The organism is Enorma sp., from assembly GCF_982429025.1.
The window spans coordinates 1-57671 of sequence record NZ_CEWCAA010000002.1; the positions used below are offsets into that span (position 1 = coordinate 1).

Here is a 57671-nt window from a genome sequence, read left to right on the forward strand (position 1 = left end):
CATTCCCGAAAAAACAGTATGCTCAAATTCGCAAATCAGACGTTATCAAACACAGGCGACATGGTAGACCTCATCGCCTCGATTGACCCGGCAGGCATGCCCTCGATGGCGCAGGACCGTGTCGCGCACCGCCGAACCGAGGTCGAGGAATTCGCTGGGACCGTCATTCGCCTTGCCGAGCAGCACGGTATCCTCGTCCCGCAGAATCGATGGCTCTACGACCGCATTCGCGAGATCGAAGCAAACTGGTAGCCAGCGCAGCAGGGAAAAGCTAACCGCAGACACAAACCTATCAATCACGCATCGGGGAGCGAGTCGAACCCCCGCCGTGCCACAAAGGTCGTTTCTCAACGTATTGAGCGAAAATTGGCTAACTTTGTCGATTTTCTGCTCTCGGATGGTGGCCAACGTTCTTACAGAGGCCAAAACAGCTCATGTGTGGCTCGATTTTCTTTATAACAAGGCGTTTCGCACGGAAATGAGCCGGCCTGCGCATCATCAGAGAGCAGAAAATCGACAAAGTTATCCATTTTTGCTGTTCACACTCAAATATCTACGCCCCGCACGCAAAGGGCCGGCTGCGAGGCGCATCTCGCAGCCGGCCCTTAAGCTCAGCTTTGTTGGAATCGCAGGAGCGTTACCGCATTCTATCAGGCAGAACGCGTGAGTTACATCCCCTGGTGGAAGGTACGGGAGATGACCTCGTCCTGCTGCTCCTTGGTAAGGTTGTGGAAGTTCACCGCATAGCCAGACACGCGGATGGTGAGCTGCGGGTACTTCTCGGGATGCTGCTGCGCATCGAGCAGCGTGTCACGGTTGAACACGTTAACGTTCAGGTGATGGCCACCCTTCTCGGCATACGCGTCGATCATGTTAACGAGGTTGTCGGCCTGCGCCTGGGGGACGTCGGTGACGTTCATGTGCTTCTCCTTTTCGAAGGGGCGCGGCAACCCGTCGCGCCGCCACATTAGGAATCGTTACTAGTATAACGCCAAATTGCTTCTAGTACACTAGCAGTTGGCAATGGGACTGGAAATTTCCCGCCCCATTGCCAACGTTGCCGGCGTTGTTAGCACTCGGCGCAGTCCGGGTTCTCCACAGAAATCTCGGCCGTGGAAAAGTCGATGCTGTCCAGATCGATATCGCCGAAGAACACCTGGTCCTCCTTGCCGAGCGCGCCCGGGATGATGGAGAAGGTGTTGGAGATGCCGTCCTGGGCATCGCGGAACGGAAGCTTGGACACGGAGCTCAGGCTCGCGATGGCGCCGTGCGTATCGCGACGGTGCATGGGGTTCGCGCCCGGGGCGAACGGCACGCCCTTCTTGCGGCCGTCCGGCGTGGCACCCGTGTTCTTGCCATACACCACGTTGGAGGTAATGGTGAGCACCGAGGTCGTGGGCACGGAGTTGCGATAGGTGTCGTTCATGCGGATGTACTCCATGAACTGATGCACCACGTCGTGCGCGATCTTGTCCACGCGGTCGTCGTCGTTGCCGTACTTGGGGAACTCGCCCTCGACCTCGAAGTCCACGATCACACCCTGCTCGTCGCGAACGGGGTGAACCTTGGCGTACTTGATCGCGGAAAGCGAGTCGGCCACGACGGAAAGACCGGCGATGCCCGTGGCGAACCAGCGGTGCACGTGCTTGTCGTGCAGCGCCATCTGGATGCGCTCGTAGCAATACTTGTCATGCATGTAGTGGATGATGTTCAGCGCGTTCACGTACACGCCGGCGAGCCACTGCATCATGTCGTTGAACTTGCTCACAACGTCGTCGTAGTCGAGCGTGTCGCCCTCGACGGCGCGATACTTCGGGCCGATCTGCTTCTTGGAGATCTCGTCCACGCCGCCGTTGAGCGCGTAGAGCAGGCACTTGGCCAAGTTCGCGCGGGCGCCGAAGAACTGCATCTCCTTGCCGATGCGCATGGAGCTCACGCAGCAGGCGATGGCGTAGTCGTCGCCATGGTACACGCGCATGAGGTCGTCGTTCTCGTACTGGATGGAGCTCGAGGCGATGGAGGTCTTGGCGCAGAACTCCTTGAAGGCCTGCGGCAGGCTCTTCGACCAGAGCACGGTGAGGTTGGGCTCGGGGCTGGTGCCCATGTTCTCGAGCGTGTGGAGGTAACGGAACGCCGTCTTGGTGACGAGGGTGCGGCCGTCCACGCCCATGCCGCCGATGGACTCGGTGACCCACTGCGGGTCGCCGGAGAACAGGTTCTGGTACTCGGGAGTACGGGCAAACTTGACCATGCGGAGCTTCATGATGAAGTGATCCACGAACTCCTGGATCTGCTCCTCGGTGAAGGTGCCGCGGGCGTGGTCGCGCTCAGCATAGATGTCGATGAAGGTCGAGGTACGGCCCATGGACATGGCGGCGCCGTTCTGCTCCTTCACCGCAGCGAGGTACGCGAAGTACATCCACTGGATGGCCTCCTGCGTGTTCTTGGCCGGGCCGGAGATGTCGTAGCCGTAGAAATCGGCCATCATCTTGAGCTCGCCGAGGGCGCGAATCTGCTCCTGCAGCTCCTCGCGGTCGCGGATGTTCTCCTCGGTCATGACCTTGGGCGTGGAGGCCTTCTGGGCCTCCTTGTCCTTGATGAGGTAGTCCACGCCGTAGAGGGCAACGCGACGGTAGTCGCCGATGATGCGGCCGCGACCGTAGCCGTCGGGCAGGCCCGTGATGATGTGCGACGAACGGCAGGCGCGCATCTCGGGGGTGTAGACGTCAAAGACGCCCTGGTTGTGGGTCTTGCGACGGAAGGTGTAGTTCTCCACCACGTCGTCGTCGATCTTGTAGCCGTGCTGCTGGGCCGCCTGCATGGAGATGCGGATACCACCGTTGACGTGCAGCGCGCGCTTGAGCGGCTTATCGGTCTGCAGACCGACGATGGTCTCGCGCTCGGGGTGCTCGTTGTCGATGTAGCCGGCTGGGTGGCTCACGATGCCCGTGACCACCTTGGTGTCCATGTCGAGGCAGCCGCCCTTCTCGCGCTCCTTGGTAAGGAGGCCCATGACGTAGTCCCAGAGGTCCTTGGTGCGCTGGGTGGGACCAGCGAGGAACGACTCATCGCCTTCATAGGGGGTGTAGTTGCGCTGGATAAAGTCGCGGACGTCAACCTCGTCGGTCCAGGTGCCGCCCTCGAAGCCTTCCCATGCTTCCTGCATCGTGTAACCACGCTCCTTGTTCGCGCCGGCAGACGCCGGCTTGCTTACTCGGGACCCGGCGCACACGACGGAGCAACCGTGCACACCGACTGTGGTACGGGCCGGTGCAATTTGACGCTCGCGCCGCATTTTTGACCGTTTACCGAGAACTTATCTGTTTTGAAGAATACCATAGGCACCTGCTGTTAAGGGCAGCGATTTGGGATGAGATAGACCCGTTCGCAAGGTTTTTTGCGAACGGGTGATGCACGGCCGCGCGTCGGGTCCCGCGTGCTACAAATCACCAAAGAGCGCGTTGAGGTCGAAGGTGCTTTCTTCCTCGACACGGTGCCATGCCTCAGCCGGCCAGAGCTCGAGGGCCTCCCCATTGCCGACCACCGCAAACGCCTGCTCGCCTGCCCTCAACAACGATCCTCAATAACACACTTACATGCCGTTTTGCGCAATAAGAAGGTGAATTAAGCCCCTTATTGCGTAATTCGGCATGTAAGTTGCCCGCACTGGCCGCAGACCGGCATGCAAGTTGCCCCCATAAGACCTCTTCCAGTAATTCACCACCCACCGCAGACCGTCTCCGCACACCGCCGCTCGCCAATCGGTGAACGGTAGTTGACTTGGTTTCAATGTGATATCACAATGGCATCACCACGAAGGTCGACAGGAAGCACGGAATGCCTGTCGGCGAAGCGGCACGAGGCTGTGAGCTGCGAAGTGTCTGCCAGCTGTGCAACGCAGGCGCAAAGCGGCGAGGCGGCAATCACCCGCAGCAAAGCGGCGCGAGCGCAAAGCGGCGGGACGCGAAACGCCCACCGGCACAGCGAACGCACCGGCAGAGCAACGCGAGCACGCAGCACTCGACCGCTCGGCGCCCTTCGGCGCCCGTGGCCAGGGAGTCGCCCCCCCCCGAGGAATATCAGGGGCAACGCTTCGCCGTCACGCCGGCGGGGCGCTTCGCGAAAGGAACATCCATGAGCGTGGAAAAGAAGATCAAGGCCGCATCTGGCTGGGGCATGCTTGGCGTCATTCTCATCGCCTTCATCGCCATCGTCGCCGTGTTCGTCCTGAGCATCATCGGGCTCGTGAACGCCGACGAGGCCGGTGTGGCGGCAAGCCCTCTCTCGGGCTGGGGCCTGGGGCTCAGCATCACCGCCTTCTGCCTGATCTGGATTCCCGTATCCGGCTTCTTCACCCTGCAGCCCGGGCAGGCGCGCGTGTGCATCCTCTTCGGCGACTACAAGGGCACCGTGCGTGACGAGGGCTTCCGCTGGGCGAACCCGTTCTACAGCCGCAGCATGGGCTCCAACTCTGCCACCGAAGATGCCGTAGCGAGCGCCGTGGGCAAAAGCGGGCTCTCGCTGAGCAAGAGCATCGAGACGGCGGCCAAAGCAGCGAGCGGCCTTTCCACCAAGGTTTCGGTGCGCGCACGCACGCTCAACGGCGACATCCTGAAGGTCAACGACAAGATGGGCAACCCCATCGAAATCGCCAACGTGGTCGTTTGGCACGTGGCCGATACCGCCAAGGCCCTCTTCGACGTGGACAACTACGAGCAGTTCGTGGCAACGCAGGCCGAAACGGCGCTCCGTCACGTAGCGAGCATCTATGCCTACGACCACGCCGAGGACAGCTCGGACTCCATGGATTCCATCACGCTGCGCAGCAATATCGAGGAGGTCTCGACCGCCCTCAAGCACGAGCTCACGCAGCGCCTGGCGCCCGCCGGCGTCGCCATCGATGACGCGCGCCTGACGCACCTCGCCTACGCGCCCGAAATCGCCCAGGCGATGCTCCGCCGCCAGCAGGCTGAAGCCGTCATCGCCGCACGTAAGAAAATCGTTGAGGGCGCTGTCACCATGGTCGAAATGGCTGTGGACGAGCTCGGCCAGCACGGTAAGATCGAGCTCGACGAGGAGCGCAAGGCGCAGATGGCATCGAATCTCATGGTGGTGCTCTGCGGCGAATCCGAAGCGCACCCCATCGTGAACGCAGGATCTCTCTACTAGCCTTCAGGGTCGAATAACGATGGGCCGGGGGAAGCAGTCTCGTAAAGCAGCCTCCGGCCCAGCCTTCCAAGGCAAACAGCATCCGGCCCGCTCTTCCAAGATTGACCGCCACTCGACTCCATTGTTAACTCTCAGCAGCAGGTGACCGCCATGGCGCGCAAACAATATCCCCTTCGCATCGACCCCGCCATATGGGAGGCGGTCCAGCGCTGGGCCGACGATGAGATGCGGAGCGCCAACGGGCAGGTCGAGTGGATCTTGCGCGACGCACTCAAGCGCGCCGGCCGCCTGCCTAAAAAGGGTGCCGCCGATACCCCGAAGCCACCGAAAGCACAATGAGACAGTTGTGCCGGGTTAAACTGTCTCATACATAGCAACAGAGAGACAGTTGTACCCGGCACAACTGTCTCACCCCCATCAAGGAGATACCATGAACGCGCAAAGCGCCCCCGAGGTGCCCATTCTCGCTATCGATCACTACCAGAAGCGCTACGGAGACACCGTAGCCGTGCGCGATCTTTCACTCGAAGTAGAGCCGGGTGACATCTACGGCTTCATCGGCCATAACGGCGCTGGCAAGACCACCCTCATCCGCTCGATCGTGGGCGTGCAGGGCATCGACGGGGGCAGCATCCGCGTGTGCGGCATCGACGTTGCGCGCGACCCCGTAGCCGCAAAGCGCCTCATCGCCTATGTTCCCGACAATCCCGACGTCTACGAATTCATGACGGGAATCCAGTACCTCACCTACCTTGCCGACATCTTCCAGGTGCCTGCCGATGTACGCACCGAGCGCATCACCGAGCTTGCCGAGCGCCTTGAGCTCATGGGTGCCCTTGGCGATGCGGTGGGAAGCTATTCTCACGGCATGCGTCAAAAGCTCGTGCTCATCGGCGCGCTCCTGCACGAACCCCGGCTCCTCGTGCTCGATGAGCCCTTCGTAGGCCTCGATCCTGTTGCCTCTCACGAGCTCAAGCTCATACTCGGCGAGCTCGCTTCCCGCGGCAGCGCGGTCTTTTTCTCGTCGCACGTACTCGAGGTAGTTGAGAAGCTTTGCAACAAGGTGGCCATCATCCGTGGCGGCGAGCTGCTCGCCGCCGGGCCCACCGAGCAGGTGCGCGGCGACGAATCGCTCGAGGCGGTATTCCTCGACCTTGTAGAAGATCCTGAGCATCCGAGCAACACCGGACAGGCTGCCCAGCCAACAACCGGCAACGCTCGCCCTAATGGGCGCAGCCACCTCAAGGGGATGAAGTAGATGAACGGTTTCGCGCTGCTCTGCCGCGTGCAAGTCCTCGCACTCGTCAATTCCCTCGCACCCGAGCGCCAGGGATCGAAGAGGCGGTCGCGCACCACACGCCTCGCCCTGGCCGGCGTGGTGGCAATCGCGCTCGGTGCCTTGATGGCGGCATATGTCGCGCTCATGGGCATGGGGCTCGTCGCCATGGGCCTCACCGAGGTCATCCCGGCATTCGCCCTTGTTGTCGGTTCGCTCGCAGGCATTGTGTTCGCCTTCATGAAGGCGCGCGGCACGCTCTTTGGACTCGCCGACTGGGACCATGTGATGTCGCTACCCATATCGAGGCGCGCGGTTGTTGCCTCGCGCTTGGGAACGGTCTTTCTTGCCGCCATCGTGTTGAGTGCCGTGTTTATGACACCGCTTTTCGTCGTCCACTTCCTCAATACTCCCGCAGACCCCGCCTCGATCGCCTTCGCCGTCCTGAGCATCCCGCTCGCGCCGCTCGCGCCGGTAAGCGTCTCCGTGTTCGCCGCGTTCGGTGTTACGGTCCTCACGGTCCGGTTCCGCCATGCGAATATCGCCTACATCGTGCTCGCGCTCGCGTTCTTCACCCTAATCTTCGTTGGCGCCTATGCGCTCTCTTTTAGCGCGGGCACCGCCAGCGACCCCGCTGCTAAGCTGGCTGCTTTCGGCAGCGTTGCGTCTGCCATGGGCGCGGGCCTCACCGCCCTGTACCCGCCGGCCGCCTGGGCATGCGAGGGCATCATTTCGGGCAGTGCGCTGCCGTTCGTTGTCTTTGCGGCGTTCTCGCTTGGCGTTGCACTTGCATGCCTGGAAATCATGCAGCGCCTCTACCTTCCTATCAACGGCCTGTTGGCGAGCAAGGGAGGCGCTCGGGATCGCTATACCGCGGAGCGTCTGCGCGAGCGCCGCAGCGGGGCATCGCCGTTCCGCGCCATGATGAACAAAGAGTTCCGAACGCTCATCGGCATCCCCTCCTATGCGTTCAACTGCCTGTTCGGCTACATCCTCATGGTCGTCGTCGCCGTCGCGCTTTCGGCCATGGGCATGCGCGAGCTCCTGACCTCAGGGGTAGTGGACGGCGTCGAAATCACCGATGAAGCCGTGCGCGCATACGCCAGCCGCCTTGTGGTGCTCATCCCCTGGGTGTACGTGTTCTGCACCTGCATGTGCCCCAGCGCCGCGTGCTCGATCTCGCTCGAAGGACGTTCGGCGTGGCTCATGTCAACTGTGCCCGTGCCCCCGCGCACAGTTCTGGGCGCGAAGCTTGCCGCCAACGCCCTGCCAGCTGCAATCACCTTGGCAATCAGTGCGATCGTGTTGGTCGTCTCGGGAGAGGCGGGCGCGCTACAGGGTCTCGAGATCGTCGTGTTGGGATTTGGAGTGTTCTACCTGCTCATCACGATCGCCCTGTCCGTCGACGCCGCATCGCCCAATTTTGCCTGGAACACCCCGAACGAAGTCGTGAAGCGCAGCATGCCCATCATGGTTACTGTGTTTGGCGGCATGGCCGCCGCTTTCGGCGGGGGCTTTGCATGCTGGATGCTCATGGATACCCTTGGAGCTGCGGCGGCGGGCGATGCGCTCAACCTCGGGCTGGGCGTCGCCTGCGCCGCAGCGGGGCATCTCGTCTTTAGGAGGCTCTGCCACCGGACGGTTCTCTTTACGCGGTAGGCCAAACGTACCTGTAGGAAAACCGTACCTGGGAGCTAACCGTCCCTGTAGAAATAGCGCAGGGCGCGGGATTAAGCAAAGATTAGGTTTATTGTCCGCGCCGGGTGGTACAAACCAAATGGCATTCGATACACGACCGTCGGGCGTCCAACATGCCATAGCAAAACAGACGGCCCGGCAACGCTGAACAGGAGCATATCGCATGCATCGCAAGCATTTATCCTCCCGCACGGGGACCAAGCGCCAAGCAGGCCCCCTTCCCGCCGCCAAAGCCGCCGCGCCGGACACCACCGGGGCAACCAGGCAAGCAGGGCGTGCGAGCGGAAGCGTCATCCGCATGCGCACACCGCGCAGCCGCTCCGAGGACCAGCGCGCAAATCTGCGCCGTTCTTACGAAGCGCTCCTGCGCAAGCTGCGGGCGGGCGATGGCGCGAGCAACACTCACCAGTCTTGGCCCGTACGCCCCTATGCGGCGTCGGTGTAAGCTGAAATCGCTCCTGCGGCACATGGGTCTGCAGGGTTCCCCCTGATTTCAAACCCTTTCATGCAAAGTGGGCGGGGCTGCAGTTGCAGCTCCGCCCACTTTGTTGCTCTTATCCTCCAAACAGAAGTTCAATCTATGCACAGAACGCGCGGGAAGCGCCCGAAATCCGAGGTTCGGAAGACCCCTCGGGGGGCCCCGCCTGAAAGCTTTTTCAACTTTTGGGCAGTCTATCCAACGAATCCGAAGTAGAGACTACCTCGGCGCGAACAAATTGCCTGGTCAGCGACGAGCGCCGTAATCGTATACTTCGTACATCGTCATTGAAGTGCCCAAAAGTTGAAACCGAGCCGCCGGGCAGGCCAAAAACGGGCCCCAGGCGGGCCGAAACGAAGCGGAGGGCACGCACAACGAAGCACGCACCCTCCGCTCCAACATCAAAGCCTGCAGAATCCTCGGCTGGAGCGCAGACCCTAGTCGTCGCGCCTTTGCGAGTGGCCGGAAACCAGCCACATGGCAACCCCAGCTACCACCCATCCTGCAATAGGCAGCCAAACGCTCGTTACGCTTTGCATAACAGCATCGATAATCATCATCCGGCCCTCCTCTCAACTATAGATACGGGGGCCAAGCTAATTCCCGCCTGGCCCGTCGAAAGCCCTCACATAGCCCGGGCGCGGGAAGCCATCCGGACGACGCGCTACAAACTATGCCGCGCCCTGATCGCATCCCTCACGATGCCCTTGCTCATGAGGTAGGTCACGTAGAAGTACCCGCCATATGCCACCAAGAAGATGAACGCCGTGAGGCCGACCGCGCCGCCGATGGTGAAGCCGCCGAACAGCTGCACGAGCTTGACGATCACGCTCAGCGCCACGCACGAGTGCGCAACCCCGATGAAGAGCGGGAACACGAAGAAAATCGCCTGCTGCACGAGCGTCGAATGCATGATCTGGCGCGTCGGCGCACCCAGCTCGGCAAGTATCCGATAGTTGGGGCTCGCATCGGCCACGCCCGAGAGCTGCTGGATGGTCAGAATCGCAGCGCACGCCAGCACCAGCACGAAGCCGATGTAGATAGCCAGGTAGGAGATCAGGCCGTTCATAGAGTCCACGCTCTCGTAGCTCTCGGTGCGCGTTGCCTCGGACCCCCATCCCGCCACGATTTCGCCCGCATCGTTGGTGATGGGAGCATACGTGCGGTGCTCGCGAATGAAGGCGTCGCCTTCCTCGGTAGTGATGTCGTCGGCATAGTCGACCATGAGATAGCCCATGTACAGCGGGAGGTCCGCTTCATCCACATACGCGTCGGGCACCACGACCGTACCGGTGTTCATGCCGAACATGGCGTTCTGGAATGCGCTCGCGTTTTCGTTCACGCGGTCGCTCATCGGACGCAGCGCATGGCCGTTGAAATCGATCTCCACACCCTGCGAGAGAGCCGCGTTGTAGATGTCGTTGAGTGTAGCCCCCATGTCCGAGATGATCGTGTAGCCATCTGAACCCAAATCAATCTCGTCCATGCCGCGATAGCGCAGGTAAGCGTTGTACTCGCTCTCGCGAACCACACCAAGCCCGAGTTCTGCCGTGCCCGTCGCGTCCACACCCGACGGCATGCTCATGCCCGTTTCCTCGCAAAGCTGGTTCAGCGTCACAATCGGTGCGTCGGCGCTGCGCGGGGTCGAATCATAGACGTTCACCTGCACGCTTCCGCCAGCAATCTGCGACAAGTCGAAGGGGCGTGCATCCGCCGCTCCTTCATTCACCGTATCGCTCTTGCTCGCCTCGATCATATCGATGGGCTCAGAAGCCACGGCGTAGCGCGTAAATTCTCCGTTCGCCTCGGCGTAGGCGTTCTCCTCGGCAACCGCCTGCGGACCGAAATAGACGAGCACGCGCGTGTAATCGAACGGCGTGCCGCGCTCCACGCTCTCGTTCATCACGCTTGCAAGCGACATGCCAGCGGTCACCGCCGTAATGGCGAGGAAGAGAATCATAGCGATCATGGCCATCGAAAAGCTCACGGTGTTCACTTTGGCGGCAAGCTGCCGCATCGTGACCATATTGAGGCCGCGCCAGTACATGCCGCGAGCACCCTGAAGCGCCTTGAGCAAGAATCCCGAAAGGCCAAAGAAGAAGAGGATGGTGCCGATCACGACCATGATGGTCATCCAAAGGAAGTTCGTCATGTTTCCAGCGCCGCCATCGTACGGCAGGCCGTCGCGCAGCAATCGTGCGTACGAGATGCCTATGAGCACCGCGCCCACAACGAAGACCACCGCCGAGATCCAAGGATTGCGCACCTTGATGTTCTCGTTGCGCCGACTTGCGCTCATGAGGTCGATGATCTTGGTGCGCGCCACCACGCGAAGGTTGAAGACGAGCGTCACCAAGAAGATCGCAACGAGGCAACCAACCGTGAGCATGAACGACCCGAAGGAAAAGAAGAAGTGGAAGTCGGCTATCTGCGTCTTGAAGAGCGAGGCCGTGAAGAAGACCATGAGCTGCGAGAGCCCAACGCCCAAGATAATTCCCAGCACGAGCGAGACAAGTGAGACGAAAAACGTCTCGAGCGCCATGATGCGCGCCACCTGCCCGCGACTCATGCCGAGCACCTGATAGAGGCCGAACTCCTTCTTACGACGCTTCATGATGAAGTTATTGGCATACACCATGAGAAAGCCCATGACAAAGCCGAGAAAGATGGTAAGACCGCTGATGAGGCCGCCGAGCGTCTCGCCCATTCCCGCGTTCTGCTTGGTTACGCCGGCGATATCGACCTGCAGAGAGATGGTGTTGAACGCGTAGAACACCGTCACGGCAAGCGTGAGCGTAAGCAGGTAGACCAGGTAATCCTTGCTCGCGCGGCGCACGTTGCCCAAGGCTATTTTACAGAGCATCGGATCCCTCACCGCCCATCATGGCCACAACCTCCATGATGCGGTCGAAGAACTCCTGGCGCGTGGACCCGCCGCGGCGAAGCTCGGTAAAGATGCGCCCGTCGCGGATGAAGAGCACGCGCTGCGTGTAGCTCGCGGCGAAGCTGTCGTGCGTGACCATGAGCACCGTCGCACGGTACGTGCGGTTCATGGTCTCGAAGCTCTCGAGTAGAAGCCGCGCATTCTTGGAATCAAGCGCGCCCGTGGGCTCGTCGGCCATGATGATGGCCGGGTTGGTAACCAGGGCGCGCGCCGCCGCAACGCGCTGCTGCTGGCCGCCCGAAAGCTGATAGGGGTACTTGTCCAGCGTCTCACGGATGCCAAGGCGCCCGGCGACCTCGGTCACGCGAGCGAGCGTCTCTTTGGCAGGCACGCGGCTGATAGTGAGCGGCAGGGCAATGTTCTCTCGCGCGGTAAGCGTATCGAGAAGATTGGAATCCTGGAAAATGAACCCCAGCTGCTCGCGGCGGAACTTGGTGAGTTGTTGGCTCTTGAGCCTCGTGACGTCTTCGCCGTTCACGATCACGCTGCCGCTCGTGACCTTATCGATGGTAGAGACGCAATTGAGCAACGTCGACTTGCCCGAGCCGGATGCACCCATGATGCCCACGAAGTCGCCCTGATTGACGGTAAAGGAGACATCGCGCAGCGCATGCGTCACGTTGCTGCGGCTACCATAGATCTTTTCAATATGCTGAACGTCGAGCACGAGGGCACCGGCGACTCCGGCGGCGCCCGCCGCATGGCGCGCTTGCTGGGTAAGTACAGGCATCTTCGTTCCTTTCAGTCATTCTTCCATTATGGGGCATTAGCAGCGGACCTTGCTCCCATGCTGGCGACGGTGCGCCGAGTCGTTGCAACACTGTCGCCAGCCAGGGGGGGAGATGCTCCACAAGACTCAACCGAGCTCCTCCGGCCACCTCCGCGTGAAACGCTGGCACCTGGTGCCTGCGAACCACATGTGAAACGCCAACACCCGGTGAGTGCGAACCGCTGTTAGCGGGAGACGTTCCACAGGAGCACGATCATGCCAATGGAGAGCGCCGCCATGACCACAAGCCATGCCACCATCTCAACCACCGACATGCCCGCCCTGACCACGGGGCTATGCACCTCATGCACAGGCTCGACATCATAGGGGCTCGCGTAGGCAAGCTTGCGATCAGTTGCGTTTACGTTCGTGGTTTTCATCGGGACCACCTCCTGATGCTATCCTCGCAGGATGGCCTTCGAGGTGCCATCGATTTGCCTTACAGGCGGATTGCAGTTTTGTAAGGTAGGGTGAAGGAAGGCTTAAGGCTGAGGTTGTACCTGGTTTCGAGGCGCGCGGGCCCCCGCTCCGCCGGCTTTTCTTAAACGCCTCGGCATCTCCCGCCGGCTTTCCGCACTCGCAGCCGCGGCGGTACGCTCCCGCCGGCTTTCCACGCTTGCAGCCGCGTCGGCTCGCCCCCTCCGGCTTCCCGCGCTCACAGTCGACATGGTAAATCGGCGAGGGCCGCCCAAGATGCGTACAATACGGTGAGAACCAAAGTCAAGCTGGGAGTACGTTGCATGAAAACAGTCCGTGTGGCAGCGGGAATCATCCACGAAAACGGCGACAGCAACCGCGTGCTCGCCGTTCGACGCGGCTACGGAGAGATGTCGGGCCTCTGGGAATTCCCCGGCGGCAAAGTAGAACGCGGGGAGACGGCCGAAGACGCATGCCGGCGCGAACTTGCCGAGGAGCTCAACATCCGCGTGACCGACCTCCGCGACATCTACACCGTCGAATACGACTACCCGGATTTTCATCTCTCGATGGAATGCTATTCGTGCCGCATCGAAGAGGGCGAACCCCAGAAGAGCGATCGCCAACTTGAAATACGCTGGATCGAGCGCCGCTCTCTCGCCACCCTCTCGTGGATGCCCGCAGATGTAGAGCTCGTCAATACGCTCTCGCGGACATCAAGCGACGAAGACCTTGCGGCCCTCGCCAAGCGCCGCCACGACAGCCGCCATTCCATGCAAGGAAACAAGCGGCAAAACACCAAACCCGAGCTGCTCGTGCGCCAGCGCCTGCGAGCCGCTGGCCTTACCGGCTATCGCCTTCAGTGGAAAAAGGCTCCAGGCAGGCCGGACATCGCGTTTCCCGGACGCAAAATCGCCATCTTTGTGAACGGATGCTTCTGGCACCGATGCCCGCACTGCAATCCTTCGATTCCAAAGCGCAATACCGAGTTCTGGGAGGCAAAGTTTCGCCGCAACATCGAGCGCGACGCCCGTGCGATCACCGAGCTGAAAGAACTCGGCTGGACGCCCATCACTATTTGGGAATGCGAACTCAAACGCGACAAAATTGACGAAACCATGGCCCGCGTCATCGCCGAGGTGCGTGAACACGAGCGGCCGGCGCGCGGAGCGGCTGCCCACACGAGCGAGCGCGCTTGAGCCTCCCGCTACACCAGACGGCCCACATACCGTACAAAGCATTCCTGGAGCGTTTTACGGCAGCGCTGGCTCACCGGCAGCACGTCGCCCGTCGTGAGCAGCGCGTCGCGCGCACGCAGTTGCGAGATGTAATCCATGTTGACGAGGAAACTCTTATGGCAGCGGATAAACTGGGGCGGCAACGCACGCTCTAGGTCGGACAGCTTGGCGTATGCAACGACCTCGCTTCCGTTCAGATGGATATGGGCGCGACGCCGCTCGCTCTCCACATACATGATGTCTTGAGGCACAAGCTGCACCAGCGAGCCTCTCGCCCGCACGAGAATGGGCTTGCGCTGCGAGCAGTTGAGGTTCTCAATAGCCCGCGCCAGTGCGGCGTTAAGGCTATCGGGTTCGACCGGTTTTGCCAAAAACCACGTATGCTCAGTTCGATAGGCCTGTGGCGCGTACTCAAGATGGTCCGAAACGTAGATAACCTGGACCGAGCCGCCCCTCGGCACGAGCGCATCGACCAGATCGATACCCGTAGGCCCTTCGCCAAGCCGAACGCCGATGAACAAGATATCGATGCCCGAAAGACCGCTCGAAGCCAAATCGCCGGGTGCCAAAAGCACGATATTGGCAACATCCTGAGCATATGAAAACATTTTGATCTGTTGAGCAAGCGCAGCTGCCTGGACCTGGTCATCGTCAACAATCGCCACAGTATACATAAGCTCCCTCATGGCACAGGCAGAGGGAGCGCAGCGCGTTGCTGCGCACGACCTGCCTCTTGAGAAGGGATGTCGCCCCCCTACTATTATAGGAAGTGCTTGCAGTGATTGACCGGAGATTGCCTTACAGCTCGACCAGAAAATCTTCGTCACCCAACGTCAAGCGATCGCCAGAGTGCAAGCGCACATACTCTCCCGGCTGCAACATGTTGCCGTTGATGCGCGTTCCGTTGGTTGAGGCCTTGTCTTCGATCGAGAATCCGTTGCCCAGGAAATTAATGAGCACATGTACGCGCGAGATGGCCGTGTTGCCGCTAATTCGCACGTTCGACGCCGAGCCCTTGCCCACCGCCGCCGGAAACTCCGTGATGCGATAGCGCGTGCCGTTGGAGCGTACCAAGGTGAGTTGGGGGCCATTCGACGAGCGTGGGCGATCAGGGACGATGCGGGGGAGCTCGGAAGACGAGGGGGCCGGACGCGAAGGCACAGGACGGGCTGCGGGAACGGCCGGGCGCGGCTGCGGCACGGGCCGAGCCTGCGGCTGGGCTGCCTGGGCCGGGCGCGGCTGCGGCACGGGCCGAGACTGCGGCTGGGCCTGGCGAGGCTGGGCCACCTGGGCCGGGCGCGGCTGCGGCACCGCCCCAGCATGAGGGGCCTGCTGACCCGGACGAGCGGCTACCTGCTGCGACGGCGACTGTTGCAGCAGGGGAGCTCCGCAGTTGGTGCAAAACGCATATCCTTCACGATTCAAGGCGCCGCAGTTGGTGCAATACATGACGTGCTCCCTTCGTTGAGAGCCGCGCTTCTACGCGCTGGCTCCGTATGCCGATACGATACCCTCGGAATCATCCGAGCAGTCAAGATAAACGAGTTCACCCGCACCATCCGAAGCCATGGAAAGCACCCATACCGTGGCGCCATCGACGGCTATCTTGCTCGACGCAGGCGTGACGCTCAGCCCTGCCTCGTCCACGAGCTCCGAAGAATCGTGCAAAAAACCCGTCTGTGAATCAATCCATGCCAAGCCCCCTGCATCGGTAAGCACGACGCACAGGCTGGGACCACCTGCAAAGAGCGGCGTACCCGCCACATTGGTATAGTCCGAAAACGAGCCCGAAAGCTCTTGGCGCGCCGTAACCGGAGTGTCGTTCGCGCCCCTCACGGTTGTATAGATGTTCTTTCCATCATAAAAGGCGGCAAGCAGCTGCTCGTCCGCCTGCGCAATGGGCTGGAACGCCGAGGACGCGGCCGAAGCGCCTTCATCTTCCAGCGCACCATAATCTGTCTGGGCGAGCGTCCAGGTGGTCTCGGTTGCGCTCATTATTGCCAGTTGGTCGCCCACATCGAACAGCCAGCCATGCGAACCTTCGACAGCATACACCTGCGTCCATGCAGGCTCTTCCGAAGCAAGATTTGCCTTCAGCAGTACCATACCGGCCGCGCTGCCGTCGCCAGAGGAGGCAGCGGAACCATCCGAGCCTTCGCCCGCATCGGCAGCATCATCAGAGTCTGCTGGGGAGCCCTCCGGCTCCCCCGATTGCACCAGCAGGTAACCGACGTCTCCATGCACCGCAAAGCCCGCAATCTGCTCAACATCGCCGCAGGTAAAGAGGGATATGGGGGAGGAATCCCCTCCTTCGGCACCCGTTGGCAGCGTACGAACCTCGTCACCGCATGTATAGACCAACTGGCTTCCTACGACATACATCCCCGTAGCAGCGTCGGTTCCCAGCTGACGGGCATCGACATCTTTTCCCATATCGGCCGCATCGAGCGCGTAGATGCCCTCCCCTGACGACCAATACAACGTCGTGCCATCGCTCGCCGCGAAGCTCCCGCCCCATCCGGCAGCGGGGATGTCGATCACGCGCCCGCTCGCTGGCTCATCCTGTGCAGCCTGAGCCGCCTCTGCCCGCCGCTTCAAATCAAGATCGGACATGAAGGCCAGCACAATCGCCACGCCAAGCAACACCACGAGCACAACGGCACCGATGCATACGCCAATCTTGACGGCACGACGGTGCCGCCCGTCCAAAACGGAACGATTGGGCCGCGCGGCATGCAGATTCCGCTCTTTGCGATGCGCGCCGCCATGCGGGTGGGCTGCCTCGCTACACCCGAAACATGCAACGGAGAACAGCTCCCGCTCAGCATCCTCGGCGCGGATGTCCTCATCGGGGTCGCCCTTGGAGTGAGCGCGCTTGCCCTCGGCGGGGGCACCCGCGGAGCGGACGGGCACATCCTCGGGGCGGGCGCACGCGTCGTCACCAGCCGGCGCTTCCGTCACCGGAGCAACTTCTTCCAGCAGAGCACCGCAATAGATACACGTAGCGGCCTCACTTGGCACGCGGCACCCGCATACCGAACATGTTCGAACCGTCTCGGACATCCAGCCGTCCCTTTCATATCAAAGAGCGCCTCGCCCGCATGCACAGACGAGGCGCTCCGCGCTCAATCGTTTGGCCTAGTCGGCTTACGCCTCAGCCTCGTCGTCCTTCGAGCGTTTCTTTGCCACTACGAAGATGACGCCCGCCGCCGCAAGCACCGCGACTGCAATCGTTCCCGCAAAGAGCGGCGTGTTGCGACGCCACAGCTCGAACGCGCTCGTAGTTACCACAACGTTGTCCATAACGGCTTCGCCCTCATTGCCCGCCGCATCGTACACGGTTACGCGGACGGATTGGTTACCGGTGGACTCGTTGATGGTGAACTCCTGCGTCGCGGTCTGAGCGAGCTGCTCAGCGTCGAACGTCGCGACTTCCTCGCCGTTAATCTCCACCACCGCGTGGTCAAGCATGAGGTTGTCCTCGAAGGTCACCTTCGCCACATGGCTCGACTCGTTATACGGCTCCGTGTTGCTAAGGTCAACGAACGAGGCGAGCGGCGCGGTATCGTCGACTGCAAAGTTGATCTGTGCCGAGGCGCCCTCGTCGGCGGCGTTCTTGCCCTCCATCTCGTTCTCAGACACATTGCCCGCCCTATCCTGGCTGTGGAAGAGTACGCGGTACACGCCGTCGGTGTCGTAGTTGTCGCGGTTCACCGTGTAGACGTACTCCTGCCAGCCGGACGCAGAACCCTGCTCGACGGTATAGTCGTCTGCAGAAAGGGTTGTATTGCTCGTATCGCGCGTAAGCTCGACGGCCGTTTGGCTCGCATCGAGGCCCGAGGGGTTGATCTCGGTCACGCGCACGTCGGTCGTATCGTCGAACTTGAGGTACTCGTTGAGCATCTTGCCCGTCTCGTCGGAGATGACGTACGTGGAGCCAAAGCGGTTAACCGAGAACGTCACGGCGTCGTCGCTCGTGTTGCCGGCAAGGTCGACTGCGTTCACCACGACGGTGTAGACGTTGTCGTTCGCCTTGACGTCGGAGGGGTTCCGGTAGCTCACCGATGCGTCCGTGGCCGTGATGGACGGGTCATTGGTGAAGGGGTTCGCCTCTTCGCCGTAGGGCGAGATGCCTACGACCTCCACGTGAATATCGGTCGCGCTATCGAGGTTGGTATCGTGCACCGCGACCGACGGGTTCACATCGCCCTGGTAGGCGGTCATGTTCTCGACGCCGGAGATAGTAATCTCGGGCGTGAGGGTATCGACCACGAACTCGGGGCAGGTGTACGGCGTCAGCTCGTTGGTCGCGAGGTCCATGCCATCCACCGAGAGCGTGTAGACGCCCTGACCGGGGAAGGTCACCGTGGCGGTATGCACGTCGCCGCTCGTCGACCAGCCGGAAATGGAAGGCTGACCGACCTCGCCGCCGTTGCCCGCGCCCGCCGTCGGAGTGATATGCACGAGCGACGGATCGAAGTTGTGCTCGGTGATGGTGATCGTAGCCGTGCGCGCGGCGTTGTAGTACTTGCCGTTTGCCACGTTGTTGTTGTCGAACGACACCTGCATGGTCGGCGTGGTCTTATCGATGGTGAACGTATCGCCCGCAGCGGTGCTCGTACGGCCGAGCACGTCGGTGGCGTTGACATTCGAAACCTCGTAGTCGCCGTCCTCCGTGAAGGAGATGGTGCAGGACCACGTGTCGTCGCCGGTCTTGGTAAAGTCGCCCGGGGTCACGGTCTTCCACGCAGCCCCATCCTTGGTGATGGTAGCCATGGCGTGGTTGCCCAGATACTCCTGGGTGTACTCGAAGAACGGGGCGTTCACCGTGAGCGTGAGCGAGCGGTTGTGGTTGTAGTACTTGCCGTTCTGGGCGTCGCTCGAATCCCACGTGGCGCTGATGGTGGGCGCAGAGGCCTCGGCCACGAGCTTGGCAACGTCGATATTCGTCGTCGTGTCATGGATGCCCTGGTCATTGCGCTCGTTACCCGCTTTATCCTGCAGGTCGATCTTGATGCTCTCGGTGCTGACCTCGGAGTCCTCATCGATCGAGAACGAATACGTGGTTGCGCCGTTCGAGGTGTCGTAGTCGATGTCCTTGACCTCGGTCTCCTCGCTGCTGCCCTTCTGAGAGTAGGAAGCGCTGACGGAGTCGATGCCCGACTTGGTATCATCTGAGGCGCCCTCGTTGGTCATGAACTCGACGCTCATCTTCTCGGATGCCCAGATTTCACCGTCGCTCGACTTGAACTCCCTTGAACCTGCCTTCGCGTTCAGCGCGGTCAATCCCGGAGCAATGTTGTCGTACTGGTAGGTAACCCCTGTGATCTTCTTCACGACCTGGGTATCGCTGTCCTGGACGAAGAACGTCCCCTCCTGGGCACCCTGACCGCTCGCCGCAAGCGTGCTCTTCTCGGAGAACTTCAGGCCATCCGACGGGGTCTCGGCCGTGGTCTGGACGAGCTTGCCGCCCTTCCAAGCAGCGCTCGCCTCCGTGCGGAACCAGGTATTCGAATCCGGGGCGGTCAGCGTCTTCTCGCCACCGAGCGAGGTACCGGTCAGCGACAGGTTGCCCGAGCCGTCCTCGCCCCACGCGATGGTCTGCATCTTGTTGACCGGCACCTTCGGGAGCGTCTGGGTGATCGTGGTCGTTCCGCCCTCGGCCGTGGTCGACGTCGTGAAATCGTAGTCCGAAGCGCCCTCGGCATCCTCGTTGACCGTCATCGTATAGCTCGATGCGCTGAGCGTCATACCGTTCAGCGCGGCGCCGTAGTACGCATCTTTATCGGTAATCTCAGCTGTAGCAAAGAGGTCTTTGACGCCGGTTTCCTTCTCTACCGCCGCGTTTGCCGCCTTAACGATATCGTCTGCCTGGTCATCGGCCATACGGAAGTCGATTGCATCGGTGGTAATCGTCGCAAGATCGACCTGCTTCGGCTGGACCTGCGGAACGTTGACGGTGATGGTGTAATTGCCCTTACGGCTCTTCACGTTGATGCGGAAGCTCAACGGCGCTTCGCTCGCGTGCTTAGGCGTGATGGTGACGACGTAGTCATATTTCTTGAAGAAGAGGCCCGTCCTGTTCCCACGCTCCACCGACACGTCGATGTAGTTCTCCGCATCGCCAAGATCGACCGTGAGATCGAGGTTACCCGGCTGCTTGCTCAGCACGGTGCACTGAATAGGATCGCCCTGATAAACGAGCTCACCTTGCGCATCGACCGTTGTGGCACTCTCTGTTGCGCCCGCCCAATAGTCTTCTGCAGTCACCGTCAGCACGCCATCATAAGACAGAGGGGCGGCCTCAAGGTCGATCTTCCCGCTCGCCTTGTCAGTGAAGCTCGCATCGTCTTTGCCACCGAACCAGGCCTCGGTCGTCTCGGGCTCTGCCGGCTGCGTCTCCTCCTGATTGCCAGAACCCTGATCACCGCCAGAACCCTGATCACCGCCAGAACCCTGATCACCGCCAGAACTCTGATCGCCAGAACCCTGCCCGGGTGTCTCACCCGTCGTCTCTCCGGACTCACCGGGGTTCTCAGGCTCTTCCGGTTCGGGCTCAGGAGCCGCCTCCGGCGTGAAGGCGTACTTGAAATCGAACTGGTAGCTGATCGAAGTCACCGTGATGGTAAGCGGCTCGTTTGCCACCTCGGCGTCCGTGCTCACCGTAACTGTGCCGTCATCTGCGGTTTTAACTTTGATGCTGCTGCCCTCTTGCGCGGCAACCGTAAACGCGATGTCCGTGATGGAGTAAGCGGTATCCTTCACCTCATAGGTGCCGGGTTTATCCTTCTTGAGCTCTTCGATCTTCTCGTCAACCGCAGCTTTGAACTGCGCTCCGGACCCACCGTTGTAGTCGAAGTATTGAGCGAATTCGTTTGCCTTCTGCGCCTTGAGCAGATCTACGATCTGCTCGTGCGTAATCTCGACGCTGCCTGCCTCGCTGCTCGCCGAATCGAACATCAGCTGGATAGCGCCCGTGCTCGGATCAAACGTGCCATTGCTGGTCTGCTCGTCTTCCGTAGCGACCTCATGGCCACCGCCCGCCTTCTGCTGGGCATACACCGGAGCCGCGGCGACGAGGCTCACCGCCGGGACCGTCGAGGTCACGAGCGAGGCGGCCATGATCACGGCCACGGGCTTCCGGGCATAGTATTTAAGCTTGCTGAACGCAGACATTATCAATTCCTTCCCGCTCAGTGCTCATCAAGAGTTTCCTCGGTGTGAACAACCATGACATTTTGTTTAAGTATGAATCGGAAGAGCGATTCATCCTGTTGCGCAACACTTTCGGGCGCTGTTGTTTCTGCGGTGGACCCACCGTCATCCAGCGCCGCAACCTCCCCAACAAGCACGCCTGTTGCGGCCTCGGAGGGCTCGTCGGCATCGTGCGCGCCGAGCACGCCTGTTGCGGCCTCGGAGGACTCATCGGCGGGCTCATCGCCCAGGAGCACCGTCGGGCATTCGGATTTCTCAGCATCCTCGGCAGCCTCGTCTTCGGCAAGCACGCCCGTGGGCCGTTCGCTATCCTCCACCTCTCCCAAAGCCTCGTCGGCAAGCACGCCCGTGGGGCGCTCGGATTCATCTTCGCCTGCCCCGTCTTCGGTAAGCACGCCCGTGGGCCGTTCGCTACCCTCTGCCTGTTCCTCCGGACCCAACACGCCCGTAGGCCGCTCGCTGTTCTCGGCGCCCTCGTCCGATGCCGCGAGCACCCCCGTCGGCTGCTCGGAATCGTCCCGCTCGGACAAGATCTCGGTAGGGAACTCAGACTCCTCGTAGCGCGGTGCCCCGCCGTCCGAGAACGCGTCCTTCCCGCTCGGCGAGGCAACAGCCTTGCCCGAGATGGTCGTTGGGCGGTCGTCGCCGCGCTCCTGGCCGGCCGCCACCACGGCCGTTGGCGAATCCTCGCCCGGACCGGTGCCGGGCACATCGGTCGCGCGGTCATCGCCCGCCGGCCGCCCGGCACGCGCCCCACCGCCGCGACGGCCCTGACGCCCCTGGCGAAGCATGCCCGTGCGCGACGACTTCTTGGCGGCGCCTGCCGGCTGCGCCATGCGCTTGCCCTGCAAGAACCGAACCGAATCCATCACATCGCGCTTTACGAACATGACGCCGGCGACCACTGCCAAGGCGGCGCCGATGATAAACAGGGCAACCGCTACGCCCAACAGCACGTTTTCCATCGTCGCCCCTCCTAGTTCCCGCCAACGACGGCGCCGGCGTACACCGTCGTAATCTTCGTGCGCACCTGGTTCTGCAGACGCGACAGCGCATCCTGGCGCTCGGCCTCGGAACCTGCGTCGTCCTCGTTAAAGCGTCCCTCGAGGTCGTTCAGGCCCTGGAGCGCCACGGTGTAAAGATCCTCGACTTCGCTCTGCGTGATGCCTGCGCCCTCGAACCCGTACAGATACGTTTCGAGCGCGTTCACGATGAGCGCATAGCTATCCAGCCGCACGCGGTTGTTCGTGTCCCCATCGATGGTGTCAGCCAGCTGCTCGAGGTTGTCCCAGTACTCCTGATAATCCTCATCGCTATCCGAGTCGGTGCGCACCGCCTCGGAAATCTGCAGGTTGAACTCAGCGATACCGCTGTAGACCTGCGCGCGCTGACGGTCCTCGAAGGTCACGTCCTCTGCTGCAGCCTGGAAGTACTCCGCCGAAGCCTTGATTCGCGTGCTCTGATTCTCCTCGGCATCGCCCGCGCCGCCGTACGCGTAGTAGTACCAGTACAACTGGCCGATATCGAAGGAAAGCTGCGCGAAGTCGTCGCTGCGGCGCAGCGCCTCCACGTTAGCCTGGTAAACGGAATCGAACTGCGCCTTCTCGTCCGTATCGAACGCGCCGTCGATCTTGTACGAGGCGATGAGGCCCTCGTAGCCGCGCGTATCGCCCGGACGGCGCGAGATGGCATCCAGGTAGGCGGTCTGCGCCGCCACCGCATCGGACGAGCGCACCGCGTCGTCGCCGATCTGCATCTGGTATTCAAAGTTCTGCGTGATCACGCCCTCGCGCGCGCCCAAGCACACCAGGCCCACGACCACGCAGAGCACGGCACTGGCCGCGCACATGACGAACGAGCGGACCTTCCTGACCTGCTTCTGACGGAACTCGGCTGTAAGCTCTTGGTAGCGTTCAAGGTCGACGGCAAGTTCTTCGCACGTTTGATAGCGCTCGACGCGATCAAGCTTGCAGCACTTGTTGATGATGTTCGCAAAGCCTTCGGACACATTGGGGTTCACCGTGCGGACGTCGGGCAACGGGAACTCCATGGGCGGCGCCCCGCCCGAGAGCAGGTGCCACATGGTGGCTCCGAGCTCGTAGATATCGGTGCGAGCGTCCGTCTGCGTCTTGGTGCCATACTGCTCGGGCGCCGCGTAGCCCTCGGTACCGAAGGCCACGGTATCGGTCTTGTTGACATCATCAACGTACTCGCGCGCCACACCGAGGTCGATAAGCTTGATATAGCCATCCGGGTGCAACATGATGTTGTTGGGCTTCATGTCGCGATAGATGATGGGTGGATCCTGCTCGTGCAGGTAACCGAGGGCATCGCAGGCCTGGAGCATCCAGCGCTGCACGTCCTCTTCGCTTTGCGGGCCGTCTTTGCGCACCACATCCGCCAGCGTGTCGCCCTCGACGTAGTCCTCCACGACATAGATGAAATCGTCGGTCTTCTCGATGTTGACGATATCAACGATATTGGGATGGTTGAGCTTAGAGAGCAGATCGGCCTCACGGGCGAGCGACTGCTCGATAGGGCGGCCAGCTGGGTCGGTCGCATGGCGGTCGACCTCCTTGATAGCCCACATCTTGTTGGTAAGCTGCAGGTCCGAGGCGAGGTACACGCGGCTCATGCCGCCCGCGCCAATAACCTGAAGAATCTTGTACTGCCCCTTGATGACGTCGCCCACCCGCGCACGGCGGGCCGACGAGCCCCGGCGAATCCTAGCCATTAGCGGTCTCCTTGCTTCACGCGCATCACCACGGCGGTGAGGTTATCCTGCTCTTTGCGGTCCATGACCAGCTGCGCGGTGATTGCCAACTGCTCAGATACGCTTCCCTGAGGAAAGCCTTCCTGTTCTTCGCGCGTGAGCTCCACGTCGTCCGCCTGGGTGAATCCGGGACGCATGCGCTCGACGTGCCAGAGCGACTCGGTAAGGGCTGCCGGGCCCAGACGCTTGCGTAGCTCGCCCTCGGTGAGCACATGGCGAAAACCATCCGAGCACAGGAGGTAGATGGCATCTCGCGTGATGTTGCCGTGCACGAGATCCGGCACGACCTCCTTGGTTGAACCGAGGCACTGCAAAAGTACGTTGCGACGCGGGTGCACGATGGCTTCCTCGGGCGTGAGACGACCAGCCTCGACCTCGCGGCGCACGAAGGTCTGGTCTTGGGTGAGCTGCGTAATGCCGCCAACGACAATCTCGTAGGCGCGCGTATCGCCCACATGCACAATCGAATAGCGCCCACCGATGGCGAGCATCGCGGTGAGCGTGGTGCCCAGGTTCATGTGATGCGCCATCCCGTAACGGATAAGCGCCATGTTCATGTCCTGAATAAGGCCGTTCCATTGACCGTCGACAAACTGCTCGAAACCGCCCACCGAGGTTTCCATGACCTCCAACGCGGCTGGGAGCTTGGTGTCGAACCAAGTGGACAGCATGCGGATGACCGTGGCCGAAGCGAGCTCGCCGCTCTCGAGGCCGCCCATGCCGTCGGCCACGGCGAGCAGCGCGACGTCACCCATCGTGGTAGACGCGACCTTGATGAGGTAGCTGTCCTGGTTGGATTCGCGCACCTGCCCCACGTTGGAGTAGCCCGTTGCCTCAAATATCATGCGCTATCCTTTCCGCGCGCGGCCGGGCCAGCGGAGCGTACCGGTGCGCGCTGCTTTGCCGTCCTGCCGTATCTAATCGACCTCGAACACGAAATCGACGTCGCTCATGCGCACGGTATCGCCGTCTTCCAGCTCCATTGCCACACCCGGTTCCAAGCGCTCGCCGTTTACAAACGTACCGTTGCGCGACGAATCGTCCATCACGGTGCATACGCCGTCCCTCACGCAGAAAATCGCATGGCTGCGCGAGACGGTCGTGGTGTTGCGAACCTGGAACGAGCTGTGCTTCGACTTACCCACCACAAAGTGCCGGCCGCGGATCTCGAAGGTCTCGCCGGTGCGCAGACGCGTCATGGTGAAGTGTCGGCGCGGCGCACGAGCGACCGGCGCAACAGAGGACGGTATCGGTGCGGCAGGCGCTGGTGCCGGTGTTGGGGATGCGAAATCCTCCTCACACTCCAATGTCGCCGAAGCGCTATCCAAACCATGCGACGGACCGACTTCCTTTTCCACCTTGAGGGCGGGCGGCACGGGCTCAGGCTCAGGGAGCTCCTCGATCTCGAGCTGCTCCGGAGCCGATGGCTCAGGCTCGGGCGCGGCAGGCTCGGGTTCAGCGTTTTGCTCGGGCGCCGCATGCGGCTCGAACTCGGGCGCAGCGGGCTCCGACGCAGCGTTTGGCTCCGGCTCGGCGTACGGCTCGGGCTCAGCTACCGTGGGCGCGGGCGCCGCGGGCCGCTTCGGAATCGGCGTCGCAGGCGCGGGCTCCAGATGATGCTCCTCGGGTACGGGCTGAGGCGTTTGCCGCTTCGTCTCGGACGCATCGTCCCATATGCTGAAATCCAAGTCGCTCAGTACGCCCGTAAGCCCTTGGCGCGACTGAATCACGTGTTCATCGGCATAGCGATCATCAACCTGCTCATCATCTGTCTCGAGCACCACCGTTCCCGTATCGGTCACGGCGGCGGAAGCCGGCTCAGATCCGCCCGTATTCGCCCCGGACAACATTGTGGTGAGCGAGTCGCTCGCTTCCTCGATCTGAAGGACCGTCGTCTCCTGGTCATCGCCCCGCTCAACGTCAAGGCAGGTCGTGCGCTCGCCGCCGCGGGGAAAGCGCTCGGGTGCCGCCGCCTCCTTGGGGATGGTCTCATTGGGCTCAAGCGAACACATCGCAGAAACCACAAGCTGCTCGAGATGCTTGGAAAACGCCATGACATCGAATGTGCGGTACGCCTGAAAATAGGTGAGATACGAGCCGATGATACCGTTCGCCGTCGTATCGACACCCCGCATCTGCTCGCCAAGAGACCGGAAGAACCCCTGCATCGCCTTGAGATCGGGCACCAGATCGCTGAGTGGCAAGAAGACGAAGCGCGCCGAACCCGCGCCATCGACCGCCACCTCGCCAAGGCTCATCTGCACGTTCATGATGGGCATCTGGTGCTCGATGAGCGCGTCGATGAGGCGAGCTATGCTGCTGAAGAGCGCGCAGGCCTCGTCTGCGGTAAATGGGCGCATCAAGCGCTCAGACAGCAGCTCGCCCGCTATGGCATAGCGCGCCTCCAGGTGGCCGTCGGGATACTGCATCAGACGGCCGTCGAGAAGCACCGTCGCTGCGAGCGCGCTCATGCCGTCGGCAAGACGGCCTTCGACCACTTCGAACGAGCTGACCGGATATGCAAGAGCTCGGCTGCCGTCGGGTACATTTAGAATCTGACAGTTGGGCATAGGCCACTCCTACTGATGAGCCTCGCGCATTGCGAGCGAGCGAAACCAATACATCACGCGTCCTGCGAGCTCGATGCGGTCGCCGAATGCAAGCTTGAACACCGGCGACTCCGATTGCTCGCTGTCAAACACGACGGTCGAACTTGCGGCGGAATCGCCACGCAGCACCCGGGTGCCGTGGCAGCTATGCGTGTCCTCCACATACCAGGTGCCATCGTCGCAGTAAATGCGGCAATGCAGCCGCGATACAAGTGGGTCGGCCTCGATGGCGTCGCAGTCGGTGTAGCGTCCGATGGTGAACGGCTCGTCGGCTCGTACGCGCCAGATGCCGTCGAGCGGAGCGGAGCGATCATCGCGCACACGGATGAGGCAGGCATCGCCAACGCGGTCAAACTCAGGCTCATTCGCCAGAACATCGTCCTGTGCTCCCTCGGCCGGCGTGGCATCGAACAGGGTACGCGCAAAGCGCTCGTCCAAGCGACCGAAAGCAAGCAGATGGAAGATGGCGGCCACGAGTTCTTCGAGCGGAATCTCTCCACCAACCTTGGCGGCATGGCACCACGCTGAAAGCGCACCGAGCTCGCGACGCAAGCGAATGCGGCTCACATCCATACGACCTGAAAGCTGTTCGTTGAGAAGTCCCTGCTGCACGCCATCCATCAGCGTGCCCAAGAGAGCGTCCATGATGGCGGCATCGTCTTGCTCGGAGGTACGACGAAGCTCCTCGACGAGCTCGCTCGCCGCATATGAGAAAACTTCGTCGTCGCGATGATACGATTCGCGCAGGTCATCGGCATAGCGGCTGGAATGAATCAGACGCGAAAACGCGGCAGCCGTGCGTTTGCGCACCAGAGCGTTGCTGTGGTTGACATAGCGGCCGTTGGTACCCACGAGCGCATAGAGAATCTTATAGTTAATGGCCCCGCGTGACAGCGAGCGAATGCCCTCCGCAAACCGATAGAACGCGCTGTCCCACGAGCTTTCGTGCTTCGCCGCGCCCGGCATGGACCCCTCCGCCATACAACACCCCCTTCTCCACGCGTACCAAGCATCGTACGTTCAATCAGGCAGCCGAGGTGTTGCGCAACACCTCGGCCATACGCAAGAAATGTTGGAGGGGTGTTGCAAATCAGCACGTCATAGGCGCATTTACCCGGTGAGCACCCCATCGGCTGCCCCGTCACTCAGAAGCGAGCACCCGAGCACAACAACGGGCGGTGCGCTCAAGACCTTCAGCAAGGACGCGAGCCGCAGGCCGAGAGGAAGGATCAAATGAGAGGGCGGAGGCGAGAAGCTCGGAAACTTCGGGCGCAAGATTGGGATCAAGAGCTATGGGTTGCTCGGCCGCCTGCAAGAACCCTGCCCACGCCTGGGCCGATGAACCCGGCTCGGGCTGCGACGCGCTATAGGGAAGCGTGCCCGCAAGGAGCTCGTGGATGACTACGGCGAGCGAGAAGACATCGGAGGAGGAAGCGGGGCCCGGCGCGACGCCCACGGGACCGGACGTGCTCTCATCCGCCACGCATTCAGGTGCCGCATAGCCCGGCGTGCCGTGTGGTACGGGGCAGAAGACTTCACGGACCATGGAATCGCGCACGGTGGCTGCGCGGCCGAAGGCTTCGAGCTCCCCCGAAACGCCGTCCGCTGCCGGCACGGCATACGCCAAATCGATATCGATGAGCGCGCAATCCCATGCAGCGGGTGTGGCCAACGGAGGCGGCACAGCTGCAGGGCCCTTAACCGGCATCGCGAACAGCGGCGAGACCACGATGTTCGAAGGCTTGATGTCTTGATGCACCAGCACCTGCCCCGGCAGCGCATCATGCATCGCCGCAACGGCACGCGCAATCGCCGCCGCCAGCGAAAGCGCGTTGGCCGGATGCGCACGCAGCACACGCCGCGCCTCGGATGCACCGCCATCGACCAGCACGCGCGCCAACGACGTTCCCTCGACCCACGCGTATGAGCAGCACAGGAGCTCGGTAGCATCGGGCAAGGTGACAAGCGCGTGACCGTACATGCGCGGCAAGCCAGAAATAGCGCCGCGCCATCCGCCACCCGCATTCGCCTGGGCGCGCTCGAGAGCGGATAGCAGGGCGTCGTGGTGCCGCAGATAGGCAGCTGATCCCGAAAACTCCTTGTAGACGCAAGGCAAACCGGCCAAGCTGCCCCGAGCAACCACCCCGCGGAACACCCGCGAACGAGCAGATTCGCTCAGCAGCTCGGCATCATAGACATTCACGAACCGGGCACACCGGCACGCGTCCACGACGAACACCTCCGCGCTGCAAGCGCGCTTGGGCTCGCACGCCACATCGGCCGCTCTCCCAAACGCTCCCCTACCGACTCCATTTGTCTTACTGCATCGTCGGAACAGCGTGCAACCAGCTTGTCACAACTCATGCACTTTATGTAATAACTCATTTGCCCAGAGAGACATGGACGCCCTGCGTTAACAATCGGTTACATGCGGGAGAGCGTTCCATGCCTCGTCTTTGGCCCCTACGCTGTCAACGGCGCAGCGCGTTGAATGACGGCAAGCGCCTCACCCAAACTCTCCTGTACCCGCCTCTGGTACTGCTTGCTCGCCGCCTCCACGCCGGCGAAGATCTGGTTCACCTGCGCCTCGGTCGTTCCCTCGATATCGGCCACCTTGCGGTAGTACGTGCGCATATCGTTCTGGTAGTTTGCTATGTTGAGCCGTCCGAAAAACTTCTCGGCCCGGTACACCACGTCCCAGCGTGTGGGATCGAACCACTGCTCGTTCTCAATCTCACGTACGATTGAGAGCAGCTCCTGGCGCTTCTCCTCGCTAAAATCACGCACCAGATTACTCCTCATGGGATCGAATCCAAGCGCCGCGTGAGAAAGCCCCAACACCATCGATCCGCCAACCTTGAGACTGATGCCCGCCGTGTCAATCATAGTCCCAAGGAACGCTCCTAAACCAAAATGCGTGAGCACCGAGTACAGATTGCTCGAAAGCTGGAGCAGCAGTTCAAAATCGCGTCGGTCCTCCTCGGACATGGAATCTCCAAAGGCATCGAGCCCCGCCGAGACGAAATCGGAAAGCCCGTCGTACGAGACAAGCAGGGCAACGAGCAAGAGCACGCCCGCCCGGTTGTTCTCATCCGAGAACACCTCGCCCACGCTCTTGCCCTTGCTGCCCCTCAGTGAGTCGAGGAGCTCTCCCATAACGGGAGCCACCAAACTCAGCTCCTCGTGCGTTGTGTTGTCGCAGATGTGCTGGATGAGATTCTCTATCTCGCGCGAGAACTCCGACTGCTCGCCCGCCGAGAACTCATAGCGAATCGAGCCGTCTTCCTGTATGAACGAGGTGTAAAACGAGTCCATACCGTGATTCATCGCGAAGGTGTTAAGCGGGTCGTCGGGGTCAAACGAGTCGCCATATTTGATGTAGCGCTTATCGATGGGAAGCGGCAGCAGAAGCGGGCCCACGTAGTCGCCCTCGAGCCCGTAATACGAGATGAGGTGCGCGTTCTGGTCGATGCGATCGGCGTATTTATCCAGGAACTCGGCACTGAATCCTTGACCGTCAAACACCACGCACCGGTCCACCACGTCGGTGGTTATGGCACCGTACATGGCCTTGTTGGCACCGTTGGAATGACCGGTCGCCGTGATTGACCCGCCAAAGCGACCCTCGATGTATTCAAGATAGGCCTTGGCCTCGCGTTGCGGCTGCGTGTCGGTGGACGAGAGGCCCATGGCATCGGTGTACCACTCCGAGTTGGTCGCATCGCCCTCAATGGTCTCACCGGTGCCCGTGCCCTTGAAGACCACATAGGTATCCGCAGCGTCCTGCGACTGAAACGCCAGCGCTCGGGAGCCGCGCGCGTTGTACGAGTCGATATCGATCAGGCGTAGGCTGCTGAGGTCTGGGTCGCTAGCAATCGCCTCGAGCAGCGCGCGATCGGCATTCGTCTCGTTACCGGAAGCAAGGTAGCGGTTGACAATATCGCCCAGGGCCGCCCCCTGTTTGACATCGCTTGCCGAAAAAATGCCTCCGCCACCCTCGTTCTCGTAGGTCAATACATCGAGCATGCCCACCTGCGCGTCGGTTAACGCCATCGTGCACCTCCTTTTGTCACAGCTAGGACGCGGCTTGCGCGCCCTCCGCGCTCGTCCTGCTCGCCTCGTTCACCGCAACCGACCGTCGCCACACGCACACGGGAAGCAGGTGCTCGGCATCGGTGGCATCGCGGTTGCGCATGGCGCCAGCCCCCACCTCGAGCGTGAGCTCCTCATCGGCACCCAGACGGTCGATGCAGCCCGCCGTGATGTACAGGCGAAGCCCCGTCGCGCGCGCCGCCTCAGCGATGGTCGCGACCTCGGTATCGAACGCCGCTTCGTCCATGCCCTCCGTGCGCCGCACGTACACATAGAGTTCGCCCATATGCGCGCGGGCGAGCTCGGCGATGGGGGTCGCCGGGCCTTCGTCGTCGCCGAACATATCGCCCTCATAGAATTGCGCGGTAATGACCAGGCCAGGTCCTATGTCGGTCAGTCCGGGCTCCAAAAGCCCTTCAACATAGGCGGCATATTCGCCGGCACGAGCCACTGCAAGATAATCCTCGGTCCACACCGGGCTTGCGGCATCCTGGGTCCAATCACAGCGCACAAGGTACTCGTTACCAGCGTTTTCACCAGCCTGCGGCGTCACACGCACCATGCAGGCTCGGTTGCCCTGCTGGTCGTCGGTGAGGTTGTAGTAGCAATCGATCGCCGTGAACCCGATGCCGTATTTCTGCGCCAGGTGCTCCTCGGCCGCAAGCGCCGGCGCCAAGAGCCGCCACGAACTCTCGTCCACGCCATCGACGCGCATCTGCTCAATTTCGTCTTCGCTCATGCCGAGCGTCCCCGCCACGCGTTCGAGGTCGTCGGTGAGCTCAGTATCCTCCTGCCAGGGGAAAGGCGTACTTTGGTCCTGGGTCGTCTGCGCGCGAGACGCCGTCCCCTGCGAACCCCGCGACATCTGCGAACTTGCATCCTGCACCATCGTGCACCCTCCCAACATCATCATTGCCAGCAACGCCACCGTTGCAAACACGCACGCCAAGCGGCCTCGTGCTATGCCAGTCACCTGTTTCGCACGCCCCGCTTGGCCGCACGACGGACAGCCTGGAGCCGCACGGCACGCCAAACTGCTCCGCGTTGCACGGAACCCCGCCGTATGTCTCATGACGCCGCACTCCCCTCGGCGAGCAGCGCCTGGGCAAGCTCGGCATCGACCGTGCCCAAGGCCTCGGCGTCATACACAATGCCCCGTATAATCTGTTCAAGGAGATCGTCCTGTGCCTGGGCAAGCGCGGCCACGCGCGTAGCCGCCTCGCTCAGCGCCACGGCCTGCGGCCCCCTGCTCTGCCCAAACGAAACCGAGAACGCTTCGTACTCCGCCGTCATGGCCTGCAATGCGCGGAGCCCGGCGACCACATCAAGGATGCCGTTTTTGTCTACGGTGATAGTGCTCATAGCGCCCCTCTCGCTTGGACCCCAAAAGCGCGGCCCTAGTACACGAACGAATCGATTTCGTCGATCTGCCCCACAAATGCCATGGCATCCGTCAGCACGCCCTCATGCAGCTCCTCCATGGTCGTTGCCAGGGCATTCAAGTGGTCGGCCAGCTGCTGTTGGTACTTTTCGTCGAGATTCTCAGACGAGAGCGCGCCGGTGTCTTGAAGCCCTTTGATGATGGGCACCGCACGGGAGCATATGGACGAGAGTTGGTAGAGCGCATCTTCGATGGCACCCGCCGCCGTGCGCATCTCCGCATCCGCAATAACGATATCCATATCCGCCTCCTATACCTGCCGAGCGGCTTGAGCCGCCTCGGCTGCAGCACGCGCTGCCTCCTCGGCACGACGCCGCTCCTCTTCTGCGATGCGCCACCGCTCGGCTACGATGTTGTCTTCTAGCGAAGCGATGGTGGCCCGAGTCCGCTGTATCTCCTGCTCTACCTGAGCGATTGCCCGCTGGCCCTCGCGCGCCACGCCGTCAAAGCAGCCTTCGATACCCCCCGAGAACCCATTGTCCAGGCGGCTGTCGATGAGCCCAGCGATTCCCTGCGCAAGCTTAGCATTGGGCACCAGGCGCATGCGCTGGGCAACGTTGCGTTTGCGCGCGAGCTGTCCCTCAAACTCCGCACGACCATTCGCCACCTGGGTCATGAAGGAGGCAAGCCCCTCGCGCTCCTGCTCCAGCTCGCGCAGCGCCACGCGAGCATTCTCAAGCTGACGCTCCATCGCTTCGACCCCCATATTGCCTCCCTACGCTGCCGTGTAACCCATCTGCTACTGAATCTCGAACTGTTCCTCGCCCAACGTGAGCATATCGCCTGCGCTCACCGGCACATAGACATTCGCGGGAACGCGTGCCCCATTGATGTTCACGCCATTGGTCGACCCCAAATCGCGCACGTAACAACCCGAACCCTCCACCAGAAACTCCATATGATTGCGGCTGAGCCCCACCACATCGGGCAGAGAAATCGAGCATTCCGGCATTCGGCCCACGTCATACGTTCCCGCGCCCAACAACCAGCTTTCGCCCGTTGCCACGCGCACGAGCCTCCATTCCGATCGAGTCGGCACCGCCGCACGCTGCTGCGCCGCAACGAAATCGAGCCCATGGTTCGCCCGGTCTCCCAGCTGATCGGTATCGAGCCATGCTGAGTCGCGGGCAATATCGGGAAGATATGCGCCATCCTCGCCCACAAGCCCCATGCTCTGCAGGAACGCGCCGAAATCTACGCTCGTAAAGACCGCCGTGCGCCGCAGGTAATCCAGAACGCGCTCACGCAGAGCAACCTCGGCCGGCGGCACCTTCGCGCGGTCGCACATATAGATGAGCGCCCCCTTGAGGTCGTTTTCCACCGGGGCGAACGACTGAAGCGGCACGTAGATGAAGCGGCACTCCCGGGCCGCCTCGTTGTAAAGGATGTACTCAGGGTCCGCGCACACGCGCTGCCGCATGAGCCCGCTGTTCTCGCATTCAAGCAGCAAGGTGTAGAACGAAGTGAGCATGCGTTCCAGCTGGCGGGGTGCAAACGGCTCACCCGTCATCTTGCTGAGCGGCACGAAACCCTGCGCAGCGTAGGTGAAGCGGTAGATGCGGCCGCGCTGTTCGTACGTGAGCGGCACGAGCGACGAAAGGCCGCCGCGCTTGAGCGTCTCGGCTTCCGCGTAGCCGAGCTCATCGTTTTTATCGCTCTCGATGCGAAAGCGCTTGATGCCCGTTTTCTTGCGATAGACGACCTTGAACTTCATGGGCGGCCGCTCTTAGACGAGCACGAACGCGTCGCCGTCGGTGAAGCCGATCTCCGCTGCGGTGGCCGAGGGTTCCTGAATCTCGCCCGTGGGCACGTACATGAGCGCCGCGTCGGGGGCCGCCTCGTAATAGTCGGGCTCGGCGACCTGCATGGCCTCGGCGACGAGCTGGGAAACCTGCTGCATCGGCATGTCCTCGGGCACCCAGAAGTCGTAGTGCCTGCCCGTCGAGGGAAGCAGCACGTCGAACATGACCTTGGCCATGATGTCCCCTTTCTACGCCGTATGCCGCAGCATCGCTTTTCCCATTATCACCGCCGCGGCCCTTCTGCAAAGCAGAAAACCGGTCGGTTGGGTTGTGCAACACCTACCGGCCCTCTGCACTCGCCACGTCATCCGGCGCGATGGGAGCGCGTTATCGCGAGCAATCCGCGGTTCCACGCCAAGCTCGGCACGTCGTCCGGCGCGTCTCATCCTCAGGCGGGACCGGCGCAGTTACATGGGCCGTCCAGGCAGATCAATGCCACATGGCTGCTAGTCGGTAGTCATATGGCCAACGTTCTCGCGCAAATACGCCCGAAGGGGCTGATTAGGGTCATAGCAGACCGTAACAGCTGCCCCCACCTCGGTTGTTGGCAATTTGGGAACCTGCTCCTGCCCGATGGGAATGGGGCCCAGTTTGATGGCGCGAGACACCATCTTGACCGATTCGGTAATCTCATAGCGAACCCCGGCCACTACGTACGAGACGCGTACCCGCCAATAGTTATATGGTCCCCAGATTCCAAACTGCTCGATCGTGCCCAAGCACTCTACGAAGCCGTCTCCGCTGTTACCAAACATCATCGCAGCCCTCTCGTTCGTCCGGCTCGTCAAGAGGGGGAGCAGGCGTCACGCGAACTTCCGAAACCGAAATGACGAAATCGCGCACCGAGAAAGCCTCGTCCTCGTGAAGCCCCTTCGTCGGAATGCCTATGTGAATAAGCATTGCCTCCCCTCGATTGAGCCTCCCCATGAAATCAGGGGCGAAGTCGAAGGTCGTCTTGGCAAATATCGCATTCCGAGCAGCCTCAGCCGAACCGCTCCGCCCAGCGGAGCCATCGGCGAGCTTCAAGCGAACAACCGCGTGAAGCTCTTGTATGGCGCCCTCAAGCGTGTTAACAAAAAGGCACGCCATATGAAGCTGTCGATCGCTATGGACGTATCTCATGCTCAACGGCGTAAACTCGATGGCGCCCTCTCCATATTCAATACCGCTGGTATCAAGAAATGCCTGGATATCGGCCAGCTCTCGTTTTGCGTCGTCGCGCTCGAGCAGATTTTGATAGCGCAACGGTACAACCGCACGTATTTTCATACATCTCACCCTTAGTTAATGAGGTTCTGAATCGAACGGCCGAGATAGTTGATGCCCCTCTCGAGCACGCCGATAAGGCCGTCGCATTCATAGGCCTTATTCTCGTACCTCCGTCGCTCGTTGTTAAGCATATCAAGATTCGTATCAAGAAGCTTGATGAGCGTGTCGTAGGAACCCACCACCGTCTGCACGCTTCCTCGATATGCCTCATCATATTGGGTGCCTACAAACCAGGCGTATTCGTCATCTTTAAAGCTGTTGAGCGCATCGCGCTTTTCGCGAACAGTCGCTTTATTTTGTGCCAGGCGATCGTAGATCTCTCCGATTCTTTGAGCTGTCGCCATGTATTGGCTCCGCTCGCTTTGCACAGCGTCAAGCTCCTGCTTCTTTTGATTCATTTGCCGCCTGTATTGATCTACCTGATCTTGATTCGACACATGAATCACCCCCTACCAAGGCCATTTGAACGACAACGTTGGGACGGTAACATCGACCTCGAAGCCAACGATGAGCGAAAGATCGAGGCTGAACGACGTAGCGTTGACGTTTACAAAGTTTCCCTCGATAGCCGTCTCGCTCTCGAGCCAAGCCCCTGCGCTCACGCCAGCGCCCGCCTTGGCGCTTGCGCTGGCTCCAAACAGACGCTTCTTCTCCTTTTCGCCAAAGGTAGACCCATCGTTATCAGATGAGTAGGAAAGGAAGTCGAAGCCGGCTGTAGCCTTTGCCTGCGCAGCCGTCGCTTCACCTTTAAGGCCGATGGCAAACTCCCCATCATCCTCGAGCTCGAAGGCCGCGGCTCCCTCTGCCGTGCAGAAATCCGCAGCCCCCGATATAAAGCCACCAAATTCTTCGGGTCCGATGCGAATCTTGCCCTCCGCCTGCGCTACTCCGATGCTCCCTTCGGCATGAGCGCCAATGTATTCATCGCTCCACCCAGCCTTAACGTCACCTTCGACATATCCGACGCGGGCCTGCCCTTCGGCAACCGCAAATTCTGTGAACTGCGCCCGCGCATCGCCTTGAATCGCGGAGAAATATCCATTCGCGTAAACGGTGCCATCCTGAGCGCCATATTCCCAACCTCGGGCAAGGAGTGAATATCCCGCATAGGCGTACACATCTTGGCAGAGGCCGGCAACCCATTGGTCTTCGGTAAGCGTAACCTCTCCCGCCTCATACGAGAAGGGGTCTTCCTCGAGCTTAAGCGCAAGAGTCGTGTTGGCCGCCGTGACGTACCATTCACGGCTTGCAAGACCCGACGCCCCCTCCTCATTGAACGAGCCGCCGGCATAGCACGATGACCGCAAATTGCTAATCATGAGCTTAAGCTTCGAGATGCGTTCATAGAGCTCGTCAACAAACGCCTTAGAGCTTTGATCCGCCGTGGCGAGGTTCGTATCGATCGTATCGATGGTGGCATCGACTTGCTGGTATGCTGCGGTTATGTCGGAATAATTGAGCCCAACCGGGGAGATGTACTCCGCCGCCTGGTTGAGCGTCGCGTTTATCTCCCCTTTATAGTCTTCCAGCGAAGCCGCATGCTTGTCCGATCCCTGCCGCGCATTGACTAGCTCCGCTTGCCCAATGCGTCCATTTGAGTTTGGCTCCACCTGGAGAAACGTCTCCTTGACCGTTTTTGCGATCATCGACAGGTCGGAGGTGATGTCGAGCAACTCTGTTACGACGTTAACGGGGCCATTTGTCATATATGCTTTGAACGCATCTGCCGATTGCCCCCGATAATGACTTGATGCAGACAGGATATACGCAGCTTTGTAGAAATCGTAAAACGCATCCTGAGCTGTCTCTTCGTATGACGAAATAGCCTCCGCCATTGAATCAAGAGACCTGTTATCAAGTTTAAGATTTCCGCTTGAAACAGCCATCTTCGTCACTCCTCATCCAGTCCGAAGAGCACCTTAAATCCCTTGAGAGCCACTTCACCTATCGTGTAGTTAGCAATAGCGTTGTCGGCATTCATCCACTGCGCCTTGATCTCGCGCAGGGCGGTTGCATCGCTGTCGAGCAATAAGCCAAATTCTTTCACGGTATTGTTGAATTCTGTGATGCATTCAACATACCGCTCGACGCTCGCCAATTCCGCTGACCCTGCATCGCACGAATAGGAGACGGCTTTCGCTGACTCAGACGCCGAAACAAACGTATCTGTCTGGCTATCAAACCCCGTAGGATCAAGAAACAACTCTGCCATGCCCACTCACCCTTTCCACTACCACCTGGAACTCACGAAGAAATGGATCAAGCTTCATGCGTACCTGCTCAAAATCGCTAAAAGAGCAGGCAGAGACCGATTCGAGGTAATCGCTTACGGTAAATCCCGAAAGGATGGCGTCTGTTGCAAGCGCTCCATATGCTCGAGGATCGTTCTTTGCCATTGAGGCGTATCGGGCAAGCACGGCACCTCTTGCAGCTTCGAATGTATCGGGCCCTGGAAATGCCAACTGGCTCTTTACCGGTTTTGGGCGCTGCTGCTCGAAGATGAGGCCCGCGTCGAGTGCGTCGGCCTCTACCACGCAGGCGGGAAGGCCCGGTGCCGAAGCAAGCAGATCGACCAGCAATCTTTTCTCTGCTGCCGTCGCTTCCAAACAATCGGTAAGCAACGCGATGACCGTCACGCAGAGCTCCGTGCGCCCGCGTATTACAACATGAGCGTCTTGGCAAAGATACGGGTCGCGCGGTGAAGCCACCCATTGGATGCTTGGACGATGCCCCACCTCGTCGCTTAGCGCCGTATCCAGAGCGCGAAGCCGTTCATAATCGATGGAGCCAAGGATGTGCGTGCAGAGGTTGCCCGGTTCGAGCAGCATCCCAAGGAGGGAAGAGAACTCCTCAAATGTAATGCCCTTAACATCGTGTGCCAGGGATGAAAGCGAAAAGCGTTTATTGTAATGGAGCTTTTCGAAGGCATGATAATGAGCCCTGAACGATTCATCCTTATAGTACCGGGCGAAGCGTTCAATCGCCGTCTCTCGCGCCCGTTCAAAAGCTTCACGCTCGACCGGAAGATCCGAGACGCCCTCCAGCAGCCGGCAGGCCGTCTTGCACGCGCGAGCGGGATCCGCTTCTACAAAAATATGCAGGCCCGTTGCCCCCGCATCCATAAGGCACCCTTGAAAAGCGTCAAGATTTCCAAGATAATGCGCGAGCACGTTGAGAAAAGCACGGTTCATCTTGTGCCGAGAGCCATCGCATGAGATGAACTCATCGAGCGCAAAGCCTCCTCCGATGCCCAGCGTTACATACGCCTTTTCGGACGGCATATCCTTGAATGCATCAACAGCAACCCGAATACGTTGACGGGCTTTCGCCCTCGATGAATCTGGCGTCATTGCGAAACCTCCCCGGGGTCGAGCTCCCCTGTGGCCACGAGGCGCACGAGGTGCGGCATGCTCCCATTATCGCCGCGGAGGCGTGGGCACGGCACCGAAAACCGCCCGGAGAGGGTTGTTCAACAGCTCACGTTGCGACGCGCAGACCCTACTTACTCACTCGCCTTCCAGTCGTATCACTAACAATCCGTCGACTCTAGGCGAAGGCTCTCAACCATTGCCGTAAACATCGGTATATAGCGCTGCGCATCTTCGATATTACAGGTCAATAGGAGAAAGAGTTCCTTACCCGCCATACTCGAAATCGCGAGCATGTTGAGCAAATCGCGATCTAACGCATTAGACTTGAACGAAAGGGCTGCGGTCTCAGCATCGCCACCGGTATACAGACGCTTCTCCCCCATAACAAACCCGGGCGACATGCGTCGGTATACACGCTCACATTCATCGATCCGCTGCGTGACGCCATCTTGGCCTAGAGCTTGCTCGCCGAATTGAATCGCAAGATATGCTCTGTCCGCATCTTGAATAAAAGCCTCATTTAATTTGAATGATCCATAGTGCCCGGAAATCTCATCGGAATTCATCGGACGAAAATCAGCAGGTACCGCAAGTCGAACGTCGTCAACTGAAACAATCATGGTGGTATCCATTAGCTGCTCACGCCCCAATCCTCCGGTGTAAAACTCAGCGTTCCGCCTTCCGAGGAAGCGCTCACGACAAGTTGTCCGGTTTCGACGTTATAGAGGTTGATTGTCACCGTCCAAGATGCGTCACCGGGGTGCTCAAGGGTCTGCATCTGGGCACAGTAGATCTCTACAATCTGGATTGATGAAAGCCACGTTCCAACCGATGTCGCAACATCGGGCGTTAGGTAACAGTCAATCGTCTGCCAGCCATCATCTACCTCAAGTGAACATCCGTCATATAGACTCGCGAACGACGAGCAGGAGCTCTCGATCTGTTTCTTGGTCCAATCAAGCGTGTAATCATACTGCTCGGAGGAATACGTTAGGCTAACCGACCCGTCGTCGAGCACATGCGCCTCAAGATATCCCGCTTCAGAATCGGGGTCGTTTGACTCGTCACTATCCCGAATCGCCTCGTCCGCTGTCGAATAGCCCATCACATTCAGCAGCGCTTGGTTGTAAATGATATTGTATGTGCTCTCATCGCTGGGCTGTTTGGATACCGCGCTTCCCTGTTCTCTAGCCTCGCTGGAGCAACCGTACAGCTGCATCGCGCCAGCCAATGCAACAATCAGTGCCAGCAACACCACCACAAAGGAGCGCAGCTTTTTTACATTCTTTGCACTGTATACCATGCTTTGTCTCCATCAGAAAATCGGAACGGGAGCAACAGTCAAAGACGCGCCTCCTGAGAAATATGCCGCAGCGCCCCAAAGTATAATACCGCCAACAACGATGACAGTAGTCTTAACGGCGTCCCCATCGAGGCTGGGCGCATAGTGGTTTACCAAAGTTGGCTCGCTTTCGACCTGTGGAAGCTTGGGCCAGTTGCCCTCATCGCCTTGTTTCTTTATGCCTATTGTCGATGTGATGCTCCCAGACTCTTGAACAGGCGTTTCAATTGATTCCTCGAAGGTGAGCTCTTTGGACATCGTTGCGCCCACCTTTACGGTGTACGTGCTCTCCCCTATTTTGAATGAAGCGGAACCTTCGAGACCGTTTTCGCTGATAGTTGCCGAGGTGCTCTCAGACTTAATCGACAGCCCAGAATTGCCGTCCTTGTCAATGTTTCCCGAGCCCGTAAGTCCAACCCCAGAATCAGCTGTCGTCGTAAAGTTTTTGAAACCAACTCTCTGGTTTGCTATCTCTGTATCTATCGAATATGGCGAATTGTTGTCGATCGACCCCTCAACCGCATAGTAAAGCATCAATCCAGGACCGAGCATCAACGTAAACTCTTCGCCCAAACCGAGATTAGGCAAGTAATCCACCAAATTCGAAATTAGGCTGGATAGGATGTTATTCCGGATAACCGGATCCGTTGTTTCTAGCTCCTCGGAAGTAATTCCATCCCCTGCTATCTTTGTCAGCAAGTCCCGTTCGGCACTGTAGGCAGCCATCTCATTTTTGAGCGCGGTCATCTGCCCGCTATCGAACGTGCATGTAGATGGCTGTATGACCGCATTTGCGCGCTCAATGAGGCTCCCTATCCTCTGGACCTGCGTCAAAAGCGCGGCGAAGCGAACACCGTAACCGGAATCGATATCGTTTACGTTTGAAAAGATTTCATTTATCTTATCTGCGCTCAGATTGTTTTTATCAATGATAGATTTATGAAACGCATCGACGTTGCTCAGATCGTCCTCAAGTTTCAAGAATCCTGTCGAATATTGCAGATCTCCCCAACGGTCTCCAAACCAATCGGTAAAATCGCACCATTTTTCGTCATTTACCTGCTTTACAAGCGATAGCAAGCGTTCTTTGGCCTCGTCTGAGAAATCTCGCTTCATATGCTTGTCCTACTCTCCCGCAATGGCAGAAGACGCAGATTGGTCCGCATCTGAATAGCCCGAGCGTGCATTCTCGAAAAACGAGATGCTCGTCGTAATGAGTGTCGAAAGATTCGATTTCACCTCATCGAGAGCGGAATCGATCTCAGCAAGCTGCGATACGACCTTACCGGAGCCGCTCGCTTCATCACACATCGGAACATAGCCTTCAAGTTCCGCAAGAACATCACGCAGCTTTGTTAGGCATTCGTCCAATGCGGCGACGTCAATATCGATAGTTTTAGCCATTTCAATCACCAATCAATAGAGCTCTTGATCCGCCTCGTCGATGGAATCGATAAAGTTGTCTGCTCGTTCATCTATGGTGTTGCCGATTGTCTTCAATTCGTCCATTAAGACGTCAATGCACTCCATAAACGCATCAAGCGCATCTGCCAGCTCCCCCTCTTTAACAGCTTCGTTTCGTATGCTGTGAAGCGCTTCACTGAAATCAATTAAACTGCTGTTGAGAGCGATGCAGTATGTCTCTATATGCGACCCTCGGTTCCTGCAGTTGCTATCATCAACGATAAGGCTAGACATCAATATACGTCCCCTTGTTTAGCTCGTAGATTACCGGATTTGTCAATCGCTGTATTCTCTAGTCCCCTGCTTGAAGCCTAGTGAGCTCCCTGCGCGATGCATCAATCTGGTTGCGGCAGTTTGCCATTGTTCTACGGTACTGTTCAATCTCCGCTTCACATGACTGAATTGCTTTATCGACCTTGGCAATAGCGCTATCCAAAGATTGTTGAGCGCCTGAGTACGAACTGCCATGTAATGCCTTCGACATACTCGCCGCATATGTTGATGCGGACCGGGCAAGGCAACTCATTGCCGTTATTGAATTGAGCTTTGCCAAGCCGTTGTCAACCTGGTTGGCCATAACGCCTTTATAGGAAGACAGACCGTTTCTTACATCAATGAGGTCATCTATCTTTTGCTCAAGCTGCTTTATTTCTACACGGCAGCCTTCAATTCTTAGCTCACTCTCCCGAATCGACGTGCGCAGTTGGGATTCGTTCATGCATTTCACCCCTTTTTTGCAAGCATCATCATCTCAACATCTAACTAGCAAGCCTTTTGCATCACGCCGCCGAACCAAGAGGCAGGGAGTCGGAGCATTCGATCACTGCGAAGCCTCCTCGGGATCAGGCTGTTCTGTAGTTACGAGGCGCACGAGGCGTGGCGTGCCGCCATCGACCAGGTAACCGCGTGCGGTGCGCATGGCGGTATCGGGCAGAAGGCCCGGCGTATATGTGGTCGAAATCGTCGATTGACCGTCCACGCCCGGGCCCACCCACAGGCCGTCTTTGTTCGAGACGTGCGCCTTGAACCAGTCCTCGTAGCCGTAGGAGACATCGGCCTGCGCGTCTACGAGCAGTATGCGCACCGATCCGGCGAGCGGCAAACCCTGCAGCAAGCGCTTGAACTCGTTGGCCTGGTCGAAGGGCACGGTATTCACCAGCGCGCCCATACCGGTCACGATAACCAGACGCATCGCAGGCGCCGCCTCAGCGGCATGCGCGAGCAGGTTCTGCAGATATCCCGCAGCGAGCTCGGGCTTGCGGGTGGCGTAAGCGCATCCCGAAGGCTTTTCGGCACCCAAGAGCTGCGATATGTCGAGTACCGAGAGCTCCCACGCCGGGCTCGCCGCCGTCGCTGACACGAGCGCCCGCATGAACGAGATGCCGTTGCGGCGGCGCTGGAACACAGCGCGGGCCATCGCCGTCTCCTCGAAGTCGAACCCGGCAACGCCGAGCGTATCCTCGTAGATGCCCACGGGAAGCATGCCCGCAGGAATCTGGCGCGCGGCCAGCACCTCGAGCGTGACGCGCTCCGGCACGGTGGGAACCGACCGCGCGCGCTTGAGCCCCTGTGCCTCCGCACGGTGCGCCAGATCGGTTGCGAGCGCAGCGGCATACCCATAATCGTCGTCGTTCTGCGAAAGATGCGCCGCTTGGAACTCCAAGATGCCCTCTTCGGTTTTCACGAGGCCGCGACCAAATCCATTCGGCTCCACCACACCATGCATCGACCCGAAAATCATCGAATAGTCCGACGAGTCGGCCAAATTGACGGCGAACACCTGGCGGAACGATTGGCGCATGCGCACGCGCACCGACGAGGTGCCGTCGGCGGTCATAATGAGGTAGATACCGTTGCGGCCCGCCTCGCGCACGAAACGCACTATGGCGTCCTCCTGCTTGGGGTATGCCTCCATGAACGCGGCGATATCGTTGACAATCACCAACACCGCCGGCATGGTTCCGCCTGCCTGCAGATAACGCGTGAACGACCCGCCGTACGACGCCAGAATCGAGCGGCGCTCGGTATGCAGGGCACCCATGAAATCGAAGAACCGTCCAACCTTCTCTTCGTCCGCAACGCAGATCACGTCGCCCACCTGGGGAGCCTCGGCAAACGCACGCAGCGACTCACTGCCAAAATCGAGCGCGTACACGTTGAGCGCCTGAGGGCCAAACGTACGCAGCAGGCTGTAGAGCGCCGCATGGAGCACCAGTTCGGCGCCGGAATCTGCAGAGCCGTAGACCAGCGCGTTGCCGCCCTTCACGAGCGGCATGGTGAGCGGCATCTGCCGCTGGTGCTCGGGGTCGTCGAGCTCGCCGATGATGGGATTAAGGTCGAACTCCTGGGAGCTGGCGCAACCGCCCGGTTCGCCATGGTACTTAGCAGCGAGCCCGTCCACCGTCACGAGCGCCGGCACCGGCTCGAGCCACAGCTGGCGCGCATGCACGCCCTCCTCGTCCGCCACCCGCTGCACCAGCTGCAGAACGGCGACCGACTCTGGCTTGTCTTCGCCGGCGGCAACCGCACGGTCGGGCTTTACCGAAACGAGCTGGCGCCCTGTGTCGGACACGAGCGTGACGGATTCGTCGGTTGTCTCGGTATAACGGCTCTGCGGCACATAGCGCGTTCCGGCATACGCCGCCTGGCCCAGCGCGAAGTACTCGTTGTAACCCACGAGCAGGTAAAAGCGGCCCGCTTGCGTGAGCGCCGCGGCGTCCGGCCGGCGGATCATCTCGCGCGAATCGGCCTCATCTGCCACCTTAAGGCACACCTTGAAACGCGCGTTGGACCAGATCTGGTCGTTCACCACGCCCGATGGCTTCTGGGTGGCCAAGATGAGGTGCACGCCGAGCGAGCGGCCGATGCGCGCCGCAGAAATAAGCTCGTCCATGAACTCTGGTTCCTGCTGCTTGAGCTCGGCAAACTCATCCGCCACGATGAACAGATGCGGACAGGGCTCGGTCACGCGCTCCTGACGGAACAAATCCAGGTAGGTGTAGATATCGACATTGTCTCCGCCCACAATGTCACGCGCGCGGTTGAAGAGCTCCTGGCGGCGCTTAAGTTCGCTTTTGATGGACACGAGGCTGCGCGTAATGGCCGCGCCGTCAAGGTTGGTGATAACGCCAGCCAGGTGCGGCAGGCGCACGTGCTCGTTGTCGAACGCCTTGGCCAGACCGCCGCCCTTGTAGTCGATGAGCACGAACGCCACGTCGTTGGGCGAATACGTAACCGCCATTGAGAGGATGTACGTGATGATGAACTCGGATTTGCCCGAGCCCGTGGTTCCTGCAATGAGACCGTGTGGACCGTGGAACTTCTCGTGCAGGTTGAGCAGGAATGGCTCGCCCATGGCATCGACGCCCACCGGCGCGGCAAGGCTCGCGGAGGCGTTGGACTCGCGCCAGCGCTGAGCGATGCTGAGGTGCTCGATGCTTCCGGCTCGCTCCATCTCCAAGAATCCCAAACGCGCGGGAATGCGCTGCGCCTCGGTCTTGATGTCGAGCCGGATTTTGCCCATAGCAAAGGAAAACCCGCGGCAGAGCTCTGCTCCCACCTCGATATCCGGCGCGAAGTGCTTGCGCGAACCCGAAGGATCGTCGCGATCGAGCACGTAGGCTCCCTGATCCTCCAAGCCGATCACGCTCCGGCACGCGCGCGGCAGATCGCGCATCTCGTCCGCGCAAGCAATGAGGGAGATTCCGAGGTTCTCGCGCAGGCCGGCAATCGCCTTGACGATGTCCGACTTATCGGCAATCTCCTCCGAAGCGCATACGACCACGTAGTAGGGGTGCGCATCGCGCGCCTCAAACGAGCGGTCTTGATTCCGCCGCACTTCGAGCACGCGTTCCATGAGCATGCTAAGCTCAGAGGTTTCTTCCAGCCCGAACGCAACATAGCGCGCCGACCGATCATCTGAAAAGCAATGCGGCAGGTGCAGCGCGAACGACCATTCGCCTCGCTCGGCTTCGTCGGCGAGCACCACGAGCTTGACGTCTTCGTAGCTATGCAGCGCCGCGAGCTGGATAATCATGCCGCGCACGAACGAGCGCACGCGATCGCTCGGGCCAATCACGCCTACCACGGGCTTCTCGATAAGCGCATGCGCGATGGGCACGTTCTTGAGCACGCGCGGCGCGTCGGCCTGCTCGTCTACCGCGCGGCGCAGCTCGTCGTCTTCTAAGCTAAAATGCCGGTCCGGCCAGCGAATGTCTGCCTGCAGGGGCTCCTCGCCCAAACCGAGGCGCACCTGCAGATAGTCCGCATGAAGCGACGTGCGATCCATAAGGCTCGTGTCGCTCGTGTATGCCCGATTCAAGCATTCCTGGACCGAAATACGGTTCTCCTGCAGTATCTCGCGCTGCAGCGCCTCCTCTTCCGAAATGCTCGTGAGCACGCGGCTGAGATATTGCGAATACGCCGCACGGCGCTGAGCTTCCTTTTGCGCTCGACGCTTTTTCTGACTGCGCCCGTTGACGATTGGCCACACGACGCTACCGGTGAGCATCGCCGCCGCCATGCCCGCAGTGAGCACCGACGGCATGATGGCGAGCGACAACAGCGAGACGAGCGCCATGACCGCCGAAGGGCCGATGCGCATGGCAAGCGAGGTCTCGTCCTCGGGCTCGGGCTGCGGAGGCGCATCGACCGAGAAGCTCTTGGATTCGATGGTGCGGGCAAACCGTAGCGACGGGTAGAACAGCTCTCGGTCGGGGTGCGTGACGGCATCGCGCTCCTTGAGCCGCCCCGCTTGGTACCGCACGAAATCGGGCGATATCGAAACCAAGCCACCGGGATTGTTGCACGAGAACAAACCCGAGCCGACCACGATATACAGGTTAAGCAGCGACACCACATCGCCGAACGAAAGCTCAACCGGCTCATTCGGGCGAATGCGGTATCCGTTGACAAAGACGCCGTTCGTTGAATCGAGGTCTTCGGCCTGCCACGCCCCGCCCTGATAGGTCAATCGCACATGATGCTCGGATATGAACTGCGTGTCGTACACGATGGCGTTGTCTTGACCGCGGCCCACGGTAAACTGCATGTCGCCGGCAAACCCATAGAGCTGGCTCTGGCGAGACCCGGGATTGTCGGGATAGAACATGAGGCTCCACGCGGCACCCGCCTCGCCCTCGAGGCTCAAGACCGCGCGCTTCGTAGGCTCGAGCTCAATCACGCAATGCTGTTCACCGCCCCGCCCGCGAACGTGCACGGGCGCATGGGGCTCGATGTGCCAAATGCCATCTGCTGCCTCGATGAAAGCGAGACGGGTGCCGTCGGCATCATCAATCCAATGGGCGCCGGTTACGTTCGCGGGCAGCGCGACCGTGTTAAGACGATCGCGCGACAGGACGGTGACGATCATGTGCGTTACGCTCCGAAGCCAGAAGCGATGGCAGCATCCTGCTCACGCATCTGGGAGGCCGTCTTGTTAAGCGCCGAGGCGATTTCCTCGATAAGCTGCTGGGCCTTCTGCATGTTCGGCTTGAAGTCGGTCTGATAGCGGTTGGCGTACGACTTGCTGGCCTCGCCTTCCCACTCAGACTGCAGGTTGGCGAGCAGCCGGTCCATGTTCGAGATGACGTTGGCGACGTTCTGCGCCTCGGTGCGATACTGACTCGCGCGCTGATCCATCGTATCCGGGTCGATGCGAATGTTTGCCATGGCTCTACCGCCTTTCTCCTCTGCGTGCGCACGGCGCGCACAGCCTGATTCTATTGTGGGCGAGCGGGCAGGCGGAATGGTGTTATGCAACAGTGCAGAGCCGGCGTGACCGCGTGCATTGGGCCTCCACGCTTATGTAAGCGATTCTTAGGCATGTCATAAGTAACTGTCTTGCGCCTTGCGGACATAATGGGGCTGTGCATCCAAGAGCAGCACGCGGATGCACCCGTACCGGTGGATGAACGAGGAGGCCGTGCATGCATTCTTCCAAAGACGCAGCACGCATGGAACTCAGGGCCTCAACCCGACATGCGAACCCCTATTCCTTCCCCCCGACACCAGGATCCGGCCTCCTCGGCTCCACCACCCGCCTATCACCCGCAGCACCAGCTGCCATGCGCCTACCCAATTCGGCGCGCTCTGCCGACCAGGGAGAAAACCTGCGGCATAACTGGCAGACGGCGCTTCAGAACCTGAGCACCGAGCCGCTCGAGCACGCGGCCACCCTCTAGGAAAAACGCCAGGAAATGCCACCTCACCCGATAACGAGAAAGGCCCCGAGGGGCCTTTCTCGTTTCTCGGATTGTTCGATGTCAAATTAAGGACAACCCCCGATTCGACATTACATCAGCTCGCACACGCGCTGCGAGAACGCCACCGGATCCTCAGGCAGAATGCCCTCTACAAGCAACGCCTGGTCGTAGAGCAGGCCGGCATACAGCGCGATCTTCTCAGAATCGCCCGCATCTTGTGCGGCTGCAAGCTTGGTAAACACCGGATGTTTTGCATTAAGCTCCAGTACACGCTGGGTCTTGGGCAGGCCCTCGGCCTCGCCCTCGGGACCGCGCTTGAGGACCTTCTCCATCTCGAGCGAAAGCGGGCCTTCGGTCGTGATGCACGCGGGAGCTTCGCCCTCTCCCACCAAACGTGACGAGACCGCGACCTTCTCCACCTTGTCGCCAAGCGCCTCCTTCATCGCATCGAAGAGGTCGCTGTGCTCCTTGGTAGCCTCCTCGGCCTCCTTCTTCTCGTCCTCGCTCGCCAGATCGAGGTCGCCCGTCGCCACGTTCTTGAGCTCCAGGTGGCGATCCTCGGTCTCGGGCTCCGCGCCGTCGGCCTGAGCTTTCTCGGCCGCGTCACGCGCGGCGTCGTCCTCATAGATCTTGGGCATGTCACGCGCCACGTACTCGCGCATAGCCTGGAAGGTAAACTCGTCAACGTCCTGCGTGCACAGCAGCACGTCGTAGCCGCGCGCGAGCACGCCCGTCACCACGGGCATCTTGCTCAGGCGCTCGCGGTCGTCGCCGGCAGCATAATAGACGGCCTTCTGACCCTCGGGCATGGCCTCGGCGTACTCGCGGAGCGTGACCATCTTCTGCTCTTTGGCGCTCCAGAAGAGCAGCAGGTCGCCAAGCTCGTCCGCCTTGCCGCCGTACGTGTTGTAAATACCAAACTTGAGGCCACGACCAAAGTTCTCAAAGAACTTCTCATATGCCTCGCGATCGTTGTCTCGCATGTCGCAGAGGTCGTCCGTAATCTTCTTCTCGATGCGCCGCGCGATGGCGTGAAGCTGGCGGTCATGCTGCAGGGTCTCGCGGCTGATGTTGAGCGAGACGTCTTCAGAATCCACAACGCCACGAACGAAGTTGTAATAGTCCGGCAGCAGGTCGGCGCACTTCTCCATGATCATGACGTTGGAGCTATAAAGCGCCAGGCCCTTCTCGTAATCCTTGCTGTACAGGTCGAACGGCGCGCGGCCGGGAACAAACAGCAACGCGTCGTACTCGAGCGCGCCCTCGGCATGGAAGCTGATGGTGCGCGCCGGGTCCTCGAAGTCGTGGAACGTGCTCTTGTAGAACTCGTTGTAATCCTTCTGCTCCACATCCGAGGCGCGCTTTTTCCAGATCGGCGTCATGGAGTTGATAGTCTCGAGCTCCTGATAGTCCTCGTACTCGGGCTGGTAATCGTCGCCTGCATCTTCCGGCTTGGGCTTCTGGCGGCTCTTGGTCACCATCATCTGGATCGGATAGCGCACGTAGTTGCTATAGCGCGTGATAAGGTCCTTGAGAGCCCATTCGCTCAGGTAGCGGTCATAGTTCTCGCCGGGTTCGCCGTCCTTGCCGGGTTCATTGTCGCGCAGCGTGAGAATCACATCGGTGCCGTGGGCCGCACGCTCACCGGGCTCGATGGTATAGCCCTCGAGGCCATCGGACTCCCACACGTTCGCCGCATCCTCGCCATATGCGCGGCTGACCACCCGGACGCGCTTGGCCACCATGAACGCAGAGTAAAAACCGACACCAAACTGACCGATGATATCGACCGCGTCGCCCTGGCTCTCGGCGTTCTCGGTCTTGAACTCCTGGCTGCCAGAATGGGCGATGGTACCCAGGTTCTTCTCAAGCTCATCGGCCGTCATGCCGATGCCGTTATCCGAAACGGTAATGGTGCGCGCATCGCGGTCAAAACTCACACGGATTGAAAGATCGTCCTGATCGACCTGCATGCTATCGTCTGTAAGGCTCTTGAAATTGAGCTTGTCGACTGCATCCGACGCGTTGGAGATGAGCTCGCGCAGGAAGATCTCCTTGTTGGTGTAAATCGAGTTGATCATGAGATCGAGGAGCTTCTTGCTCTCTGTTTTGAACTTGCGCATGCGCTGCGTTCCCTTCCTCCCTGTGGATGCTTGTTGAGCGCGCGGCACGTACTAAGTAGCAGGTCGTACAGCACTCAACAAACCTAACATGTTGAGACTTAGATTTTATATCCCTATTGTGCTCATATATGCACTGCTCACGTTATTTCCTCGTGATAATTCCAACCCGGATGAAATTATCAAATAATCGAGCCAACAGTCATTTCAAAATGCGTAACGGGGGCTATGTAGGTAAGCCCCTAGCTGTTCGGCGCCGTGACGACTTATTCTCCCCGTACGTTCCGGCCGCAAGCACCTCCTGGATATAATATTTAGCCAGCTTTTGCCATCTTTTAACTGCTTTGGCCAATTAGATACGATTGGTGGAATTCGCGACCTCTTGCAAGGTTCTATAGAAGCGTCGAGCTTCCTTGTATTGAGCATATTTCGCCGCTTGCCTCGGGAAAAATCAGCTGGATGCGCGCAACGACAATTCCACCAAACCAACCGCGCCTTAAACTTTATCTGGAGTTACCACCATTCGTATCTATTTGGCCAAACCCGCCATAATCTATAATCCTTCTCACCAGCGAGGCGCTGTTTCCACTTGTCAGGACCCCGACCCTCATTCAACATCCCCTGTCCGGCCGATCCATCCTGATGGCCCGAAAAGGTCCCGCAATGGTAGTTACCAGCAGACCACATGACTTTCTTCACCTCACTTCCTCATGTGTGAAGGGCATGCTCACAAAAACGCACCGTACGACATACCCGTTTATTGTTGTGTCAGCTTTACCAGGATTTCGACTGGTTCGTATTTACCAGTTCACGTGAAACGGCTGACAGCACGTCTATGCTTAGCCTATGAGGAAGTGCTTTTGCAACATATCGGCCCTTGAGCTATACCGCGCAAGTGGGCGTCTCGCGCCGGACATCCTGCATAAGCCACGAACCGCCAAGCTCAATGATTGCTCGGCGCCTCCGCGCCCCATGCTTGAGGACGACCTGAAACGGTACGGTATCAAGACTCATCCTTGCCATGTATTGTGTGAAACCAAAACCGGACATGCCCCTCGCTTTGTTGCTCGGCATACGCACCGCCATCCTCTTCCAGCACGATCGCTCATCGTTCTCAACAAAGATACGCTGGTAGTCACCCCGGAGCTGCTCTTCCTCGAGCTTGCGGCTTCCCGCGATATCGACGACATCGAGCTGTTGCGAATTGGATTTGAGCTCTGCGGTACCTACGTTCTCGATGTATCGGAAGATTCCTGGGACGGCTACACCAGTACAGATGCCCCTATAACGAGCGTGAAAAAGATATCCACCTTTCTTGAACGATGCTCTGGTATGAACGGCTCAAAGCGCGCTCGGCGGCTCGCCCGCCTTATCGCCGACGGTTCACACTCCCCCATGGAAACCGTTACTGCCCTACTGGTAAGCCTCCCGCATTGCATGGGTGGATGGAACCTCGGTAGGGTGAAAATGAACCAGCGAATTATGACCGCCGATGGACCAAAGTGGGTGGACATTTTCTTTTACAAGGAGAGAGTGGGCCTAGAATACAAGGGGCGGCGCGCGCATTCGATAGAACGAACGGCGCGCGACGATCGCCGGCAGAATCGCCTCGCCGGCACGGGCATCACGGTGCTCAATATTTGGTACGAGGATCTTGCGCAGGAGCATCTTTGCGAGAAGCTCATGCTCAACATCGCGCACTCCCTTGGAAAACGCATAAGGTTACGCAGCGCTACCTACGAGGCTCGACGTCGAGTGCTCTACGCAACGCTCATGCCATCGATACAACGCTATGAGCAGTTGGGCGGTTAGGGGAAGGCCAACTCGGAGAACCTGGCCTAGGGCCCCATAATGGCACAAAGGCGGTGCAGGCCTTGCTCTACAGCCGCTTTGCCATCCAAAGATGGGGCTGGCCTTCGTCTTCGTAGTCCACCTCGCTGATCTGCTCGTAGCCCTCAGCTGCGTAGAGGTCGCGAATGTACTCCTGCGCATGAAGCTTAATGAGGCGGGCGCCGGCCTCGCGCGCGGCGCGCTCGCTCGCGCGCACCAGCTCCCGGGCAAGCCCGCGACGACGCATGGTGGGCATCACGGCAACGCGTCCCATGATGTAGGTCTCGCCTTGTTGCACGCCCGCATCAAGCGAACATGCAGGCGACTGAGGCATGCCGGGATTCAGCGTGTGCTCAAGCTCCTCGGGAAACACGCGTGCGCACCCGGCAAGCCCCCTCTCAACATCCTTCTCAACGTAGAGAACCACATGGATGCAGGAGGGGTCCTCATCAATGGGCTCGAACTCATTCTCGTAACCCTGCTCTTCCATGAAGACCGCACGACGAACCGCAAACGCGTCATCGTGCGCCTGCGGCGAACACGCCCCGCGACTCATTTTGACGGTGGTTTCCACGGCACACCTTTCGCCTGTGATGGATGCCGCCATCATACGACAATTGAGCAACGCGCGCAGGGCTCGTCTGCGGGGCCTGGTTGCGAGGCCCACAGCCCAACGCCCGATGACGGGGCCTGGCGCAGGGTCTGCTAGCGGGGCACGATAGCTCAACGCGCGATGACGGAGCCCAATAGCAGGGTCTGCTAGCGGGGCCCAATAGCAGGGTCTGCTAACGGGGCACGATAGCTCAACGCTCGATGGCGCAGGCCCAATGCCGTACCTATAGCTCAGGCAGCTCCTGCACGGGAAAGGTCACGGTAATGCATGTGCCCATGCCGAGCTCGCTTGCCAGATCGATGCTCGCGCCGTGGTAGACCGCGGCATGCTTCACGATGGCAAGGCCCAGGCCCGTTCCGCCGCGCGCCTTCGAACGGCTCTTGTCCACGCGATAGAAGCGCTCGAAGACCTTGTCCTGCTCCTCAGGCGCGATGCCAATGCCTGTATCGATAACTTGAATGTAGGGATGTCCCCCCTCGTCGATTCCACACGAAAGCGTGACCGAACCGCCCGGTAGGTTGTAGCGTATGGCGTTGCTCGCCAGGTTATACGCAAGCTCGTCGAGCAGGCGGGGCACACCAACCACCATCGCCGGCTTGGTTTCGAGCAGTATCGTCACATCAGCTTTCTTGGCAACCTGCTCCAAGCGCTGCGAGATAGACTCGAGCATACGAGGCACGTCAACCGGCTCGGTGGAGCCGAGCACGTCGGCCGAGTTCTCTGAATCCGTGCGCTCGGCCTCGTCGAGATTCGAGAGCGTGAGAATATCGTTCACGAGCGACGTGAGGCGACCGGCCTCACGATGGATGCGGCTGCCAAAGTCACGCAAATCGGCCTCGTCGGCCACCATGCCACCGGCGATGAGCTCGGCGTATCCGGAAATCGTCGTGAGCGGCGTCTTGAGCTCATGCGTGATGTTTGCCGTGAACTCGCGGCGCATGCGATCGTTGTCGGCGAGCACGCGCATCTGGCGCTTGAGCTCTTGACGCTGGCTCTCGATACGATTGAGCATAGGTTCCATCTCGGAATACACATCCTCGCTGTTGCGCTTGGGATGATCCAGATCGACCTCGAGCAGCGGAGCGATGATCGAGCTAGCCGACCGGCGCGCCGCCACGAACGAAACGAGCAGCAACACGACAGCCAGCAGCACAATAGGAAGCGCCATCGAGGCGAGAATCGCCAAGATGCCGTCCTGCTCCTGCGCAAGGCGAACCACGGTGCCGTTATCGAGGCGAACCGCCTCGTAGAGCATAATCTCGCCCAGCGTAGAACTCGAGCGTTCCGACGATCCGCTCCCGGTCTCGATCGCATCGGCAACCTCGGGGCGGTTCGCGTGGTTCTCCATTTCCTCCGCAGGCTCTTCGCTGTCGTACAGGACCGAGCCGTCGGGGTTGATAAGCGTGACGCGCTTGCCATCGAGGGACAGGCGCTCGAGCACCGTGATATCGTCGACCGTTTCGTTGAGGGACGCAGCGACGATTCGCGTCTCGTCGCGCAACTCGCTACGCGTAACGCGGGCCACGTTGCCCTGGAGGTAACCGGCCCCCGCCAAGGTGAAAATCGCGACCACCAAGAGCGCGATGCAAAAGATGGTTGCAAACACGCGCCTGAACAGTGATTTTTTACTCCCGATCGGGCTCATGGGCTAACTCCTCTGCGCCGGCCCCACACACCGAGCGCCTACGCCACGTGGTCGGTAAAGCGATACCCCACGCCGCGAACGGTCTCGATGCAGCTCGATCGGTCGCCGAGCTTTTGGCGGAGCGTCTGCACGTGCACGTCGACCGTGCGCGAGCCACCGTCAAAGTCCCAGCCCCACACGCTCTGCAGCAGCGCCTCGCGGCTAAACACCACGCCTGGCTTGCGCATGAGATACTCGAGCAGGTCGAACTCGCGCAGCGTGAGCTTGACGGGCTTGCCGTCGACCGTAACCTCGCGATGGCTTGGGGAAAGCACGATACCGGAACTCGAAAGAACGTCGCTCGTCTTCTTGATCATGCCGCCGCGGCGCAGGAGCGCCCGGCAGCGGCTCGTGAGCTCCATGAGGCTAAAGGGCTTGGTGAGGTAATCGTCTGCACCGCCATCGAGAGCAACAACCTTATCGAGCTCGGTGTCCTTGGCGGTGAGCATCATGATGGGCACCGTGGCGGTCTCTTGGTCTGCGCGCAGGCGGTGGAGAATCTCGAGGCCATCGGTGTCAGGCAGCATGATATCGAGAAGCACCGCATCGGGCACGCGGCGCGCCACAGCGGCCTTGAACTCGCTGTCGCAAGAGAAGCCCTCGGCCTCTATGCCCTGCTGATGCAGCGCATAGAGCGTGAGACCCCGGATATTGTCGTCGTCCTCGACGTAGTAAATCATAGCTGCCGTCACTCCAAACAAGATGCGCGCCCGTTTGCCAGAGCCCATCACCAGCAGAAGCGTCGCGTTCTCGCGGTATGTTCTCGCTCCATCATACACCGGCTTTACATTATGCCGGCTGAAGGTAGTCCTTATGGTTACCAGATGGTACGCGCTGCGGTTTATCCTGCTGAAAGGGCATTGTCAAGGGAATGTAAAGAGCCCTACGGGGCGTTGCGCGCGGGCCGCCTATCCCCACAGGGGCCGTCCTCAATCCCGCCACGCCGGTCGGTCTTCGAGGGCGTTGCGCGCGGCACGCCCGCCCCCGCTCATGCTAAATGAGGAGCAGCCCCCGTTTGCGCAGCCCCTCGTTGGACATAAAGACGGACCTACGCAGGGAGCACGATCGTGAACACCGTATGCTCCGGTGTGGACTCACACGAGATGGCGCCGCCGTGCGCGGTCACGATCTCCTTGGCGATGGCGAGGCCGAGGCCAGCGCCGCCACGATTGGTCGCACGCGCTGCATCGAGGCGATAGAACTTCTCGAAGATCACCTTGAGCTTCGGCTCCGGAATGGGGTCTCCCTGGTTCTCGAATCGGATGATGACCTCTCCGGCATCCTTGGCACGCGCGGGCTCTCCTGCGGCCACCTTTGTTGCAGCCGCGCGCTTCGCCGCCACGGCCCCGCTCGTCGTGCCCGCATGCTTCGCCGCTGCAATCCCGCTCGGTGTGTCCGTGTGCTCTGCGGCCGCGACCACCTTCGCAGCAGCCCCGCTCGCCACAGCCGGGCCTTCGGCAGCGTTCGCATCCATGTCATCTTCCATGCCCGCCCGCTCGGCTGTGATGCGAATCGCCGAGCCCTCGTAGCTATAGGCGATGGCATTTTTCATAACGTTGTTGAACACGCGCGCCATCTTATCGCCGTCGATGAGCGCCGTGAGCCCCAGGGGCACCTCAAGATCAACGGTCTTTCCCTGCTCGGTGAGGGTCGGGTAAAACTCGTCAACCACCTGGCCCAACATGAGGTTGAGGTCCACATACCCTCGCGTGAGCACGATGTCATGGAAATCGAACCGCGTGATATCGAAGAACTCCTCGATAAGCGCATCTAGGCGATGCGCCTTCTCGAGCGCGATGCCCGTGAAGTGCACGCGCTGTTCAGCAGGCAAATCGGGAGCCTCTTCAAGAAGAGAAAGGTACCCGACCACACTCGCAAGCGGCGTTTTAAGATCGTGGGCCAGATAGGTTACGAGATCGTCCTTACGGCGGGCCTCATCGCGCCCCGCACTCTCTACCGCGCGCTGCCGCTCGCGCACACGGTTGATAGCGCTCTCGCATTCAAGATAGTCACCGTCGAGGCCGCTCCAATCGTCGGGATGGTCGATAAGACGCCCCACGATATGCATCGCGATGGAGCGATCTGCCTCCTCCTGGCCGCGCGCCACGCCATGCTCGTACATTGCACGCCCGATAAAAAACGCCATGCACACTGCGAGCGCAAAGAGGAAGCCGCAAAACATAAACAGATAATCAATGCTGAAGAAAATGGGCACCGACGTGCTGCCGATAACGAGGTTGCCCAGCAAGATAACCACAAGCCACGCCACACCGCCCAAGACGATGCACTGGCGCACGTTGACAAACCGGTCGAGCAACAGATATCCAACGAAGAACATGACGAGGAAGAGCATGAGCTCATCGAGCCCTACGATGGCGAATAACAGGGCGAAGAGGATAGCGGTTGCAACCACGCGGCTTCCCGCGGCTGCCTGCAAGCGCTCAAACAGGGCGTCGTTATCGGTGGCGGCGGAAACGGGAGGCTGTGCCACCGAAGCCGAAGCGGATGCCCATGCCGGAGCATCCCCCGGAGCGGAGCCCCATGCCGAAACGGGTGGCACCGAAGCAGGCTCTTGTTCGGACGAGAAGCCCCGTTCCCCATCCGTACCCATATAAGCGGGGTCGCGCTCCTTATTGTGAAGGTTGGGTGCTGCCGCGGGTGGAACGGTCGCCTTGGGAGAATCGGAAGCAGCGGCCCCTGCGGAGCCCGGCGCTGCTGTACCGGAAACGGCCTCAGGAGTATTCGGCAACCCCGTGAGCGGACTAATAGGGGGATGAGCAGGCCTTCTTTGGGCAATATCGTTTAGCTTCATTGCGTGCTCCTCGAATTACACCAGCGCGCACACCTTGCATCGAGCATTGCAGGCGCATCGCTGAGACCTTGCATCGGGTTGTTTGTTCCAGTATAAAAAGCCCGCTTTCGCTGGATACTGAAGACTTAGTTAATTTGGCTCTCCAACTCGATGCGCCTGGGCGCCGCATGCGCCCGCAAGTGAGCGATGCAGATGAGGCCGGTTCGCTTGGGCGCTACGAGCGCACGACACGATTGAGAACGGTGCGCTTGGAAACGCTGGCGAGCGGGGTCGTGCTGCGACGAGAGACCACGATCGAACACGTGGCCCGGTTGTCGCCCGTCTCATTAATGCTCGCTGAAATGCATCTTCCATGCCGATTTACGCAATAAGAGGCACGAAATTCGCTCTTACTGCGTAAAACGGCATGGAAGATGAGTTGAGCGGGCGCGCCTTCGACGCACTCCGGCGTCGTGCGAGCCTGCCGACCGCCGCTGAGGCACGCCCGACACCAAGCGGGGCCGCCGACAGCCGCCGGCGCATCGCCGGCATCGAACGGAGCAGCCTGCCGCCGCAGGCGCATCACTGACATCGAACGGGGCAGTCAGCCGCCGGCGCACAGTCAACGCAAAACGAGGGTGCCGACCGGCCGGCGCACAGTCAACGAAAAACGAGGCCGTCAGCCGCCGCTGCGGCTGCCACCTCGAATGTCCTATTCAATCGTGTAGCCCACGCCCCAGATATTCTTAATGAAGCGCGGGTTCTGCGCGTCGTCACCGATCTTCTCGCGCAGATGGCGAATATGGACCATCACCGTATTGTTGGAGCTCGCCATGAACTCTTCGTTCCACACGGCGCGGAACAGGTCCTCAACCGGCACGACGCGGCCACGATTCTCCGCCAGATACAGCAGAATCGAATAATCGATCGGCGTGCATCGCACGGGCTTCTCGTCCACCGTAACAGACCGCGCATCTGGGTTGATCACCAGCCCGTTGATAGAGATGAGCTGCTGCTCCTCCGCTTGATCGCGGCTTCCATAGCTCGTATATCGGCGAAGCTG

General features: G+C 60.1%; 50 protein-coding genes and 1 pseudogene (1 of these 51 running past the window's edge). 7 read left to right on the forward strand and 44 right to left on the reverse strand.

Annotation, left to right across the window (positions count from 1 at the left end; all coding sequences use genetic code 11):
• Window positions 1-60 precede the first annotated feature (60 nt).
• Complete coding sequence (locus AC1VS5_RS00625; RefSeq protein ID WP_481217334.1) at window positions 61-252, forward strand: ketopantoate reductase family protein; 192 nt, start codon at window positions 61-63, stop codon at window positions 250-252.
• A 416-nt stretch (window positions 253-668) separates the two neighbouring features.
• Here the strand turns inward: AC1VS5_RS00625 and grcA3 are convergent, their stop codons facing one another.
• The 3 genes from grcA3 to AC1VS5_RS00640 all read right to left on the reverse strand — a co-directional run bounded on the left by grcA3 (window position 669) and on the right by AC1VS5_RS00640 (window position 3571).
• Window positions 669-920 (reverse strand): autonomous glycyl radical cofactor GrcA3, encoded by a 252-nt coding sequence (grcA3, locus tag AC1VS5_RS00630; protein WP_019127598.1) that lies wholly within the window; start codon window positions 918-920, stop codon window positions 669-671.
• A gap of 149 nt (window positions 921-1069) precedes the next feature.
• Entirely contained in the window at window positions 1070-3166 is a 2097-nt protein-coding gene (gene pflB, locus AC1VS5_RS00635; protein ID WP_481217335.1) for a formate C-acetyltransferase, read from the reverse strand.
• Window positions 3167-3439: 273 nt separating this feature from the next.
• The gene (locus AC1VS5_RS00640) at window positions 3440-3571 is read right to left on the reverse strand and encodes a hypothetical protein (RefSeq protein WP_276867573.1); all 132 of its coding nucleotides are present in this window, start codon (window positions 3569-3571) and stop codon (window positions 3440-3442) included.
• 563 nt (window positions 3572-4134) lie between these two features.
• On the opposite strand from AC1VS5_RS00640, the gene AC1VS5_RS00645 reads away from it, so the two are divergent.
• The 4 genes from AC1VS5_RS00645 (at window position 4135) to AC1VS5_RS00660 (ending at window position 8104) form a co-directional block, all read left to right on the forward strand.
• Window positions 4135-5169, forward strand: coding sequence for an SPFH domain-containing protein (locus AC1VS5_RS00645; RefSeq protein ID WP_087186844.1), 1035 nt, complete (start codon window positions 4135-4137; stop codon window positions 5167-5169).
• A 150-nt stretch (window positions 5170-5319) separates the two neighbouring features.
• Window positions 5320-5508, forward strand: a complete 189-nt coding sequence (locus AC1VS5_RS00650; protein WP_204666365.1) for a type II toxin-antitoxin system antitoxin — start codon at window positions 5320-5322, stop codon at window positions 5506-5508.
• Between the two features lie 91 nt (window positions 5509-5599).
• Entirely contained in the window at window positions 5600-6427 is an 828-nt protein-coding gene (locus AC1VS5_RS00655; protein ID WP_419058268.1) for an ABC transporter ATP-binding protein, read from the forward strand.
• Window positions 6428-8104, forward strand: a complete 1677-nt coding sequence (locus tag AC1VS5_RS00660; protein WP_481217336.1) for a hypothetical protein — start codon at window positions 6428-6430, stop codon at window positions 8102-8104.
• 1181 nt (window positions 8105-9285) lie between these two features.
• Here the strand turns inward: AC1VS5_RS00660 and AC1VS5_RS00665 are convergent.
• The 3 genes from AC1VS5_RS00665 to AC1VS5_RS00675 form a co-directional block, all read right to left on the reverse strand.
• The gene (locus AC1VS5_RS00665) at window positions 9286-11484 is read right to left on the reverse strand and encodes an FtsX-like permease family protein (RefSeq protein ID WP_481217337.1); all 2199 of its coding nucleotides are present in this window, start codon (window positions 11482-11484) and stop codon (window positions 9286-9288) included.
• The gene (locus AC1VS5_RS00670) at window positions 11474-12295 is read right to left on the reverse strand and encodes an ABC transporter ATP-binding protein (RefSeq protein ID WP_481217338.1); all 822 of its coding nucleotides are present in this window, start codon (window positions 12293-12295) and stop codon (window positions 11474-11476) included. The genes AC1VS5_RS00665 and AC1VS5_RS00670 overlap by 11 nt, the downstream gene beginning before the upstream one ends.
• Window positions 12296-12519: 224 nt before the next feature.
• Entirely contained in the window at window positions 12520-12714 is a 195-nt protein-coding gene (locus AC1VS5_RS00675) for a hypothetical protein (protein ID WP_481217339.1), read from the reverse strand.
• Between the two features lie 360 nt (window positions 12715-13074).
• On the opposite strand from AC1VS5_RS00675, the gene vsr reads away from it, so the two are divergent.
• Window positions 13075-13950, forward strand: coding sequence for a DNA mismatch endonuclease Vsr (gene vsr, locus AC1VS5_RS00680; RefSeq protein ID WP_481217340.1), 876 nt, complete (start codon window positions 13075-13077; stop codon window positions 13948-13950).
• Between the two features lie 8 nt (window positions 13951-13958).
• Here the strand turns inward: vsr and AC1VS5_RS00685 are convergent, their stop codons facing one another.
• The 32 genes from AC1VS5_RS00685 to htpG all read right to left on the reverse strand — a co-directional run bounded on the left by AC1VS5_RS00685 (window position 13959) and on the right by htpG (window position 49693).
• A complete protein-coding gene (locus tag AC1VS5_RS00685; protein WP_481217341.1) occupies window positions 13959-14663 on the reverse strand; it encodes a LytR/AlgR family response regulator transcription factor in 705 nt (234 codons plus the stop codon).
• 124 nt (window positions 14664-14787) lie between these two features.
• The gene (locus AC1VS5_RS00690; protein WP_481217342.1) at window positions 14788-15438 is read right to left on the reverse strand and encodes an FHA domain-containing protein; all 651 of its coding nucleotides are present in this window, start codon (window positions 15436-15438) and stop codon (window positions 14788-14790) included.
• A 30-nt stretch (window positions 15439-15468) separates the two neighbouring features.
• Entirely contained in the window at window positions 15469-17052 is a 1584-nt protein-coding gene (locus tag AC1VS5_RS00695) for a hypothetical protein (RefSeq protein WP_481217343.1), read from the reverse strand.
• A gap of 84 nt (window positions 17053-17136) precedes the next feature.
• Window positions 17137-21165, reverse strand: coding sequence for an RHS repeat domain-containing protein (locus tag AC1VS5_RS00700; RefSeq protein WP_481217344.1), 4029 nt, complete (start codon window positions 21163-21165; stop codon window positions 17137-17139).
• A 17-nt stretch (window positions 21166-21182) separates the two neighbouring features.
• Entirely contained in the window at window positions 21183-22169 is a 987-nt protein-coding gene (locus AC1VS5_RS00705) for a hypothetical protein (protein ID WP_481217345.1), read from the reverse strand.
• Window positions 22170-22180: 11 nt separating this feature from the next.
• A complete protein-coding gene (locus AC1VS5_RS00710; RefSeq protein ID WP_481217346.1) occupies window positions 22181-23938 on the reverse strand; it encodes a serine/threonine protein kinase in 1758 nt (585 codons plus the stop codon).
• Window positions 23938-24822 carry a PP2C family protein-serine/threonine phosphatase gene (locus AC1VS5_RS00715; RefSeq protein ID WP_481217347.1) on the reverse strand — a complete coding sequence of 295 codons (885 nt, stop codon included), beginning with the start codon at window positions 24820-24822 and terminating at the stop codon, window positions 23938-23940. Before AC1VS5_RS00715 ends, AC1VS5_RS00710 begins: the two co-directional genes overlap by 1 nt.
• A gap of 72 nt (window positions 24823-24894) precedes the next feature.
• Window positions 24895-26547, reverse strand: a complete 1653-nt coding sequence (locus AC1VS5_RS00720) for an FHA domain-containing protein (protein WP_481217348.1) — start codon at window positions 26545-26547, stop codon at window positions 24895-24897.
• A gap of 9 nt (window positions 26548-26556) precedes the next feature.
• Window positions 26557-27567 (reverse strand): FHA domain-containing protein, encoded by a 1011-nt coding sequence (locus AC1VS5_RS00725; protein WP_481217349.1) that lies wholly within the window; start codon window positions 27565-27567, stop codon window positions 26557-26559.
• 160 nt (window positions 27568-27727) lie between these two features.
• Complete coding sequence (locus AC1VS5_RS00730) at window positions 27728-28861, reverse strand: protein kinase domain-containing protein (RefSeq protein WP_481217350.1); 1134 nt, start codon at window positions 28859-28861, stop codon at window positions 27728-27730.
• Between the two features lie 188 nt (window positions 28862-29049).
• Window positions 29050-30639 (reverse strand): Mbeg1-like protein, encoded by a 1590-nt coding sequence (locus tag AC1VS5_RS00735; RefSeq protein WP_481217351.1) that lies wholly within the window; start codon window positions 30637-30639, stop codon window positions 29050-29052.
• A gap of 22 nt (window positions 30640-30661) precedes the next feature.
• Window positions 30662-31567: a hypothetical protein gene (locus tag AC1VS5_RS00740; protein ID WP_481217352.1), complete on the reverse strand. Its 906-nt coding sequence runs from the start codon at window positions 31565-31567 to the stop codon at window positions 30662-30664.
• A 179-nt stretch (window positions 31568-31746) separates the two neighbouring features.
• Entirely contained in the window at window positions 31747-32040 is a 294-nt protein-coding gene (locus tag AC1VS5_RS00745; RefSeq protein WP_481217353.1) for a hypothetical protein, read from the reverse strand.
• Window positions 32041-32075: 35 nt separating this feature from the next.
• Window positions 32076-32360 carry a hypothetical protein gene (locus AC1VS5_RS00750; RefSeq protein ID WP_022349208.1) on the reverse strand — a complete coding sequence of 95 codons (285 nt, stop codon included), beginning with the start codon at window positions 32358-32360 and terminating at the stop codon, window positions 32076-32078.
• Window positions 32361-32369: 9 nt separating this feature from the next.
• Window positions 32370-32825 (reverse strand): hypothetical protein, encoded by a 456-nt coding sequence (locus AC1VS5_RS00755; RefSeq protein WP_481217354.1) that lies wholly within the window; start codon window positions 32823-32825, stop codon window positions 32370-32372.
• 33 nt (window positions 32826-32858) lie between these two features.
• Entirely contained in the window at window positions 32859-33833 is a 975-nt protein-coding gene (locus AC1VS5_RS00760) for an FHA domain-containing protein (protein ID WP_481217355.1), read from the reverse strand.
• Window positions 33834-33845: 12 nt separating this feature from the next.
• Window positions 33846-34097 (reverse strand): hypothetical protein, encoded by a 252-nt coding sequence (locus AC1VS5_RS00765; protein ID WP_204666344.1) that lies wholly within the window; start codon window positions 34095-34097, stop codon window positions 33846-33848.
• A gap of 270 nt (window positions 34098-34367) precedes the next feature.
• A complete protein-coding gene (locus tag AC1VS5_RS00770; protein WP_022349204.1) occupies window positions 34368-34679 on the reverse strand; it encodes a DUF3592 domain-containing protein in 312 nt (103 codons plus the stop codon).
• On the reverse strand, window positions 34666-35190 hold the full coding sequence (locus tag AC1VS5_RS00775) for a hypothetical protein (RefSeq protein WP_481217356.1): 525 nt from the start codon (window positions 35188-35190) through the stop codon (window positions 34666-34668). Before AC1VS5_RS00775 ends, AC1VS5_RS00770 begins: the two co-directional genes overlap by 14 nt.
• Before the next feature lie 11 nt (window positions 35191-35201).
• Entirely contained in the window at window positions 35202-35588 is a 387-nt protein-coding gene (locus AC1VS5_RS00780) for a hypothetical protein (RefSeq protein ID WP_338081844.1), read from the reverse strand.
• A 51-nt stretch (window positions 35589-35639) separates the two neighbouring features.
• Window positions 35640-37076, reverse strand: a complete 1437-nt coding sequence (locus AC1VS5_RS00785; protein ID WP_481217357.1) for a T7SS effector LXG polymorphic toxin — start codon at window positions 37074-37076, stop codon at window positions 35640-35642.
• A gap of 5 nt (window positions 37077-37081) precedes the next feature.
• Window positions 37082-37402: a hypothetical protein gene (locus AC1VS5_RS00790; protein WP_481217358.1), complete on the reverse strand. Its 321-nt coding sequence runs from the start codon at window positions 37400-37402 to the stop codon at window positions 37082-37084.
• Window positions 37383-38471 (reverse strand): hypothetical protein, encoded by a 1089-nt coding sequence (locus AC1VS5_RS00795; RefSeq protein ID WP_481217359.1) that lies wholly within the window; start codon window positions 38469-38471, stop codon window positions 37383-37385. Before AC1VS5_RS00795 ends, AC1VS5_RS00790 begins: the two co-directional genes overlap by 20 nt.
• 248 nt (window positions 38472-38719) lie before the next feature.
• Window positions 38720-39193 (reverse strand): hypothetical protein, encoded by a 474-nt coding sequence (locus AC1VS5_RS00800; protein ID WP_481217360.1) that lies wholly within the window; start codon window positions 39191-39193, stop codon window positions 38720-38722.
• Window positions 39193-39864, reverse strand: coding sequence for a hypothetical protein (locus tag AC1VS5_RS00805; RefSeq protein WP_481217361.1), 672 nt, complete (start codon window positions 39862-39864; stop codon window positions 39193-39195). Before AC1VS5_RS00805 ends, AC1VS5_RS00800 begins: the two co-directional genes overlap by 1 nt.
• Before the next feature lie 12 nt (window positions 39865-39876).
• On the reverse strand, window positions 39877-41019 hold the full coding sequence (locus AC1VS5_RS00810; RefSeq protein ID WP_481217362.1) for a hypothetical protein: 1143 nt from the start codon (window positions 41017-41019) through the stop codon (window positions 39877-39879).
• 9 nt (window positions 41020-41028) lie between these two features.
• Window positions 41029-41307 carry a hypothetical protein gene (locus tag AC1VS5_RS00815; RefSeq protein ID WP_481217363.1) on the reverse strand — a complete coding sequence of 93 codons (279 nt, stop codon included), beginning with the start codon at window positions 41305-41307 and terminating at the stop codon, window positions 41029-41031.
• 12 nt (window positions 41308-41319) lie between these two features.
• Window positions 41320-41601, reverse strand: a complete 282-nt coding sequence (locus AC1VS5_RS00820; protein WP_481217364.1) for a hypothetical protein — start codon at window positions 41599-41601, stop codon at window positions 41320-41322.
• Window positions 41602-41659: 58 nt separating this feature from the next.
• Window positions 41660-42085 carry a hypothetical protein gene (locus AC1VS5_RS00825; protein ID WP_481217365.1) on the reverse strand — a complete coding sequence of 142 codons (426 nt, stop codon included), beginning with the start codon at window positions 42083-42085 and terminating at the stop codon, window positions 41660-41662.
• Between the two features lie 102 nt (window positions 42086-42187).
• A complete protein-coding gene (essC, locus tag AC1VS5_RS00830; RefSeq protein ID WP_481217366.1) occupies window positions 42188-46738 on the reverse strand; it encodes a type VII secretion protein EssC in 4551 nt (1516 codons plus the stop codon).
• Window positions 46739-46743: 5 nt separating this feature from the next.
• Window positions 46744-47037 (reverse strand): WXG100 family type VII secretion target, encoded by a 294-nt coding sequence (locus AC1VS5_RS00835; protein WP_022348880.1) that lies wholly within the window; start codon window positions 47035-47037, stop codon window positions 46744-46746.
• A 622-nt stretch (window positions 47038-47659) separates the two neighbouring features.
• Window positions 47660-49693 (reverse strand): molecular chaperone HtpG, encoded by a 2034-nt coding sequence (gene htpG / locus AC1VS5_RS00840; RefSeq protein ID WP_481217367.1) that lies wholly within the window; start codon window positions 49691-49693, stop codon window positions 47660-47662.
• 1530 nt (window positions 49694-51223) lie between these two features.
• On the opposite strand from htpG, the gene AC1VS5_RS00845 reads away from it, so the two are divergent.
• Complete coding sequence (locus tag AC1VS5_RS00845; RefSeq protein ID WP_481217368.1) at window positions 51224-51502, forward strand: hypothetical protein; 279 nt, start codon at window positions 51224-51226, stop codon at window positions 51500-51502.
• A gap of 67 nt (window positions 51503-51569) precedes the next feature.
• Here AC1VS5_RS00845 and AC1VS5_RS00850 read toward each other — a convergent pair whose 3' ends face one another.
• The 6 genes and pseudogenes from AC1VS5_RS00850 to AC1VS5_RS00875 form a co-directional block, all read right to left on the reverse strand.
• On the reverse strand, window positions 51570-52094 hold the full coding sequence (locus AC1VS5_RS00850; protein ID WP_481217369.1) for a GNAT family N-acetyltransferase: 525 nt from the start codon (window positions 52092-52094) through the stop codon (window positions 51570-51572).
• Window positions 52095-52356: 262 nt separating this feature from the next.
• The gene (locus tag AC1VS5_RS00855) at window positions 52357-53778 is read right to left on the reverse strand and encodes a sensor histidine kinase (RefSeq protein WP_303213470.1); all 1422 of its coding nucleotides are present in this window, start codon (window positions 53776-53778) and stop codon (window positions 52357-52359) included.
• A 38-nt stretch (window positions 53779-53816) separates the two neighbouring features.
• A complete protein-coding gene (locus AC1VS5_RS00860) occupies window positions 53817-54497 on the reverse strand; it encodes a response regulator transcription factor (RefSeq protein ID WP_019127580.1) in 681 nt (226 codons plus the stop codon).
• Between the two features lie 368 nt (window positions 54498-54865).
• Window positions 54866-55501, reverse strand: a complete 636-nt coding sequence (locus AC1VS5_RS00865) for a sensor histidine kinase (protein WP_481217398.1) — start codon at window positions 55499-55501, stop codon at window positions 54866-54868.
• A gap of 57 nt (window positions 55502-55558) precedes the next feature.
• Window positions 55559-56629: pseudogene (locus AC1VS5_RS00870) on the reverse strand (sensor histidine kinase); the annotation flags it as partial.
• 691 nt (window positions 56630-57320) lie between these two features.
• Window positions 57321-57671, reverse strand: partial view of a response regulator transcription factor gene (locus tag AC1VS5_RS00875; protein ID WP_481217370.1) — the 3' portion only. It continues 345 nt past the right edge of the window; 351 of the gene's 696 nt are visible here — the last part of the coding sequence; the start codon falls outside the window, past its right edge — the gene reads right to left on this strand; the stop codon is at window positions 57321-57323.

Coding starts and splice junctions, on each gene's coding strand:
- AC1VS5_RS00665 (WP_481217337.1), bottom strand. CDS start 11,484: ATGCTCTGTAAAATAGCCTTGGGCAACGTGCGCCGCGCGAGCAAGGAT.
- htpG (WP_481217367.1), bottom strand. CDS start 49,693: ATGCGCAAGTTCAAAACAGAGAGCAAGAAGCTCCTCGATCTCATGATC.
- AC1VS5_RS00785 (WP_481217357.1), bottom strand. CDS start 37,076: ATGGCTGTTTCAAGCGGAAATCTTAAACTTGATAACAGGTCTCTTGAT.
- AC1VS5_RS00780 (WP_338081844.1), bottom strand. CDS start 35,588: ATGAATCAAAAGAAGCAGGAGCTTGACGCTGTGCAAAGCGAGCGGAGC.
- AC1VS5_RS00825 (WP_481217365.1), bottom strand. CDS start 42,085: ATGAACGAATCCCAACTGCGCACGTCGATTCGGGAGAGTGAGCTAAGA.
- AC1VS5_RS00775 (WP_481217356.1), bottom strand. CDS start 35,190: ATGAAAATACGTGCGGTTGTACCGTTGCGCTATCAAAATCTGCTCGAG.
- AC1VS5_RS00715 (WP_481217347.1), bottom strand. CDS start 24,822: ATGATATTTGAGGCAACGGGCTACTCCAACGTGGGGCAGGTGCGCGAA.
- AC1VS5_RS00865 (WP_481217398.1), bottom strand. CDS start 55,501: ATGTTGGGCCAGGTGGTTGACGAGTTTTACCCGACCCTCACCGAGCAG.
- AC1VS5_RS00835 (WP_022348880.1), bottom strand. CDS start 47,037: ATGGCAAACATTCGCATCGACCCGGATACGATGGATCAGCGCGCGAGT.
- AC1VS5_RS00670 (WP_481217338.1), bottom strand. CDS start 12,295: ATGCCTGTACTTACCCAGCAAGCGCGCCATGCGGCGGGCGCCGCCGGA.
- AC1VS5_RS00710 (WP_481217346.1), bottom strand. CDS start 23,938: ATGGCTAGGATTCGCCGGGGCTCGTCGGCCCGCCGTGCGCGGGTGGGC.
- AC1VS5_RS00655 (WP_419058268.1), top strand. CDS start 5,600: ATGAACGCGCAAAGCGCCCCCGAGGTGCCCATTCTCGCTATCGATCAC.
- AC1VS5_RS00700 (WP_481217344.1), bottom strand. CDS start 21,165: ATGTCTGCGTTCAGCAAGCTTAAATACTATGCCCGGAAGCCCGTGGCC.
- AC1VS5_RS00790 (WP_481217358.1), bottom strand. CDS start 37,402: ATGGCAGAGTTGTTTCTTGATCCTACGGGGTTTGATAGCCAGACAGAT.
- AC1VS5_RS00760 (WP_481217355.1), bottom strand. CDS start 33,833: ATGAAGTTCAAGGTCGTCTATCGCAAGAAAACGGGCATCAAGCGCTTT.
- AC1VS5_RS00800 (WP_481217360.1), bottom strand. CDS start 39,193: ATGGATACCACCATGATTGTTTCAGTTGACGACGTTCGACTTGCGGTA.
- AC1VS5_RS00765 (WP_204666344.1), bottom strand. CDS start 34,097: ATGGCCAAGGTCATGTTCGACGTGCTGCTTCCCTCGACGGGCAGGCAC.
- AC1VS5_RS00770 (WP_022349204.1), bottom strand. CDS start 34,679: ATGATGTTTGGTAACAGCGGAGACGGCTTCGTAGAGTGCTTGGGCACG.
- AC1VS5_RS00645 (WP_087186844.1), top strand. CDS start 4,135: ATGAGCGTGGAAAAGAAGATCAAGGCCGCATCTGGCTGGGGCATGCTT.
- AC1VS5_RS00810 (WP_481217362.1), bottom strand. CDS start 41,019: ATGAAGCGAGATTTCTCAGACGAGGCCAAAGAACGCTTGCTATCGCTT.
- AC1VS5_RS00805 (WP_481217361.1), bottom strand. CDS start 39,864: ATGGTATACAGTGCAAAGAATGTAAAAAAGCTGCGCTCCTTTGTGGTG.
- AC1VS5_RS00755 (WP_481217354.1), bottom strand. CDS start 32,825: ATGGGGGTCGAAGCGATGGAGCGTCAGCTTGAGAATGCTCGCGTGGCG.
- AC1VS5_RS00820 (WP_481217364.1), bottom strand. CDS start 41,601: ATGTCTAGCCTTATCGTTGATGATAGCAACTGCAGGAACCGAGGGTCG.
- AC1VS5_RS00660 (WP_481217336.1), top strand. CDS start 6,428: ATGAACGGTTTCGCGCTGCTCTGCCGCGTGCAAGTCCTCGCACTCGTC.
- AC1VS5_RS00815 (WP_481217363.1), bottom strand. CDS start 41,307: ATGGCTAAAACTATCGATATTGACGTCGCCGCATTGGACGAATGCCTA.
- AC1VS5_RS00795 (WP_481217359.1), bottom strand. CDS start 38,471: ATGCCGTCCGAAAAGGCGTATGTAACGCTGGGCATCGGAGGAGGCTTT.
- AC1VS5_RS00750 (WP_022349208.1), bottom strand. CDS start 32,360: ATGGATATCGTTATTGCGGATGCGGAGATGCGCACGGCGGCGGGTGCC.
- essC (WP_481217366.1), bottom strand. CDS start 46,738: ATGATCGTCACCGTCCTGTCGCGCGATCGTCTTAACACGGTCGCGCTG.
- AC1VS5_RS00735 (WP_481217351.1), bottom strand. CDS start 30,639: ATGGCGTTAACCGACGCGCAGGTGGGCATGCTCGATGTATTGACCTAC.
- AC1VS5_RS00625 (WP_481217334.1), top strand. CDS start 61: ATGGTAGACCTCATCGCCTCGATTGACCCGGCAGGCATGCCCTCGATG.
- AC1VS5_RS00650 (WP_204666365.1), top strand. CDS start 5,320: ATGGCGCGCAAACAATATCCCCTTCGCATCGACCCCGCCATATGGGAG.
- AC1VS5_RS00745 (WP_481217353.1), bottom strand. CDS start 32,040: ATGAGCACTATCACCGTAGACAAAAACGGCATCCTTGATGTGGTCGCC.
- AC1VS5_RS00695 (WP_481217343.1), bottom strand. CDS start 17,052: ATGTCCGAGACGGTTCGAACATGTTCGGTATGCGGGTGCCGCGTGCCA.
- pflB (WP_481217335.1), bottom strand. CDS start 3,166: ATGCAGGAAGCATGGGAAGGCTTCGAGGGCGGCACCTGGACCGACGAG.
- AC1VS5_RS00740 (WP_481217352.1), bottom strand. CDS start 31,567: ATGGTGCAGGATGCAAGTTCGCAGATGTCGCGGGGTTCGCAGGGGACG.
- AC1VS5_RS00725 (WP_481217349.1), bottom strand. CDS start 27,567: ATGGCGGAGGGGTCCATGCCGGGCGCGGCGAAGCACGAAAGCTCGTGG.
- AC1VS5_RS00860 (WP_019127580.1), bottom strand. CDS start 54,497: ATGATTTACTACGTCGAGGACGACGACAATATCCGGGGTCTCACGCTC.
- AC1VS5_RS00690 (WP_481217342.1), bottom strand. CDS start 15,438: ATGTATTGCACCAACTGCGGCGCCTTGAATCGTGAAGGATATGCGTTT.
- AC1VS5_RS00675 (WP_481217339.1), bottom strand. CDS start 12,714: ATGAAAACCACGAACGTAAACGCAACTGATCGCAAGCTTGCCTACGCG.
- AC1VS5_RS00685 (WP_481217341.1), bottom strand. CDS start 14,663: ATGTATACTGTGGCGATTGTTGACGATGACCAGGTCCAGGCAGCTGCG.
- AC1VS5_RS00720 (WP_481217348.1), bottom strand. CDS start 26,547: ATGCCCAACTGTCAGATTCTAAATGTACCCGACGGCAGCCGAGCTCTT.
- grcA3 (WP_019127598.1), bottom strand. CDS start 920: ATGAACGTCACCGACGTCCCCCAGGCGCAGGCCGACAACCTCGTTAAC.
- AC1VS5_RS00705 (WP_481217345.1), bottom strand. CDS start 22,169: ATGGAAAACGTGCTGTTGGGCGTAGCGGTTGCCCTGTTTATCATCGGC.
- AC1VS5_RS00855 (WP_303213470.1), bottom strand. CDS start 53,778: ATGAGCCCGATCGGGAGTAAAAAATCACTGTTCAGGCGCGTGTTTGCA.
- vsr (WP_481217340.1), top strand. CDS start 13,075: ATGAAAACAGTCCGTGTGGCAGCGGGAATCATCCACGAAAACGGCGAC.